45 protein-coding genes, 1 tRNA gene and 6 pseudogenes are annotated in these 47,962 nt (G+C 46.1%); 25 read left to right on the forward strand and 27 right to left on the reverse strand.

The window, feature by feature from the left end; all coding sequences use genetic code 11:
• Positions 1-110: 110 nt before the first annotated feature.
• Positions 111-740 carry a response regulator gene (locus tag KT99_RS14245; protein WP_005501315.1) on the reverse strand — a complete coding sequence of 210 codons (630 nt, stop codon included), beginning with the start codon at positions 738-740 and terminating at the stop codon, positions 111-113.
• 79 nt (positions 741-819) lie between these two features.
• Positions 820-2,523 carry a nitrate/nitrite two-component system sensor histidine kinase NarQ gene (narQ, locus tag KT99_RS14250; protein WP_040572031.1) on the reverse strand — a complete coding sequence of 568 codons (1,704 nt, stop codon included), beginning with the start codon at positions 2,521-2,523 and terminating at the stop codon, positions 820-822.
• A gap of 258 nt (positions 2,524-2,781) precedes the next feature.
• Between narQ and nrfA the strand changes: the two genes are divergently transcribed.
• Entirely contained in the window at positions 2,782-4,182 is a 1,401-nt protein-coding gene (nrfA, locus tag KT99_RS14255) for an ammonia-forming nitrite reductase cytochrome c552 subunit (protein ID WP_040572032.1), read from the forward strand.
• A 645-nt stretch (positions 4,183-4,827) separates the two neighbouring features.
• Here nrfA and KT99_RS14260 read toward each other — a convergent pair.
• From KT99_RS14260 to KT99_RS21755, 5 genes are all read right to left on the reverse strand, one after another.
• Positions 4,828-5,337 (reverse strand): RDD family protein, encoded by a 510-nt coding sequence (locus KT99_RS14260; RefSeq protein ID WP_086017599.1) that lies wholly within the window; start codon positions 5,335-5,337, stop codon positions 4,828-4,830.
• A 73-nt stretch (positions 5,338-5,410) separates the two neighbouring features.
• Positions 5,411-5,665 carry a DUF2960 domain-containing protein gene (locus KT99_RS14265; RefSeq protein ID WP_005501325.1) on the reverse strand — a complete coding sequence of 85 codons (255 nt, stop codon included), beginning with the start codon at positions 5,663-5,665 and terminating at the stop codon, positions 5,411-5,413.
• Between the two features lie 74 nt (positions 5,666-5,739).
• The gene (locus KT99_RS14270; protein ID WP_040572034.1) at positions 5,740-6,219 is read right to left on the reverse strand and encodes a GNAT family N-acetyltransferase; all 480 of its coding nucleotides are present in this window, start codon (positions 6,217-6,219) and stop codon (positions 5,740-5,742) included.
• 40 nt (positions 6,220-6,259) lie between these two features.
• Entirely contained in the window at positions 6,260-6,424 is a 165-nt protein-coding gene (locus KT99_RS22335) for a hypothetical protein (protein ID WP_198402027.1), read from the reverse strand.
• Positions 6,425-6,498: 74 nt separating this feature from the next.
• Positions 6,499-6,843: a hypothetical protein gene (locus tag KT99_RS21755; RefSeq protein ID WP_005501327.1), complete on the reverse strand. Its 345-nt coding sequence runs from the start codon at positions 6,841-6,843 to the stop codon at positions 6,499-6,501.
• A 317-nt stretch (positions 6,844-7,160) separates the two neighbouring features.
• Between KT99_RS21755 and KT99_RS14280 the strand changes: the two genes are divergently transcribed.
• On the forward strand, positions 7,161-7,838 hold the full coding sequence (locus KT99_RS14280; RefSeq protein ID WP_005501328.1) for an OB-fold-containig protein: 678 nt from the start codon (positions 7,161-7,163) through the stop codon (positions 7,836-7,838).
• 105 nt (positions 7,839-7,943) lie between these two features.
• Here KT99_RS14280 and KT99_RS14285 read toward each other — a convergent pair whose 3' ends face one another.
• Positions 7,944-8,579, reverse strand: a complete 636-nt coding sequence (locus tag KT99_RS14285; protein WP_005501329.1) for a DUF2913 family protein — start codon at positions 8,577-8,579, stop codon at positions 7,944-7,946.
• Between the two features lie 20 nt (positions 8,580-8,599).
• Positions 8,600-9,907 (reverse strand): DEAD/DEAH box helicase, encoded by a 1,308-nt coding sequence (locus KT99_RS14290; RefSeq protein WP_040572045.1) that lies wholly within the window; start codon positions 9,905-9,907, stop codon positions 8,600-8,602.
• Positions 9,908-10,482: 575 nt separating this feature from the next.
• Here KT99_RS14290 and KT99_RS14295 point away from each other — a divergent pair.
• Positions 10,483-11,778 (forward strand): EAL domain-containing response regulator, encoded by a 1,296-nt coding sequence (locus tag KT99_RS14295; RefSeq protein WP_083804855.1) that lies wholly within the window; start codon positions 10,483-10,485, stop codon positions 11,776-11,778.
• Positions 11,779-11,840: 62 nt separating this feature from the next.
• Here KT99_RS14295 and KT99_RS14300 read toward each other — a convergent pair whose 3' ends face one another.
• Entirely contained in the window at positions 11,841-13,628 is a 1,788-nt protein-coding gene (locus tag KT99_RS14300) for an aminopeptidase P family protein (RefSeq protein WP_005501333.1), read from the reverse strand.
• A gap of 266 nt (positions 13,629-13,894) precedes the next feature.
• Between KT99_RS14300 and KT99_RS14305 the strand changes: the two genes are divergently transcribed.
• Both KT99_RS14305 and KT99_RS14310 read left to right on the forward strand, forming a co-directional pair.
• Entirely contained in the window at positions 13,895-15,085 is a 1,191-nt protein-coding gene (locus KT99_RS14305; protein WP_050774368.1) for an MFS transporter, read from the forward strand.
• A gap of 552 nt (positions 15,086-15,637) precedes the next feature.
• Positions 15,638-16,855, forward strand: a complete 1,218-nt coding sequence (locus KT99_RS14310) for a M24 family metallopeptidase (RefSeq protein WP_005501338.1) — start codon at positions 15,638-15,640, stop codon at positions 16,853-16,855.
• Between the two features lie 123 nt (positions 16,856-16,978).
• Here KT99_RS14310 and KT99_RS14315 read toward each other — a convergent pair whose 3' ends face one another.
• Entirely contained in the window at positions 16,979-17,449 is a 471-nt protein-coding gene (locus KT99_RS14315; RefSeq protein WP_005501340.1) for an FKBP-type peptidyl-prolyl cis-trans isomerase, read from the reverse strand.
• Positions 17,450-17,774: 325 nt separating this feature from the next.
• Here KT99_RS14315 and KT99_RS14320 point away from each other — a divergent pair, with 325 nt between their 5' ends.
• Positions 17,775-18,203 (forward strand): hypothetical protein, encoded by a 429-nt coding sequence (locus tag KT99_RS14320; protein ID WP_040572036.1) that lies wholly within the window; start codon positions 17,775-17,777, stop codon positions 18,201-18,203.
• Positions 18,204-18,283: 80 nt separating this feature from the next.
• Here KT99_RS14320 and KT99_RS14325 read toward each other — a convergent pair whose 3' ends face one another.
• The 3 genes from KT99_RS14325 to KT99_RS14335 form a co-directional block, all read right to left on the reverse strand.
• Entirely contained in the window at positions 18,284-18,652 is a 369-nt protein-coding gene (locus KT99_RS14325; protein WP_005501349.1) for a DUF1294 domain-containing protein, read from the reverse strand.
• A 75-nt stretch (positions 18,653-18,727) separates the two neighbouring features.
• Complete coding sequence (locus tag KT99_RS14330) at positions 18,728-19,219, reverse strand: hypothetical protein (protein ID WP_005501351.1); 492 nt, start codon at positions 19,217-19,219, stop codon at positions 18,728-18,730.
• Positions 19,220-19,623: 404 nt separating this feature from the next.
• Positions 19,624-20,103, reverse strand: coding sequence for a hotdog fold domain-containing protein (locus KT99_RS14335; protein ID WP_005501353.1), 480 nt, complete (start codon positions 20,101-20,103; stop codon positions 19,624-19,626).
• A 267-nt stretch (positions 20,104-20,370) separates the two neighbouring features.
• On the opposite strand from KT99_RS14335, the gene KT99_RS14340 reads away from it, so the two are divergent.
• Both KT99_RS14340 and KT99_RS14345 read left to right on the forward strand, forming a co-directional pair.
• Positions 20,371-21,327, forward strand: coding sequence for a DUF368 domain-containing protein (locus KT99_RS14340; protein ID WP_040572037.1), 957 nt, complete (start codon positions 20,371-20,373; stop codon positions 21,325-21,327).
• A 4-nt stretch (positions 21,328-21,331) separates the two neighbouring features.
• On the forward strand, positions 21,332-21,520 hold the full coding sequence (locus KT99_RS14345) for a hypothetical protein (RefSeq protein ID WP_005501357.1): 189 nt from the start codon (positions 21,332-21,334) through the stop codon (positions 21,518-21,520).
• A gap of 51 nt (positions 21,521-21,571) precedes the next feature.
• Here the strand turns inward: KT99_RS14345 and KT99_RS14350 are convergent, their stop codons facing one another.
• The 6 genes and pseudogenes from KT99_RS14350 to KT99_RS14370 all read right to left on the reverse strand — a co-directional run bounded on the left by KT99_RS14350 (position 21,572) and on the right by KT99_RS14370 (position 25,263).
• Positions 21,572-21,919, reverse strand: a complete 348-nt coding sequence (locus tag KT99_RS14350; protein WP_005501359.1) for a DUF3634 family protein — start codon at positions 21,917-21,919, stop codon at positions 21,572-21,574.
• 280 nt (positions 21,920-22,199) lie between these two features.
• Positions 22,200-22,457, reverse strand: a pseudogene (locus KT99_RS14355) (TorF family putative porin); the annotation flags it as partial.
• Between the two features lie 208 nt (positions 22,458-22,665).
• Positions 22,666-23,331, reverse strand: coding sequence for an IS4 family transposase (locus tag KT99_RS14360; RefSeq protein ID WP_040572038.1), 666 nt, complete (start codon positions 23,329-23,331; stop codon positions 22,666-22,668).
• Between the two features lie 3 nt (positions 23,332-23,334).
• Positions 23,335-23,472, reverse strand: coding sequence for a hypothetical protein (locus KT99_RS22080; protein WP_005496481.1), 138 nt, complete (start codon positions 23,470-23,472; stop codon positions 23,335-23,337).
• 56 nt (positions 23,473-23,528) lie between these two features.
• Complete coding sequence (locus tag KT99_RS14365) at positions 23,529-23,783, reverse strand: hypothetical protein (RefSeq protein ID WP_005499203.1); 255 nt, start codon at positions 23,781-23,783, stop codon at positions 23,529-23,531.
• A 253-nt stretch (positions 23,784-24,036) separates the two neighbouring features.
• Positions 24,037-25,263, reverse strand: coding sequence for a dicarboxylate/amino acid:cation symporter (locus KT99_RS14370; protein ID WP_005501362.1), 1,227 nt, complete (start codon positions 25,261-25,263; stop codon positions 24,037-24,039).
• Positions 25,264-25,900: 637 nt separating this feature from the next.
• On the opposite strand from KT99_RS14370, the gene hspQ reads away from it, so the two are divergent.
• From hspQ to KT99_RS14420, 11 genes and pseudogenes are all read left to right on the forward strand, one after another.
• The gene (gene hspQ, locus KT99_RS14375; RefSeq protein ID WP_005501363.1) at positions 25,901-26,230 is read left to right on the forward strand and encodes a heat shock protein HspQ; all 330 of its coding nucleotides are present in this window, start codon (positions 25,901-25,903) and stop codon (positions 26,228-26,230) included.
• Between the two features lie 525 nt (positions 26,231-26,755).
• On the forward strand, positions 26,756-27,490 hold the full coding sequence (locus KT99_RS14380) for an IS1595 family transposase (RefSeq protein WP_005501365.1): 735 nt from the start codon (positions 26,756-26,758) through the stop codon (positions 27,488-27,490).
• A gap of 210 nt (positions 27,491-27,700) precedes the next feature.
• A complete protein-coding gene (locus tag KT99_RS14385) occupies positions 27,701-28,249 on the forward strand; it encodes a cupin domain-containing protein (protein ID WP_040572049.1) in 549 nt (182 codons plus the stop codon).
• A 602-nt stretch (positions 28,250-28,851) separates the two neighbouring features.
• Positions 28,852-29,613 carry a gamma-glutamyl-gamma-aminobutyrate hydrolase family protein gene (locus KT99_RS14390; protein WP_005501368.1) on the forward strand — a complete coding sequence of 254 codons (762 nt, stop codon included), beginning with the start codon at positions 28,852-28,854 and terminating at the stop codon, positions 29,611-29,613.
• A gap of 3 nt (positions 29,614-29,616) precedes the next feature.
• Positions 29,617-30,975, forward strand: a pseudogene (locus KT99_RS14395) (glutamine synthetase family protein).
• Between the two features lie 256 nt (positions 30,976-31,231).
• Positions 31,232-32,332, forward strand: a complete 1,101-nt coding sequence (locus tag KT99_RS14400; protein ID WP_005501376.1) for a polyamine ABC transporter substrate-binding protein — start codon at positions 31,232-31,234, stop codon at positions 32,330-32,332.
• 108 nt (positions 32,333-32,440) lie between these two features.
• Positions 32,441-33,359 (forward strand): annotated as a pseudogene (locus KT99_RS14405) (ATP-binding cassette domain-containing protein).
• A 9-nt stretch (positions 33,360-33,368) separates the two neighbouring features.
• Positions 33,369-34,278: pseudogene (locus KT99_RS14410) on the forward strand (ABC transporter permease subunit).
• Positions 34,275-34,754: pseudogene (locus KT99_RS22960) on the forward strand (putrescine ABC transporter permease PotI); the annotation flags it as partial. The pseudogenes KT99_RS14410 and KT99_RS22960, both read left to right, overlap by 4 nt.
• A 29-nt stretch (positions 34,755-34,783) precedes the next feature.
• Positions 34,784-35,416, forward strand: a pseudogene (locus KT99_RS14415) (NAD(P)/FAD-dependent oxidoreductase); the annotation flags it as partial.
• Positions 35,417-35,710: 294 nt separating this feature from the next.
• Positions 35,711-36,139: a hypothetical protein gene (locus KT99_RS14420; protein ID WP_232504307.1), complete on the forward strand. Its 429-nt coding sequence runs from the start codon at positions 35,711-35,713 to the stop codon at positions 36,137-36,139.
• A gap of 49 nt (positions 36,140-36,188) precedes the next feature.
• On the opposite strand, the gene KT99_RS14425 is transcribed toward KT99_RS14420, so the two are convergent.
• From KT99_RS14425 to rpsU, 5 genes are all read right to left on the reverse strand, one after another.
• A tRNA-Ile gene (locus tag KT99_RS14425) sits at positions 36,189-36,265 on the reverse strand.
• Positions 36,266-36,670: 405 nt separating this feature from the next.
• Positions 36,671-38,500, reverse strand: a complete 1,830-nt coding sequence (rpoD, locus tag KT99_RS14430) for an RNA polymerase sigma factor RpoD (protein WP_005501389.1) — start codon at positions 38,498-38,500, stop codon at positions 36,671-36,673.
• 128 nt (positions 38,501-38,628) lie between these two features.
• Positions 38,629-40,356, reverse strand: a complete 1,728-nt coding sequence (gene dnaG / locus KT99_RS14435) for a DNA primase (protein ID WP_005501390.1) — start codon at positions 40,354-40,356, stop codon at positions 38,629-38,631.
• 107 nt (positions 40,357-40,463) lie between these two features.
• Positions 40,464-40,907 carry a GatB/YqeY domain-containing protein gene (locus tag KT99_RS14440; RefSeq protein WP_040572040.1) on the reverse strand — a complete coding sequence of 148 codons (444 nt, stop codon included), beginning with the start codon at positions 40,905-40,907 and terminating at the stop codon, positions 40,464-40,466.
• Between the two features lie 6 nt (positions 40,908-40,913).
• Complete coding sequence (gene rpsU / locus KT99_RS14445) at positions 40,914-41,129, reverse strand: 30S ribosomal protein S21 (protein ID WP_005501392.1); 216 nt, start codon at positions 41,127-41,129, stop codon at positions 40,914-40,916.
• A 318-nt stretch (positions 41,130-41,447) separates the two neighbouring features.
• Between rpsU and tsaD the strand changes: the two genes are divergently transcribed.
• Complete coding sequence (tsaD, locus tag KT99_RS14450; protein ID WP_005501394.1) at positions 41,448-42,461, forward strand: tRNA (adenosine(37)-N6)-threonylcarbamoyltransferase complex transferase subunit TsaD; 1,014 nt, start codon at positions 41,448-41,450, stop codon at positions 42,459-42,461.
• Positions 42,462-42,568: 107 nt separating this feature from the next.
• On the opposite strand, the gene plsY is transcribed toward tsaD, so the two are convergent.
• Positions 42,569-43,177 carry a glycerol-3-phosphate 1-O-acyltransferase PlsY gene (gene plsY / locus KT99_RS14455; protein ID WP_040572041.1) on the reverse strand — a complete coding sequence of 203 codons (609 nt, stop codon included), beginning with the start codon at positions 43,175-43,177 and terminating at the stop codon, positions 42,569-42,571.
• 284 nt (positions 43,178-43,461) lie between these two features.
• On the opposite strand from plsY, the gene folB reads away from it, so the two are divergent.
• From folB to KT99_RS14480, 5 genes are all read left to right on the forward strand, one after another.
• Entirely contained in the window at positions 43,462-43,815 is a 354-nt protein-coding gene (gene folB / locus KT99_RS14460) for a dihydroneopterin aldolase (protein ID WP_040572042.1), read from the forward strand.
• The gene (gene folK, locus KT99_RS14465) at positions 43,816-44,346 is read left to right on the forward strand and encodes a 2-amino-4-hydroxy-6-hydroxymethyldihydropteridine diphosphokinase (protein WP_005501401.1); all 531 of its coding nucleotides are present in this window, start codon (positions 43,816-43,818) and stop codon (positions 44,344-44,346) included. It abuts the gene before it with no gap.
• Positions 44,347-44,417: 71 nt separating this feature from the next.
• Positions 44,418-45,218: an undecaprenyl-diphosphate phosphatase gene (locus KT99_RS14470; RefSeq protein WP_005501403.1), complete on the forward strand. Its 801-nt coding sequence runs from the start codon at positions 44,418-44,420 to the stop codon at positions 45,216-45,218.
• A 16-nt stretch (positions 45,219-45,234) separates the two neighbouring features.
• Positions 45,235-46,209, forward strand: coding sequence for a putative RNA methyltransferase (locus tag KT99_RS14475; protein WP_040572043.1), 975 nt, complete (start codon positions 45,235-45,237; stop codon positions 46,207-46,209).
• A 208-nt stretch (positions 46,210-46,417) separates the two neighbouring features.
• Positions 46,418-47,320: a L,D-transpeptidase family protein gene (locus KT99_RS14480; protein ID WP_040572044.1), complete on the forward strand. Its 903-nt coding sequence runs from the start codon at positions 46,418-46,420 to the stop codon at positions 47,318-47,320.
• Positions 47,321-47,659: 339 nt separating this feature from the next.
• Here KT99_RS14480 and KT99_RS14485 read toward each other — a convergent pair whose 3' ends face one another.
• The gene (locus tag KT99_RS14485; protein WP_005501409.1) at positions 47,660-47,926 is read right to left on the reverse strand and encodes an Lpp/OprI family alanine-zipper lipoprotein; all 267 of its coding nucleotides are present in this window, start codon (positions 47,924-47,926) and stop codon (positions 47,660-47,662) included.
• Positions 47,927-47,962 lie beyond the last annotated feature (36 nt).

Below are 47,962 nucleotides of genomic sequence, written 5' to 3' on the forward strand. Positions count from 1 at the left end.
CATTATTGAGCTGGCGAGAGTTTCTCGACGAGACTCGTTAGAGGCTTTCCCCTCAAATTGAACACCCATAGAAAAGGCAGCTATAGGCTGCCTTTTTCGATTTGAAATGGTTATTGACTGAGGTATCTAACTGCCATCTCGGTTCTCGATTTGGCATTGGCCTTTCTCAATAGATTCTTCACGTGAACTTTGACCGTGCCTTCGCTGATATGCAATTGCTCCGAGATCGTACGATTACTCATTCCCTGGGCCACGAGTTGCAAGATCTGTAACTCTCTGGGGGTCAGGTTATCGATCCAGTCCTTTTCATCGATTGCATCTTTGAGCTCATAGAGGTAGTCCTCGACCGACTCGCTGATCACTCTATGCCCCTGCATGGCTTGCTTGAGTTTCTCTAATAGGAGGTCGGGCTCAGTATCTTTCAATAGATAACCATCTGCACCGGCTCTAACCAGACGAATGACGTCCTGTTTGGCATCGGAAACCGTGAGAATTACGATGCGGGAGGTGACCCCTTCCTGACGCAGACTGTTTAAGGTATCTAATCCAGTCATGCCTTTCATGTTGAGATCGAGTAGCACGATATCCGGCTCATTTTCTTCGATAGCCGACAGGGCATCTAATCCACTTCCCGCCTCACCAAAGAGGGTGAAATCTGAGTCAGAAGTGATTAATTGGCAAATGCCGCGGCGTAATAGCGGGTGATCATCGACAACGAGCACTGAGTAAGGTTTACCCATTTTTTAAAGCGCCTCCTGCAAGGGTGTTTTCTTATGCCTTGTATTGAATACAAAGAAAAATATCAAGTTAATCATTTATCTAGCTTGGTTCCTGCTCAGGAGGGAAAGTCAGTGTTACTGTGGTTCCTCCTTCGGGATTGCCGCTGAGCTCCACTATACCCGATAAGCGACTCGCACGCTCATGCATAATGCCTATGCCGAAATGCTGATCACGTATTTTAACCCTATCTATGCCGACACCATTATCACTGATGGTGATGGTGACATGGGTATCTGAGTCTTTAAAACATCGAATGTTAATGTGATCTGCTTGGGCATGCTTGATGGCGTTAACCGTCGCTTCTCGGGTTAATTGCAACACATGGATATGTTGATGGGCGCCGAGCAGTTGCATGGGCAATTTATAATCTAAGCTTATGTTAGCGTTGGATTGGCTTTTAAGCTGCTCTAACATGGCTTCGATGGCGTGGTGCAGGTTTGGATCCTTGACGGTCAGCCTAAAGGTCGATAACAGTTCTCTTAATTGCACATAGGCGGTATTTACCCCTTCGTTGATTTCAGCTATCTGCTGTTCGACCTGGGGGCTGCGGCAAGCACTGTCCAGCCCTTTAGACAGCAGGCTGACTTGGATCTTTAAGAAAGAGAGGATTTGACCCAAGGAGTCATGCAACTCCCTGGCTATGACGCCTCGTTCCTCCATGAGTGCGAGTTGTTGTCTCTGCTCTCCGGCATTATAGATGACTATCGAGCGAGCCAACATGATGGCAAAATTTTCGAACAGTTGATAATTGGGCTCCTCGCTGGAGTTAGCCTCTAAGTAACCCAGCTTATTGGATTCAAACTTAAGCGGGAAATGGGTCTTGAGATTCGGTTTCAGAGGCCAACCGCCGTCGGCCTCTATGACTAATTCTTCTTCATTGTCTTGCACTATCACCAGACGAAGAAATGTCTCAGGTTCATGGGCTCTTAGTTGGTTAAGTGCAGTTTTCAAGCTGCTAATTTCGAGCTTACCCGAATGGAGCATAACCAAGTTATCGTATAAGAGGGTTAACTCGTTATTACTGCGCGTCAGGGCTAATGTTTTATCCTTTACCTGACTCTCTAAGTCTCGGTAGAGGGTCGACAGCTCTTTGGCCGTAGATTGGAATGCATTACTTAAGGCGCTGAGTTCAATATACTCAGATTTAGGCATCTCTACATCGAAGTTTCCTTTGGAGATGGTATTGGCTGATTCCATTAACTGATTGAGGGGCGCGACCACTTTTCGTTTGGTGAAACGTACCGCGATGAAAGCGATAAACAACATTAAGGCCAGCCCGATAATTTGGCTCACGGTTAACAATTTCAATTTGAATGCGGCGTAGTGCTCAGTTTCCAGCACCAGTAGATCGATAGTATCGACAAAGTCTTTCAGTGCGGCGGCGTAGAGGCGTGAATTTTTCTCCTCGATATATGATCTCATCACCTTCCATTTGTGAATAACCAGAAGATATTGCTCTCCGATTTCGTCGGGGGTTTTCCAGTCGAGCGAACGTTTAAGTGCATCTGAATAGAGAGTGTTTTCAAACTCCTCTATCTTTTGCAAGGAGTTTTTGCTGCCTGAGTTTACATAAAACATTAAGCGGTAGCTCTGCATTCGCAAAGAACCGGATGCGTTGATGGTTCTGGCGTCTCCAAGACTGTAGGATAAATTGATGATGGAGAAGGTTGACAGCCCACTCGATAATAATATTAAAGTTAACATTAGACCCAAAATGGTCGACGTTAAACTGCTTTTTTTCATTAGTTAAAAACTCACTAAATTACTTTGAATAGTCTATCCGTTAGACTCGGGATTTAAGTTGTTCTAATTTAGTTATCACTTAAAGCTGTTAACAAATAGCTAGAAGTGTGAACAACAACACGTTTACATTTTGATCTACCGCAAGCTTTACATCGGATACTCACTTAGGGGTATATTTAAAAAAATGTTAAGAGGCTAACTTTGACCTTGGAGATGATGTGGTTATTAAGACTATTATAAAAGTAACACGGAGATGAGATGGTGAGAACATTAACTAAAAAATCCTTTGTCCTAAGTGCAATGGTTGCAGGGAGCCTGATGGCTTCCGGCGTGATGGCAGATACTAAAACTGAGCCTAGAAACGAAGTGTATAAAGATAAGTTTTCTAAGCAGTATAACAGCTGGCATGAAACTTCTGAGAGCACAGAGATTATCGATGTACTGGAAGCCGATCCAAACCTAGTGGTTTTGTGGGCGGGTTATGGCTTCGCTAAAGATTATAACAAGGCCCGTGGCCATATGTATGCGATAACCGATGTTCGTAATACATTGCGTACCGGCGCACCTAAGTCTGATGCAGATGGTCCAATGCCTATGGCATGTTGGTCTTGTAAGAGCCCGGATGTACCTCGCATGATCGAAGAGCAAGGGGAAGACGGTTATTTTACGGGTAAGTGGTACAAAGGCGGCGCCGAAATCGTCAACACTATCGGTTGTAGTGATTGTCATGTGAGCGGTAAGTCTAAGTTACGTATCTCTCGTCCTTTCGCCGAGCGCGCCATGGAAACGATTGGTACGCCATTCGATGAAGCTTCTCGTAAAGATAAGCAGTCTATGGTCTGTGGCCAATGTCATGTCGAATACTACTTCGAGAAGACTAAAGATAAGAAAGGTTTTGTTAAGTTCCCTTGGGATCAAGGCATGACCGTAGATGCAGCCGAAGCCTATTATGATGGGATTCAGTTTTCTGATTGGACTCACAAGATCTCTAAGGCACCTATGTTGAAAGCACAGCATCCTGGTTATGAAACTTGGAAGCTTGGCGTACATGGGCAGAACAATGTAAGTTGTACCGATTGTCACATGCCTAAAGTCAAAAATGCCGAAGGCCGTAAGTATACCGATCACAAGGTGGGGAACCCATTCGATCGCTTCGAAGAAACTTGTGGTACTTGTCATGAACAGAGCAAAGAGTTCATGGTCGATCTGACTAATCAGCGCAAGGCGAAAGTTCAAGAACTTAAGATGGCAGCGGAAGGTCAATTGGTTAAGGCACACTTCGAGGCTGGTGCGGCTTGGGAAGCCGGTGCTACTGCAGCCGAGATGAAGCCAATTCTTACCGATATTCGTCATGCACAGTGGCGCTGGGATTATGCGACAGCCTCTCACGGTGTTGCGGCTCACGCTCCGACTGAAGCCCTGCGTATCTTAGGTACAGCGGTAGATAAGGCGGCTAATGCTCGTGTTAAGCTAGCGCAACTGCTTGCTAAGAAAGGTGTTAAACAGCCGATCTCATACCCTGACACTTCTACCAAGGCTAAGGCACAAGCTGCCATGGGCATGGATATGAAGAAGATGAATGCCGATAAAGCAGAGTTCAAGAAGACTGAACTGCCTAAGTGGGATGCAGAAGCTAAGAAGCGTGAAGCGACTTACTAAGCATGAGTTATTCTACTCAGTTTAAAAGATACTAGGCTGTAGTGATTAAGCCCGCTTATAAAGAGAGATAGCGTTCAGATTAGCAAGGCTTGACCCATCTTTTAAATATAAAAAATCCGCAGCTAATTTAGCTGCGGATTTTTTTATGCCTTTAGATAAGCAAACCAGGAACTTCCCTCTTGAGTTCTCCTGTATGACCATTGATATCTGTGGTTTTATCCCTCTAAATAATTGTCGGCTTACACATACTAACGGTAACTAATTATGGTCCTAGCGTTTGAATCTGGGGCGATAAGAGGGCCTATAAAGGCTTCTGGGCTATGGTTTCGAGCACTGGTTTCTGAACTATGCCTGAGAGCAGCTTGGCTGCTAGTACATGAAGGGATGCCGTTGCAAAACAGACGATCGAAATTGAAGCTTATCGGTGGATTATCTTGTAGGTAATATGAGGGAAAATGGCACCGGCATAAGGGAAGCAGGTTTCTAGCAGTTGCAGCCGGCTAGAGTAAAGGAATGCAAAAGAAAGCTGAGTGTAGACTGGTAAGTTTTTAGCTGTAAGTGGCATAAGATAAAATCTTCGAGCTAGGATTTCTTACCACTTACCACTTACCACTTACCACTTACAGCTAATATCTTTTTATAGCGTTAAACGCCGCGCCAGTTACGCATCTGGTTGGCTTCTTTCGACAGCACTACGACTTCGGAGCGAGTCATCATATCTTGCAAAGAAAGGTTATCGCCGTTGATCAAGATCCACAGGTTGCCAATTCCTAACAGAGACCATACCAGGCGAGCCGAGGCTGTGATCATACTCAGGCATTGGCCGTTCGGGTGTTGGATCTTCAGTCGCCAGGCGCGCATGCCTAAGGTTTGACCGCCATAGCTCCAGAAGGAGATGTAAAACAAACCCACACAAAGAGCTATCCAGAGCTGGTATATCCCCTGGTAAAGCGAGACGCTATTGAGCAAATCTGATACATGCTCATAGGTCCCCATGTCTATTAGGCCTGAAGAGGTGAGGGCGGTAAACACGCCAAAACCTATGGCGCCGGCTATCATATAGACGGCTACCGCGAGTAGAAGATCATAGGCGGCAGCGCCGCAGCGGCGAAAGAATCCCGCTCGAGGAAAGTTAGCGTGTTCTCGGTTTGGCATTGAGCTCTTGGTCATTTTCGTGTCCACTCTCACATTCAGTTTGTCGTTGTTAGCTCTAAGTTCTAAGCTAAAGCTATTTGGCTTTTGGGTCATCTTTAATGTAATAGATATCGCTAAAGCCCATACGAGCGAACTCTTTATCTCTGAAGTCTCGGGCTGCTGCAGAGCCTTTCGATGTCGTGGCGACTTGCTGCTCCATCATATGGTAGCGGGTAAGGTCGACGCCTTCTGCGGCTGCAATGGCCTCATGGATATCATGATGCTTGTCGTAAGTAAAGTTGATCTCTTTCGCTTGTTTGTTATATTTGTACGTTACTCTTACTGCCATAATTTTCTCTATTGATTCTCTTGTACTAAGTGTTTATTCAAGCTGATAAAACTTCTAATAACACTGTCATATGCCTATAGCTTCAAGACCATATAACAGGCATCCGCAGTATAAGTTTCCAAACTTTTATCGATGGACTGCAGCACGAAGCCTTGTTTTTCCCAGTAACTACTCGCGCCTTGGACGGCCACTAAGGAGATACTGTTAAATGAGAGCTGCTGAGCCAATGTTACCAGCTTTTCGAAAATGGCGCGTCCGGCGCCTTTTCCCTGAGCGTCTGCCGATAGGGCTATGTCATGCAGATACAAGGTATCGGCCTGCTTAACCTGGCTGACCACTTGTTCCAGTGAGGGGGGCGAGCCGAGCGTCCAGGGATGTGCCAGGCAGTATCCAACCACGTGTTTGTCCGCCTCTATGACGAAGCAGCTTCGTGGGGATAATTGCCATTTACTCTGTAACACACTCAGAGACTCTGGCGCTATTTCAGGGTAACACTCCTCCTGAATCAAGAGGATACTCGCCCAGTCTCCAGAGTCGATATTTCGCAGGCGCATCATTTTACCCTGGCCGGCTAATTTATCCCCGTATGATACGTTATTTTAGGTATCTTTGCTCTAGATGACGCCTAAAGAATTTAGGGTTTAGGGTTTCTCCTGTGGCGTGTTTAACTAGCTCTTCGGTGGTCAATAAGCAACCCTGAGACCAGATGTTCTTGTCGAGCCAATCGAAAACCTGAGCTATGTCACCTTGGGCCAGCAGTTCGTCGACTGGCCCCCAAACTTGTCTCCATTACGGTAATCATCTCGGGTATCTATGCCTAACAGTGATTTAATTCACCTATGGTGAGTTGGCTGTTTAGGTGCTTGCGTATCTTGGGCTGGATCTGAGAGAGGCTTGAACCCTTGCCAGTCATTATTGGCTCGCTGAACACGCCAAGCATGTTCGCAGCGGTAGGCTAGCTGTGTTTTAGCTTGAACAAGATCGGCGGGAACGACATTGGCCTGCATGAAATGATAACGGATCTCCCTGAGGTTAGACATTTGCTGACTATCGAGTAGCTCCTCTTCAGCCTGTTCGATACGGGTTTCGATAAAATAATCTGTTTTTAGCTCATGAATATGCCGAGCCAGTTCGGCCATAGCGGCACCTCGGCCTTCGCTGCCGCCAATAGGCATCATGGTGGCCTGGTCCCAATCACCTAAGACGCTAAGACACTAAGACACTAAGATGTTCGAAGTGGGCGATTTTCTGAAAGTGTTCCGTTAAACGCAGGTAATGGGGCGTACTCGGTGAGTGTGTCATGCTGGCTCTTCATCAAATTTTCACTTGCGTTATGTTATCACTCAATCTTCAGCAGTGCCGAAAACCTTTAATCCTAGTAACATTTCTATATTGTTTACATGTTGTTTCTATATTGTTTTTGTTTTGCTATTATTTTAAACAATACGGATTGTTGAACAAGCTTAGTTCATTAATCACGTTAAGTTTCAATAAAATGGATGCGGTAATACACATGGAGGCGACTATGGTGGACTTTATGCTCACCCAAGCTAATTTACCTTTTACACTCTCTCTTGCGCTTGTACTCATACTCGGTGTGCTCGAAGCACTGTCGCTGTGCATTGGCTACAGCCTAGTGGGGGCTCTGGATGATTGGGCGCCCAGCGATGTCGATGTTGGCTCCCATGGAGTGGGTCCCAACGAAGTGAGTGGCTTAACCGAGATTGCCGCTTGGCTTTGCCTGGATAGGTTGCCATTACTTATCTGGTTTGTGCTGGTGTTGATCAGTTTTTCAATCACGGGTTATATTAGCCATTATCTCTCAATGGCAATCAGCAATGAGCTGTTGCCTCAGAGTGTCACTCTGCCCATCGCACTCTTCTTTACTGCCTTATCTTGTCGCTATGTCGGTGCACTCGTCGCCAGAATATTACCCAAGAATGGCTCCGTTGCCGTGTCTATCGATGGTTTGCTCGGCAGTGTTGGCACCGTAACCATAGGCTGTGCGATTAAGGGGAATCCCAGTGAGGCCTTAGTCAAAGACCAGTATCAGCAGCAACATTGTGTGTTGGTGGAGCCAGAATTAGCTGGCATCGAATTTAGTCGTGGTACTCAGGTCGTGTTACTCAGAAGGGAGGGGACGGTATGGTCTGCCGCAAGGTTTGATTCTTAACCGTTCGAGATATTGGGGAGCGTTAGTGCGGCTATAAGAGAGACATTAAAAAAGCACCCTAAGGTGCTTGTTAATATCTTGAGTAAATCGATTAGCTAGCTAATTCTACCCATTTTTTTCTACAAGAAGTGCCATGGCTGGCCCCTTGTTATCGGGGAAGACTCGATAGGCCTTATGATGCTTAATGAGGCTAGCTTTCTTATTGCCTTGGCTTAGCAGTAAACCGTGTTTGGCTGCAATTCTTGCCAACTCTTGCTCATTAGCACGGACATAGAGGGTGATGGCCTTAGTCAACTTGTCGCCGTCTATGTGTCCATCATACTGCTCAACTGAGATCACTAAGCTGTTTTGGCCACTGCTATCTAGCTTTAGCTTAGTGGTGACTGCAGAATCTAAGATAATGACCCAGTCATTTTCTTTAAGCTCACTTAACATGGCGTTTAGGGATGTACCTACGGCCTGATTTTGTGCTGCTGCGAGATATTGCTCTTCTATGCGTTGCAATACTGAGGTAAGTTGCGCGGCGGCGCCCATGCTGCGGGCATCACGGATCCACTGGGTTAGTTCTTTGGCGATCAACTTAGAGAAGCGTCGCTCCTTGAGAGCTTGAACCATCCAATTACACAGGAAGTGACTCTCGGCCGCGGCCGTTTTAACCACATTCTTGCTCTTGCTGCGCTCTTCGAGCGCTGCAAGGCCTGCTTGAGTGATTTCGATGAGGGCCTGATTATAACTAGTCATCAACTTATATCCCTTAAGTCTTAGCGGATTTTCTTGATCTTGGTAGCCGGTCTGTTAGAAGAGTTTTTCACTTTTACTCGACGGCCTTGCATGTTTCTCTCACCGACGACCTGAGCACCGGCGTTATCTTCACGCTGCTGCTTCTTGCCGAAGCTACGACGCTTCTGAAGTTGCTTGATTAGCATGTCTCGGCTACCGACTTCATATCCCGGGATGGTGATACGGCGCAGTTTCTTGCCGATCAAGGTTTCGATATCGTATAGGGTGCGCTCTTCTTCACGGCTCACCAGAGAGATGGCCACGCCAGATTTACCCGCACGGCCGGTACGACCAATACGGTGAACGTAATCTTCGGCAAGGAAAGGCAAGTCATAGTTAACTACGTATTCGAGATCTTGAATATCAAGGCCGCGAGCCGCCACTTCGGTGGCGACTAAGGCGCGAACCTTACCCTCTTTAAATTCTCTTAAGGCGCGGCGACGGTTGCCCTGAGCCTTCTCACCATGGACCACAGATGAAGTAATACCATCCAAGTTGAGCTCTTTAACTAGCTTATCGGCGGCATCACGTGTGGCGGTAAAGATGAGTACCTGTTGCCAGTTTTTCTTACCGATAAGCTCGGAGAGTAGCTCGCGCTTGCGGCGCTGCTCGACAGGATAGACGACCTGACTCACTGTGTCAGCTGTGCTGTTCTGGCTGTTGAGACTGATAAGCTTAGGCTTGACTAACATGTCGTTAGCCAGTTTCTTCACGGCACTGGAGAATGTCGCCGAGAAGAGTAAATTCTGACGTTGCTTGTTGACGGCCTGCATTATTTTCTGGATATCGCTAATAAAGCCCATATCTAACATGCGGTCTGCTTCGTCCAACACCAAAAATTCGACATTAGACAGGTTTAAGTTACAGGCTTGAAGGTGCTCGAGCAGGCGGCCCGGCGTTGCCACTATGATGTCAGTGCCACGCTTAAGTTTCTGTGCCTGACTATCTACCTTAACCCCACCATAGATGGTCAATACTGAGACATCGATATACTTGCTGTAATCACTGATGTTGTCGGCGATCTGAGCGGCAAGTTCACGTGTCGGTGTGAGGATCAGTGCCCGAGTATTCGATCTCTGTGTCGGCATCGGGTTATCGAACATTTTCTGCAGGATAGGCAGTGCGAAGGCGGCCGTTTTTCCTGTGCCGGTTTGAGCACTGGCTAAGACATCCTGACCACGGCGGATCGCCGGTATGGCTTCTTGCTGAACAGGCGTCATTTCTTGATAACCGCATTCAGAGATAGCGCGCAAAATCTCGGGAGCAAAACTAAAAGATTCAAATCTCATCTTGGGGCCTCTATTCAACTTGTTCATTCACCTGACCATACGCAGGTAATCTTCTCTATCCATCAGGCAGTGAACGCCTAAACCACGAATAATTCGCGGCGGCGGAGTATAGCAATTTTTAGTCAGTTTTAACAGCATATCATTTTCTGCTCTATATCAGCCCCACACTGGCTTTCTTTGGTTTTTTTTTGAGCCGATATATAGACAGAAAAGACCAAGGATTTGACAGCTTGAGGCTTTGGACTAGGCTTTAATTGGATTCATATTTATCCTATTTATCCTATTTATCCTATTAGACTATTAGACTATTAGACTATTAGACTATTAGACTATTAGACTATTAGACTATTAGACTATTAGACTATTAGATTAGACTAGACTCGTACTCTGGTCAGTGGTCAGTAGGCTTGATATAACGCATGGAGGCTATATGGCACTTTCTCATTGTGCATTGAAAGGGATGATTTGTCATATTCCAACTGATTTATTTTCACGTTTTTCTGCTTGTCTCATTTGGATTTCAGTTTCTTCCCGCAGTATTTCTCTGCTCATCGCTATCTCACTAGAGAACTAATATGTCTATCAATGTACTCGTTATCGATGATTCCATAACGTGTTGCCGAGTTCTGCGCGAATACCTGATGCAACTCGATGTTAATCGGGTGGAATATTGCACAGATGCTGGCTCGGCGATTAAAATTTTGACCAAGTATGCCAAAGACTATCAGATTGTTGTCGTCGATCTACACATGCCAAATATGGATGGTATCGAACTCTTGATGAAGCTAAGTGACATAGGTTATAGGGGCGGTGTCATCATAGCGTCTGCGATGGAAAGCCGTATCATAGAAGCGGCTGCTAAAATCGTAATTAATTCAAGGCTTCGCCTCTTAGGAGCATTAACTAAGCCTGTTTCGACTAAGCAGCTTCAGCTGTGTATCGAGCGACTATTTATGATGGAATCAGATCTGGCACCTAAGCCTGTCTCCATCTCTCTCGATGAGTTACATCGGGTCTTGAATGACAATAAGGTGGTCCCATATTTTCAAGCTCAGATAGAAGCCAAAACGAGAAACATTGTCGGGTTTGAAGTCTTATGTCGTATTCAGTTGGGCAATAAGCTGCAACTGCTTTCGCCCGCAAGCTTTCTTGAACTAGCCGAATCTCATAATCTGCTCAACGATTTGACTGAAAAGTTACTGGAGAAGGCCTTGCCACAATGGAAGCTGATAAGCCAAGATGACTCCTGCGTTAATTGCAGCCTCTCCATAAATCTGAGCCCCAGCCAACTGAATCAGGCCAGCTGGCCCAATCGATTGCTAAAGTATTGCCATGATAATCAAATGGAAACATCGCAACTCACCATAGAGATCACCGAGAACCAAGCATTGAGTGAGCAGAGTCAATATACGAGCATCAGTCGATTACGCTTACATAATTTCGGGGTGGCCATCGACGACTTCGGCACCGGATATACTAATCTCACTCAGTTATGTCGTTTACCCATCAGCGAATTGAAATTAGACATGAGTCTTGTGAGGGGGATCCATCATGACCCTCTAGCACAAACGATTCTAAAATCCTTACAAGAGATCAGTAACAAACTTGGGATTAAACTGGTAGCCGAAGGAGTCGAAGACCTGAGGGATCTTAACTATCTCGAACAATTTGATAACTTACGCTTACAAGGGTTTTTAATTTGCCGACCTAAACCATTCACCGACCTGATGCGTTGGCTTAAAGCCCATAAAAAAGTCAGTAAATCCAATGCTGATGTTAGCGAGGTTGGCACCGGCACCGGCAGAGATAAAGCCAGTAATCAGGTCTCCGCCGAATTATCTAAGGATAGTGTGTCTGGCTATAGTATTTAGTTAGTTTTGAAGACCCATAAAAAAGCAGGCATAGCTAGCCTGCTTTTTTATGGTTTTATAAACTAAATGGCCTTAGTGGCATTTTCTAGCCAGTTCAGCTCACAGCCTTGCATCAAGGGAGCAAGTGTCTTGTATACCAGCTGATGGTAATCGTTGAACCAGTTGAGTTCGGCATCAGTTAACAGGCTCTTATCTATGAGGCGTGAGTCCATGGGTATCAGTGTCAAGACATCGAATTCAAACATCTCTCTTTCGGCGTTTGCTAAGGCTGCACATGGACGGACGGTAATAAGGTTCTCGAGGCGAATGCCAAACTCGCCGGCACGATAATAGCCCGGCTCATTAGAGACCACCATTCCTGGTAGCAGGGCGACATCATTGCTGTTTTTAGCTATGCGCTGCGGACCTTCGTGGACATTGAGGAAGTGGCCTACGCCATGGCCTGTGCCGTGATCATAATCGAATCCATGTTGCCATAGGTATTGGCGCGCGAAACCGTCTAATTGCTGGCCCGTGGTGCCGCGAGGAAACTTAGCCTGATCCAGTGCGATATGACCCTTAAGCACTAAGGTGACCATCTTCTTGTGTTCGCTAGTGACTTGGCCAATGGCTATGGTTCGGGTGACATCTGTGGTGCCATCTAGGTACTGAGCGCCTGAATCAACCAAATATATGCTGTTGTTGGTCATGGTTGCCGGAATGCCATTATTGTGATTGTAATGACACATGGCGGCGTTTGCACCCACGGCAGAGATGGTGTCGAAGCTAGGCTCTTTATAAAGCTCATCTTCTAAGCGAAAGCTCTCCAGCTTGTCGGCCAGTACGCCTTCGTCATGAAAGTTTTCGGACTCTACTTCCATGTCTAACCAGGCTAAGAAGCGACTGACTGCGACGCCGTCACGAATATGACAGGCACGCATGCCTGCCAGCTCGGTAGTATTTTTCTGTGCCTTGACCAGGGACACAGGATCGAAACCTGGGATGAGTATCGCACCAGCCTGTTCTGCGATTAGCTGAGACCAGGCGTTGCTCGAATTTTGATCGGCAAGTAGCTTAACGCCTGCAAGTTCCTTAAGCGCATCCTTAAGCTCACTTTCGGCTTTGAAACTAACGCCTGAGCCAACATGCTCAGATGTCCCTGCCGGGAGTTTTTCTACATCGGTGAACAGGGTCATGTCGCCATTAGCCGTTAATAGGGCTGTGCCCAAAATAACGGGCAGGCGAGGCACGTCATTACCACGGATATTCAGTAACCAGCAGAATGAATCCAGTGAAGTGATAAGGGCCATGTCTGCGCCGGATTCAGCCACAATCGCTGCAATCTGTTGACGTTTTTGTTGACTGCTTTTACCCGCACGTTTCTCATCGAAGAGGATCGCCGCAGCGTTAGAGGCTAAGGGGCGGTCTTGCCAATGAAGATCGATAGGATTGTCATCGACGGCAACTAAGGTCATTTGTGCCTTGTTTAGTTGGCTTTCAGCCGATTTTTGCCAGCTTAATGGATGCAGGCGAGGATCGTAACCTATGCGGGCATCGCTACCTAAGCTTGCTGCCAGCCACTGGATTTGAGGTGTATCGGTCAGACTCATGTATTGAAAAAGCTCACCATCGACCTGCAGCTTGACCTGAACTGTGTATCGACCATCGACAAAAATAGCCGCACTTTCTTTGAGGATGATGATCATGCCGGCGGAGCCGGTGAAGTGACTGATCCACTGCATGCGCTCGTTACGCTCGGGAACATATTCGCCTAAGTATTCATCGGCGCGGGGGACAATAAAGGCATCGAGGTTGGCTTTGGCCATCTCACTGCGAACCGCATCGAGTCGTGCGGCAATTGATTGAGACATAAATACTCCGGTGTTTACTCACTCATGCTTAGGTATCATTAGACACTATGAGTCAGCATTACTCTTATTAAAATGAAAATTTGCGATATTATGACCGATTATCTCAGTTGAAGTGGTCCGTGGGAAGTGTGAGTGTATGAATTACCTGCTTCAAAGAGGAAAGAGATGTAAACTTTGAAACATAATACTTGTTACATGTGTCGAAAAATCAATTAGATTAGAGCAGATGAATTTAGGTTTATCACAGATTTTTAATGGAAATGAAAATGCCCTTTAATGTGTGGGTGCTTACCTTGGCGCAGGCCTTTGCCATGAGCGCCGCACCTATGATGATGCTGCTGGGTGGGATCATAGGTGCCGAGATTGCTCCTAGTCCCATATTAGCGACTCTGCCTATCGCATCTATGGTGGTCGGTGTTGCCATCTTTATCTTGCCTGTGACTCAACTGATGCGCAGATTTGGACGAAAGAAAGTGTTTATCGGCGGTTCGGTAGTGGCGGGAGTGGCTGGATTGGTTGCAGCCTATGCGGTTCAAGAGCAGAGTTTTGAGCTCTTTTGTTTCAGCGGCATTCTACTCGGGTCTGCCGGCGCAGTTATCCAGCAATACCGCTTCGCGGCGATGGAGTCGGTGGCGCCTGAATTGGGCGCTAAGGCCACATCGAGAGTCTTATTGGGCGGTTTGGTCGCCGCATTTTTGGGCCCTGAGCTTGCTGTGTTGGGTGGGGATTTAATCGAGATCCCTTATGTCGGGGCTTTCCTTTTTTTGACCATGGTGAGCCTGCTCGCTGGATTGACACTGTGTTTCTATCGAGAGGATAGCTCTGCGTTATCTCGAGTGAACATTGAGGCTTTGGGAGATATTAGGCCATTAAAGAGCATATTGAATCAGGAGCAAATTTGGGTCGCGATTGCCGGGGCCATGATAGGCTTTGCCATGATGAGTTTCGTGATGACGGCGACGCCTCTGCATATGCATCATATAGAGCATCACTCCTTAGCCGACATTAAATGGGTGATTCAGAGCCATATCATCGCCATGTATCTGCCGTCTCTGTTTACCGGTTATTTGGTGGCAAAATTTGGGGTGTCTAAGATGATGCTCGCAGGTATGTTGGCTTATTTTGTCACCGTAGTGACGGCCTTGATGGGTCATGATGTGTTCAACTATTGGGCCGCCCTGGTATTGCTAGGCTTAGGCTGGAACCTGTTATTCGTGGGCGGAACTGTGTTACTGCCCCGTTGTTATCGTCCCAATGAGCGTTTTAAGGTTCAGGCGTTCAATGACACCTTAGTATTTGGCTCCCAGGCTATAGCCTCTCTCAGTGCCGGTTGGGTCATACATCAACTCGGTTGGCAAGTGTTACTCATTATCTGTATTCCGTTTATTGGGATTCAGCTGATCTTGATATCTTGGTGGAAATTAAACCAAAGCAAACTCTTATACCATTCCGAGTAAGTATCTGATCATTCAGCGGGAGTTCAAAGCGCTGTAGGCAAGGTCTATATATTGCTCCTCGGTAACTGCTCCTGCGTTACTCTCGATAATTGCTCCGGCATTATTCTACCTTCACCCGTCCATGGGCTCGTACCTCCTGCATCTGACCTCCAGGGTCTTAAGCGTTCCATACGCTTTAAAGACATTTCCCATATCCCTATGGGTCAGGGAAATGTCTTATTTTGTATGAAACAAAATAGACCATGCAGTCGTATATCGAGAACATTCAACCTAGCATAAAGGACTTTGCCCTTTGCTTTAAACATCAGCCGCACTGCGTGAGGCTCTCAGTGTTTCCACTTCTGCGTTTCATTGACTTAAAAGGGAATAACCTAGTCTCTTATTCTGAAAATATTTCTACTGACCCTTTGTATATTTTATGCTAAAAGTAGCTTTACTTTCAGTATCGGCTTACTGTCTCACTTCGAGGCAAGTATTGGAGCCGAACAAGACATAATATCTGGCAAGGCATTCGGCTTTGAATCTTAGATAAATATATAAAAGGGTAACCCTATGACCTTAGGCGTGGGCGGTTCGACCGCAATGCAAGAGTTGGCAAAACTGAGCGATATGACCAAGGGCACTAGGCCTATCTCCAAGAGTGAATTTAGTGCACGTATCGAGAAGGCCCAGGAGCTGATGAAAGCTCAGGGAATCGAAGCCATCTACATCAACGCGGGTACTAATCTTTATTACTATACGGGTACTCGTTGGTATGCCAGTGAGCGTATGGTTGGCGCCATCATTCCTGCCGTTGGCGAACTGGAATATATCGCTCCGGCATTCGAGGTCGATACGCTTTTAGGCTATATGATTATCGAAGGTAAGGTGAATACCTGGCATGAAGACGAGAGCCCATACGCCTTGTTCGGTGAAGTGCTCAAGCAGATGGACATCAATAGCGGCAACGTTGGTATCGATGAGTCTGCAGCCTTCTTCATCTTCGATGGTGTCCGCCTGGCTCATAGTCAGTTCGATTATGTCAATGCTAAGCCTGTGACTGCGGCTTGTCGCATGATCAAATCGGATACCGAGCTTAGCTTGTTGCAACGCGCTAAGGACATGACTCTTGAGGTACATAAAGCGGTGGCACGTATCTTGAGAGAAGGTATCACAGTCGGTGAAGTTGAAGCCTTTATCTATGATGCTCACAAGGCTGTGGGTGCTCCTGCCGGTTCTTACTTCTGTATCGTGTTATTCGGTGAAGACAGTGCTTACCCTCATGGGGTCAAGTCGCCTAAAGCGCTTGAGCAAAACGACACTGTGCTTATCGACACAGGTTGTCAGCTGCAAGGTTATAACTCAGATATCACCCGTACCTTCGTGTTCGGTAAACCGAGCGATCGCCAACGTGAGATTTGGCAACATGAGCAAGATGCTCAGCTTGCGGCATTTGAGGCGGCTAAGATTGGCGCCCCCTGTGCCAGTGTCGATAGGGCGGCCCGTGATGTGCTTGAGGCCGCAGGTTTTGGCCCAGGTTACAATGTACCTGGCTTGCCTCATAGAACCGGTCACGGTATCGGCTTAGACATTCATGAATGGCCTTATCTGGTGCTTAATGACCAGACGCCTTTGGCTGCGGGCATGTGTTTCAGTAACGAGCCCATGTTATGTGTCCCCGGCGAGTTTGGTGTGCGTCATGAAGATCACTTCTACATGACAAAGGAAGGCGCAGTGTGGTTCACCAGGCCAATGCATTCCATCGATGATCCTTTCGGATATGAAGCTTGATTTTAGGCTGTTAACTTTAGAGTTCTAACTTTGGGTTTCGAGCGGCTAAGATCTAGCCGCTACAGCCAACTAATCAGCAGTATTCGCCATCATGAGGGGGAGCAATCGCCCTACTTTTCCTATTCAATCTATGCTGATAAGCTCTACATCGAAAATGAGCACCGAGCCTGCAGAAATCTTACCCGTCGAACGATTGCCATAGGCCAAGGTACTTGGAACAAAGAAGCGGACCTTCTCTCCGGTAACCATCAGTTGCACACCTTCGGTCCAACCTTTGATCACACGATTAAGGGCAAAGGCAATAGGTTCACCGCGTTCCACTGAGCTATCGAATACTGTGCCATCGATCAAGGTGCCGTGATAATGGACGGTAACGGTATCGCTGGCTTTCGGATGGATCTCGCCGTCTCCCTTATTCAATACTTTATATTGAAGACCCGACAGAGTCTCGACCACACCTGCTGCATTTTTATTTTCCGCTAAGAAAGCCTTGCCTAGTTCAATATTTTCCTTAGATACTTTTTGGTTGTTCATCGAGGTAAAGAAATAAAAGATGACGCCGGCAATGACGACTATGGCTAAAAGCATTTTCATGAAATGGATCTCTTGATTGAATTTTCCCAATGGTACTGATTGCCGGGTATTGGGTAAAGAAACTTTGTATCCGGGCATCCTTAGATTTATAACTGACAGTGCACCTAAATTACGGGCATGGCACGCAAATACCTAAGCTGTTAATAATTAAGGTGATAAGTCGGCAGGTGTTACCTGGTATGGTTTTGATATGTTGCACTCTAACTTTTATATTAATTAGGCTGGTGGCTGTTTGATGTAAATCAGTTGCAACATCTCGGCCATTTTAATAGCTTTGTGATATCGCTAAGTGCGATGTTATTTTTTAAGAGTGAGAGTCCCTAACTTGGGACTCTCACTGACCATCGAGCCAGGGCAAGCTGAGACCTTAGTGGGCTTAACCCAAGCCTTTAAAGCCGTTGCCGTTATTGTCGAGTCAGGTGATATGGCGGGCCATGCTACTGCTCTTACACCGGGCGATGTGATAGTTACTGCAGCATTTGGAGGTATGTCTGGGGTCGCTAATGCAGGAGTGACAGGTACAGTCATTGAAAGTTTAGAAATGGCGCCGCTAGACTTTGTGACTCCCGCGGGAACGCAAGTAAAGTATACCGCTAGGGCAAGGTTTTCAGATTCTAGCGTTCACGATATAACTTTGCTTGGTTACTGGCAGAGTAGTAAAGAGTCGATAGTTATTATTGGTACTAGTATAAATATACAAAAGGGGAATAAACGTGCTGGTGAGTCGGGTTCAGCCAATGTCACGGTGAACTAATACTCAGTTTAGGGTGATGACTAAGGGCGCCTTGTGCGCCTTTTATTTTTCTAAAATGCACTGTTCTAAAACTTTTTTAGCTAAAATATTGGGGTAAATGCTTGTCCTTGTGGGGAAATAAGCCAAATGAAGCCTGCACTGTTTAGCGCTATCATGCACCACAGTCCTATTCTAAAGCTTAATTTCTGCGACTTATGCCTCAAGCTTTGCTGAGCTATGATGGCCCCAGGCCAACCGCCGCAGAGGGCCAGTAGTTGCAAGGTGCTCTCCTTGGTTCGCCAACGTCCATCTCGGGCGGCAGACTTATCCCGAGCATAAGCAATAAAAGTTATGATACTGACGCTAAGGTAAGTGACTATGGTAAATAGTGGCAGTCTTTCTGAGATCACACCCGCAGCGACTAGCACTAAAAAGACTAGCATACCGCCAATTTTAATTCTTGAATTCATGGGGCGTTACTTAAATCAAAACATCGAGTTTATCAGAAAAATTCTATTTCTAATTCATAGATCTCTGTATCTTCCTCATCCATATATAAAAGTATAACCATGTGATCCTGCCGTTGCGCCTGCAACGGCAATGAGACTTAAACTCAGCAAAAAAATGTGCATGATGTGAACTATTCTGAAGGTCTTTTCACTATCTTGGGCTGCTTTTTTATGGAACCACTGATGTAAGAAAAGGGGTTCTAATACAAAGAGGACTAAGGTAAAAATCCCCCAAACTAATGTCATTAGGTGCATCCACCAAAACTGTGGGTAGAGGTAGCGATCCCAACCATTGATAATATCTAACATCACATAGCCAGAGATCCCTGTCGCTAAGGTGATAAACTTGGCTTGAAAAGAGAACTTACTCTCTAACTGCTCAAAAAGTGCGAGTCGTTTCTCTGGTGAGGTGAGCTGCTTAATTGCAGGCAGTAAAATGGTGGTAACAAACGCCACTCCTCCAATCCAAAGCACAACCCCTAAAACATGAATGGCTCTAGCAATTACAAAATAGTGATGTTGTTCCATAATCTATGTTTATCCAAAGTTAGCTAACGCTAATAATATGTATTTACAATACAGGTTATCAGCGGTTGCTTCTATGGCATAAGTCAAACTTTAAGCAATTTTACTAATTTGAACAGGATTAGGTTTTATAGCCGATAGTTTTCGACCAGCAAGAGCGTTCTGTCCAAGTAAAACAGGTTGCAGCCGCCAGCAATTAATTCAAGAGCTTGTAGTAGATAGAAGTAAGTATCAAATTGTCCTGCTGGGGCCCAGCTGCTCAAAACTATGTTGCTGCCTGATTGGAGCGCAGCTGCGATGGAGGGAATATCTGAAGAGGAGTTAGCGATCACTTTGAAGGTGATCGCTAGGCTTGTTACTTACTTCGATAATCGATGAGTTGGATGCAGCTCATGGGTTTTAGCTCATTAGGACTTGGGTGGCTTAGCCGAGATCCAAAGTTTAATGTGTCCCTGGACGACTATGATGTCGTTTTCATCATAGGCGGTAACCGCAACCAGTAGATCTCCCTCGACCCATTGCTCGGGCTTTACTTCGGCGACACAACGTATGTCACTACCAGCCTTAGCCGTGTAGTCTAAGCTCATGCCTTTGGGTATCCATCTTAAGTGTTGGGGAATAGAGGCTTCAGCCATTACGCCCATCGCCATCTCTAGCCCATTACAGATGGCGATGACATGGACGGTCTTAATATGATTATGCACGGCATGACGTTTCTTGATGAAGCATTCACAGTAATGCGGTCTTAGGTTAGTGATCAGCGGCTTGATGGTGCCAAAGTAGGGAGCCATTCTAGACACCATTGCTGAGAATATCTTGTTGCCGAAGGGGAAGCGGGTGACCTTGTTGTAGAGCGCCATCACCTTGGTGGGTCTTTGCTGTGTCATCTTTATCTGGCCTTATTGTTATAGGATACTGGAGCTTAGGCCCCTGGTCGGATGAGTTTAGACTATATGGATAACAAAAAACTAACAAGTTGATTTTTAGTCAATAGCGGTTTGGCCCAAGGATAGTGGTCTTTTCGGAGACTAATTTAGCCTCAGCGAGCCAATTTAGCCTAAATGAAACAAAGTTCATTTCCCTTTAGCGGATCATCAATCGTATAATCCCTCTACAGAAAAACGTTATACCATTTAACTAAATAAGGCTGAAAATTGAAATACCTGCTTACCTACCTAAAAGGCATGGCGATGGGCGCCGCCGATGTGGTCCCTGGCGTTTCCGGTGGAACCATTGCTTTTATCACAGGTATTCTTGATACCTTGTTAGACAGCATTCGCCGTATCAATCCAAGTTTGATCAAGGTGGTGAGGGAGCAAGGCATTAAAGGTGCATTCAATCATATCAACGGGCCTTTCTTGGTGTGTGTCTTCGGTGGAATATTAACCAGTATTTTCAGTCTCTCTAAGTTGATCTCTTATCTTTTGCTCAATCATCCGATACCTGTGTGGTCCTTTTTCTTTGGCCTGATCTTGATCTCGGTAGTGCATATGCTCAAGCAGGTAAAAGGCTTCTCTGTGATCCGCATGGTGTTATTCACCTTGGGCGTGCTGTTTGCCTGGGGGATCACTATGCTCAACCCCATCTCATTGGAGATGACTTACCTTAATATATTCATAGGTGGCAGTATCGCCATCTGCGCCATGTTACTTCCGGGGATTTCGGGCAGCTTCATCTTGTTGTTGTTAGGCCTGTATCCACCCGTGCTCGCCGCGGTAAAGAATTTCGATATCGCCGTGCTTGCCGTCTTTGCCAGTGGATGTATTTTCGGGCTGTTGACATTCAGCCATCTTCTGTCGGCACTGCTGGTTAAGTTTCACGACGCCACCCTCATCTTCTTAACGGGCTTGATGCTGGGAACTCTGGGGAAGATCTGGCCCTGGAAAGAGGTGATCTCCTGGCGTGAAAACTCTGCCGGTGAACAGGTACCTCTGCTGGAGCAGAACCTCTCACCCATGCATTTTGAACAAGTAACCGGACAGGCTGCGCACATTTCCTGGGCCGTAGTGGCCTTGCTTGCTGGCATACTACTGGTATGGGGCATGGAGAAGGTTGCCGAACGAAATTCAGGGTCAGACACAGATAAGCACAAGCTTAATAAAGAGACTTAATCTAATGAAACGTGTACTTATTATCACTGCCTTGTTGGGGATTTCAGCCTGCGCGACCAATATTGATTTCGATCTCGACAGCGAAGACTGTGCCAATCAAGATGTTGTGGAAGTGATACAAGATCCTATGATCGAAAATAATGAGCGCATGATTGAGGATGCCAGAAGAGACGGCAGGCTGCAGCGAAATTAGCCGAGCAGCTTGAAGCTGGTAGACAGATCTTAGATCTGTCTTAAGATTTAGTTATCCAGCCTGGCGGCTATTGTCGACCATTTTTTTATCATAGTATTCGAAGGGAAATAGGTTTCTAATTCTCTGGGTGATGGTGTCATTCACATGGGCGGAAATATGCAGTCTTATCGCACCAGATAGCTTTTCACATCTGACTGTGCAGGTGAGCTTCTCAGATTTGGCTAAGGCTCGGCAGTCCTTCTGAAATTTCTCCGGGATCTTGCCCTTGTGAGATTTAAGTCTTCCATCTTTAAAGTGCATCTCGAAGATTTTCAGTCCCTTCTTGCCGCTAAAGATGAGCTTATAAGCGAGAAAAATCCCTATTGCAATAAATAGCACTTTCAATACTGTTGCTGTCATGTCGTCATCCTGTCTTTATTTATCTCGTTACTTTATATTAGATAACAATACTCTTGTGGCTGAGATTTTTAAAGTGTTGCAGTGCACACTTTGAATAGAGACTCTGTATCTGTGTAATACCATTTGGTGTTACTTGTTATATGGTTTTCATGGGCTATGATTAATCCTTAGGACTGCAGTCAATCAAGGATGGTGATATGTTTTATCTAATTCAGTTAAATAAAAAAACCGCCCTGATGGCGGTTTTTCCTTACTAATAAATCAATAAATCAATAAATAGTTAGAAGCCATAGCTGGCGGTGAATAGAACGGTGCCATCATTTTGCCATGCGCCATCCTTAATGATGTTGTCATCACTTAGGTTGGTTTCCAGCCAGGCGAGGGATAATCCGAAACCGGCCAACTCTGTCGAGAGACCGATAGAGTAATCAAGGTAGTCTTCACCCCAGTCGAGATCGGCGCCATCACCATAGCTGTAACCGACATGGGCATCTAGGCTCCAGTTTTCGGCAATTTCATAAGAATAGTTAAGCTCTGAGTCATATGTTAGTCCTTAAGGAGCTGTAGCCCTTTAAATATGAGGGGTTATACATTCTCAGCCATGAGTTTCTGTTAGTTGTACAAAAAGCGTCTGATTATCTCTTTTAGGATGAGCGCGGCAAGCATACTCACTGAAGTAACGGCACCATTTCCTTAGTGTCTTTTTGATCCTGTATTCACGTCCAGATAACAGTGCTTTTAAAATGTCAGGCAGCCAATCGTTTGCACACCGTGCGACTTTTTGTCGTAGATATAGTCACTTGGTGTATTAGGCCGCTCGCCCTCGCGATAAAGCGCTTTAATAGTAAGGTAAGCATGCTCGCCCACACGAGACTTTCGGCAATGCTTTTATCTCGAGTATTGAAGGTTTTTAAACCGCTGTAGGACTTTAACTCCTTGAAGAATAATTCTATTTGCCAGCGCAACCCATATAATTCACTTACTTTATCAGCGCTGAATTGTGCTCGCTTTAGGTTGGTGATGAGGTAACCAATCGCCGATTTATTTCTATCCCAGAAGGCGATTAATCGATGAGTTCCTGGCTTGCTTTTCCACTGAACATCGAGGTCGATTATTTGCTCTCGATGCCATTTAAGTTGCTTTATTTTTTTACCGATTAACCCTTCTATCGCAAGTCCTTGGCTATCAAAAGCCGCTTTTATATCGGGATTAATTTTACCATTGGTTCGCATAATTACATGACCACCGTGTTTGTCTGCTTGATAGCAGTAATCAATATTAAAGTAACCCGCGTCCATGAGCAGCAAGGTGTCCTGTATTTCATAAGCAAAGGGATTATAGTGCCGCTCACTTTCTGAATCGGGAGAAATACCCAGATAATTGTAATGACCAGACATCAAATCCGTGGTCACGTGTCACTCCATGGCTGCCGGGTGAGTCTTGGTGAATCGGCCGGGAAACTCTTTAGTTAAACCAATGTGCAATTTGAGGGAGCTAGCATCATGAGCCTCTATCGACTTAAAGGGGTATTCACTCGGTAATACTCTATGCACTAACTCGAGTAGCCACTCGTTAGCGGCTTGTTCGACAAGAGTCCTAAGCAGTTGAGTTAACTCTGGTTTTTTAGTTTATTATGCAAGGGCTTATAGTTGATCCCGATGTCATGTTGGCTGCATAAATTCTTATGAATATCAGCAAGGTTAATATTGGTTCTGGTTCCCAAAGTATTGAGGATTGCCAGCACCAACTGCATGGGTGAAATGTTGCGCATCCGCTGCATGAAATGACACTGTTTGGCTAATTGAGTGATGTTGCATGAGTTAAGAACACTTGTCAGTTGCTTAGGAATCGCGTTAAAATTCATCTTGTGCTCTCTCATTTTTGATTAGTGGTTCGCACTTACTATTTGATCATGAGATGAGTACAACTTCCAACATTTATTAAATAACATTGGTTAATCATGTAGATATTGAGTTTTTGCTTAAGATCCTACGTATGAGTCATAAGTCATAAGCTAGATATGACCCCGCGACTAGTTCCAAATAAAAAGCCCCTTTACGTTTCGGTAAAGGGGCTTTTTTGTCAGTTATATTTATGACTAATATTTGTGATTCAGACTACTTATTTTCTGGACAAAATCTATCCATTACTACAGCGCAGACTGCGTCGCCTGTAATGTTCAGAGAGGTACGGATCATGTCAAATATACGGTCCAATGCGAACAATAGTGGTAGGCCGTCAATCGGGATACCGGCTGCAAGTAGCACGGCGACAACGAGGAAGGAGGGCCCTGGCACACCGGCTTGACCTATGGCGCCCAGTGTCGAAGTGAAGATAATGGCAGCATAGGCTGTCATGGTCAGATCGACGTGATACATCTGAGCGAAGAACATGGCGACTAAGCCATAGTAGATAGCGTTCCCCGTCATATTGATGGTCGCGCCCAGTGGTAATACGAAGGCTGTAGTTGCCTTGGAGACATTGAGCTCCTCTTCACAGGTTTCCATGGTGACTGGCAATGTCGCCATAGATGACGCGGTAGATAAAGCCATCGCTTGAGGTTTCTTCATCGCCGAGACAAACTTCATCACAGGGACGTTTGAGAAAAACTTCACCACCAAGGGGAAAAAGATGAAGGCATAGATAAGAATTGCCACAACGAATACAAGGAATAGCTTCAATACGACTTCTAGAGCCTGAAATCCGAATGAGCCCACAGATTCAGCCATCAGACCAAATACACCCAGAGGCGCGATGATCATCACGCAATTGATCATCCATACGAAGGCTTCTACTAGGGTATTGAGGCCTTTGATAATCGGCTTGGCACCATCGCCTTTCACTTTACTTAATGCGACACCGAAGAAGATACAGAAGACCAATATCTGCAGAATATTCCCCGAGCTCATAGATTCAAACACATTAGTCGGGATCATCCCAATCAAGGTATCTATGGCGCCTGGAAGTGCGCCTTGCTCTGCGGTGACTTGGGTTAGTGATTGACCCTGTGCGCTAAAGTCTATGCCAGCTCCTGGCTTAAAAATATTTCCCATGACCAGTGCCAGCGTGACGGCAACGCCTGAGGTGATAATGAAGAAGGCAAAAGTGCCGATACCTATCTTACCCGCAGAAGGGCTATCACCTAAGCTGGCGGCGCCGGCGATAATGGATACTACGACCAAGGGAATGACCAGCATCTTAATCAGGTGGATAAAGAGGGTACCAAGAGGCCCAAATATGGCGGCATCCTCTCCCATGTAAAGGCCCACTAAGGCACCAATTATCATGGCGATGACCACCTGAAGACCTATGTTATTGATTAATTTTTTATCTCGAATTGCCACGCTAACCCCGTTGTTCAACTGATCTGTAAAGCTTTTTTGAAGGAGCGTAAAGTTATCACATCAGTGTATCTGACACTGTGAAACAGCACTTAACTAGGGGGTTAACTCATCCTTATATAAAAAAACTCGTCTTTCATTAAACTATCTTTAAAAAAGTATAGGTAAATTCCATTTATCGTTAACATGAGTTGAGTTTCAGCAAGGCTTTTTTTGATATCTGCATTTGCCGCTGCTTATTTGGCCAAGTATGTAGTTTTTTTTCCTCATACAGTGAGTTTGCTTCGAATGAAGCTTGAGGGCATTTTCTGGTTTAGCTTCTCGCTGAATGGGTGTTGGCTAGTGAGTTTTACTTTCAAGGTTATCTATCGCTTCCCAGCGGTGGATGTGCACTTTTACTTTGAGAGGGTTCTGCGAGCCGCGGGCTCTTGATTTCATAAGCGCCGTCCTTGGAGGATCTAGCAAAAAACCTGACCTTATTCTCTGCATATTTTTAATTTTCAATCCTTGAAAGTAACTGTTAATAGCTATAAATTCAGCTAGATACTATGCGCGCATGGGAAATGTTAGCTTTATTAATTGTGCACGCGCACTGTACAGCTATTATTAGTCTAATCAGCTTGATCATGGAGAAGATTGTATGGGAACGGTAACAAATATAACCAATGCAAAATTTTCCGTTGGCGACTTAATTCACCACCGGCTTTTTGGCTATCGTGGCGTTATTGTCGATGTTGATTTGAACTTTCAACTAACTGATAATTGGTATGAACAAGTCGCTAAGTCTCGACCTCCAAAAAATAAGCCTTGGTATAGTGTGTTAGTTCATGGGAGTTCACATTCAACTTATGTGGCCGAACAAAACTTAGCGCCTGATGATATTTTGGAACCTATTAGCCATCCAATGCTTAAACAGTATTTTTCAGAGCTAGAAAATGGTCGATATATTAGGAATAGGCCCATTAATTAACATGGCAGCAGCCAATAAAACTAAAATCGAAGAAGTAAATACTCAGGTGTGAACGCGGCTGTGACCTTCGACATCAGGGTGAGGTTTCACTGCGTGAAACTCTTCGAGCGAGTGATTAGGGTGAATATGGCATAGCCATGAGGCTATGAACGAGAAGCATGGAAGCTGAACTGGCTGTTGTATATGGACATATTTGTCGAACTGGCTCTTAAACATGGAGGTTGTTTGATGTCGCAGAGGCTATAGGGACCCGCCTTCTCAAAAGAGGGCGCCGTGTCGCAGAAGTGTCTGCACATCCCTCACCGGGCAGGTGTTAGAAGACAACTATCTTGAATAACACCGCCTATGCAACTCTGTACACTAACTAAACACCAAATCAGCCCAATGAACCCAACCTAAAAAGAGACTTGAACCTTGTTATCCGACAAGCCCCTATAGTTAAACCAAAATTTAACATGCCTCTGCATATGAGTCAGTTTCAGTCTATTCTTATTGTATAAATCACGACTGGAAGTGAGATTGACGATGAAAACGCCTGAAGCTAGTTTTTTTGAATGGCAACGCCAGTTGGGTTCTGAAATTGATTGTTTAAACCACCTTCCCTTAGCGAAGTGGTTTTGGGCCATCTACTTTCTCGGCTCAGATAAAGGCAGCATTTCAGCATTGAGGCTCAGTAAACTCATTGAGGTTAATTGGCGAACGGCACGCTTAATATTGAGCAAGTTGAGAACGGCAATGGGTCATAGAGACAGTCTATATAGGCTTTCAGGTCTCATTGAAATTGATGATGCCTTCGTTGGGGGAAAGAGAAAAGGTAAACGCGGACGTGGAGCCGCAGGGAAAACACCTGTGTTAATTGCTGTTGAAAGCAAAGGGAAACGCGCGGGATTTATCGCTATGCAGGCCGTCGACAGTGTTTGTCATGAAGCCGTTAACGATTTTGTTGCTAGGCACTTAAATGCACAGCAAGAAGTTCATACTGACGGACTAGCCGCTTTGAATATCATAGATAACACTCAACAGCATGAAGCTAGGGTTACACCGAGTGAGTTGGTCGATGAATGGTTGCCTTGGGTTCATATTGCAATAGGTAACTTAAAAGCCTTTTTACTCGGCACATTTCATGGAGTTTCGGGAAAATACCCTCAAGAATACCTTAGTGAGTTCTGTTATCGGTTTAACCGAAGAAAAATGGAAAAAGAAATCCCTAATAGGCGGTTAAATCTGGCAATAATTCATGCGCCTGTACATTCGTACTGAGTGAGGTACATAAGCATGTTGAGAATTAACCTGACTTAGCCCAGTATGTTTTTGCAATTAAGCGAGAGTCATATATAATTCACGGGCGTTGTTTATATTCAACATGCTTTTTTGTTTGATACAAATTAGTATAAAGAATAATCTGCACATTTTTTATCCTAGATTAATAGTAATAAAGAATAATTAAGCATTCTTACAGGAGATATGCATTTGGATATTGGAGCTAGCCTGAAAGTTATCCGTAAACAGAAAGGTCTGTCGCAACGAGAACTTGCTAAGAGAGCTGGAGTGACCAATAGCACCATCTCTATGATTGAGAAAAATAGCGTCAGTCCTTCGGTGAACTCATTGAAGAAGGTGCTATCGGGTTTATCTCTGTCTCTGGTCGATTTCTTCTCCATGGAGGGGAACACTCAAAGTGAGGCCAAGGTGGTGTACCGAAGTGATGACCTATTGGACATAGGTGACGGCAACTTAGACTATAAGTTAATCGGACGAGATTACCCTAATCGCGCCATGTCGGTAATGAGTGAGACTTATCCTCCCGGCTCAGACACAGGTGCAGAGATGCTCAAGCATGAGGGTGAAGAAGCGGCCATGGTGATCGAAGGCAGACTCGAGCTCACGGTAGGGGATGAGGTTTTTATTCTCGAAGCCGGTGATAGTTATTACTTTAACAGTGAGTCTCCCCATAGATTCAGAAACCCATTCGATGAAGAGTGTCGGCTGGTGAGTGCCACGACTCCTGCCAATTTCTAATACTCATTTGTTCGATTGAGTGATTTACTTTTAGATACAATTTACTCGATGGTATATGAGTGCGGTTTTACCGCACTTTTCGCCAATTTTACCTTATTTCTTGCTTCCTGCTTATCTCCTCTCTGTTTTATCCCTTTCGCCTTGGCGTGATCCATGCTGTCTTATGGCTATTTTCTAGCAGATTCAAAGTTTACCGCCATTAGTATCTAGACTTTTATGCTGTTATTTGTAAAACCTTCAGTATAAATAGTGATTTACAGCTTAGTAAATAATCAATTTATTGAATATTTGATGTAAATAATATTGGTCAATGTCAAGCCGTAGCCGTGATCTATATCGCTAAGGTTAAGTCATATATTTTCATTTTAAACTGATAAATGGCTTGTTTCTAGCACTGGTTGAATGCGATGTTTGTCTAAGTTGATGTTATTAAGTGATTTATTTTGTTTGGTGTTATCATTTTTAATTGTATTCAATTAGCCTCTTGCCTGTTTGCTATTTTCAGTGTGGCGTTTGAAAAACTGAACAGCTGCTCAATGTGTGTTCACATACTTGAGCAAGTGTGAAAGACAAAATTAAAAATATAACAATAAAGGTGATTTATGTCGGATGCAGGGCTTGCTGTCATTGGAGTGACGGCGTGCAATCAGGATTTAGGCTTACATCCATTCAATATAGTCGGTGAAAAGTACCTGCTTAGTATCGCGGATGCGACTAAGGCTTGGCCGTTAGTCATTCCTGCATTAGGCCATTGTCCGGCGGAGTTAATCTTACCTCGTCTGGACGGCATTCTCTTTACCGGTTCTCCTTCAAACATCGAGCCCCATCACTTTCAGGGCCAGCCAAGCGAGGCCGGCACTCACCACGATCCTAAACGCGACGCGACAACACTGCCTCTACTCAAGGCGGCAATAGATGCCGGTATTCCTGTGTTGGCGATTTGCCGTGGTTTTCAGGAGATGAATGTGGTCTTCGGTGGCAGTTTGCACCAGAAATTACATCAAGTGGGTGGATTCATCGAGCATAGAGAAGATAAGCAAGAGCCGGTCGAAGTGCAGTATGGCATCTCTCACGAGGTACACATTGAACCTGGAGGATTGCTCCATGAGGCGTGGGGCCGTAGCTCCGCAGAGGTGAACTCTGTGTATACCCAAGGCGTCGATCGTCTAGGTATTGGGTTTCGACCAGAAGCATATGCCCCAGATGGTTTAGTAGAGGCATTCTCTATTAAAGATGCAAAGAATTTTGCACTGGGCGTGCAGTGGCATCCTGAATGGAAGGTGTTAGACAATCCGTTTTACACCTCAATTTTTAACGCTTTCAGTGTTGCCTGTGAGCGCCGTGCAAACAGCCGAACGAGATAAAAAATGAAAAAATTAACCGCTTATTTAAAAGAACAAAAAATAACAGAAGTTGAATGTGTCATCTGTGATATGACCGGAATCGCCCGGGGCAAGATTGCGCCGGTGGATAAGTTTATCGACGAGAAGGGCATGCGTATGCCCGAGAGCGTATTGCTGCAGACGGTGACCGGGGATTATGTCGAAGATGAGCCCTATGATGCTCTGTTAGATAAGGCCGATATCGATTTTATCTGTGTGCCCGACGAGAATGCCGTGTTCAAGTTACCTTGGACCATAGAGGCAACGGCCCAGATTATTCATGATACCTATGACAAGATGGGCAATCCTATAGAGTTGTCTCCGCGAAATGTGTTGAAGAAGGTGCTCAAGCTCTATGAAGAAAAAGGCTGGAAGCCTGTGGTTGCGCCTGAGATGGAGTTTTATCTGACTCGTCGTAATGAAGATCCCGATCAGCCGTTGATCCCTCCCGTGGGACGCAGTGGTCGTCAGGAGTCAGGTAGACAATCCTTCTCTATCGATGCGGCTAATGAGTACGATCTTTTGTTTGAAGATATGTATGATTGGTGTGACATCCAAGGTTTAGATATCGATACCCTGATCCATGAAGAGGGCACGGCCCAGATGGAGATTAACTTCAGTCATGGTGATGCCCTGTCTCTTGCCGATCAGGTGTTTGTATTTAAACGTACGCTGCGTGAGGCGGCACTTAAACACAATGTCTGCGCCACTTTCATGGCCAAGCCAGTACCCGATGAGCCTGACAGTGCCATGCACCTCCATCAGAGCATAGTGGACACTAAAACCGGTAAGAACATCTTCTCATTGAATGACGGTACTAAGGGCCCGCTGTTTTACAGCTATATCGGTGGCCTGCAGAAATATATTCCCGAGTTATTCCCGAGTTATTGCCGTTACTCGCCCCGAATGTGAACTCATTCAGACGCTTCCTTCCCGGTACCTCTGCGCCTATCAACCTCGAATGGGGAGAGGAGAACAGAACCTGCGGTCTGCGTATTCCCGAGTCTTCTCCGCAAAACCTGAGAGTTGAGAATCGCATCGCTGGAGCCGATGCCAACAGTTATCTGTCTATCGCCGCCAGTTTGTTAGCCGGCTATATCGGCATGATTGAGGATGTTAAGCCATCTACGCCAGTTCAAGGGAGTGCCAATGAGAGCCCAAAGTATCAGCTTGCCGCTGACACTAGAGGAAGCCCTAGGGGTTATGGCTGAAAGTGCCGCGTGTCGTGAATACCTAGGAGAGGCGTTTACCACAGGTTATATCGCGGTGAAACAGGCGGATCTTGCCAGTTATAAACGAGTGATCAGCTCCTGGGAACGTGAGTTCCTACTGTTAACTGTTTAATCGAATCGGGAGCCGTTAGGGGCTCCCTTAGCTTTGGGTTTTAAAGTGGGTTAACCCATTAGAGAGAATGAAATAAGCGTCAAGCAGTCAACTGAGCTTGATGTGCAGTAATGCCCTGTTAGCAGGTTTACATGGCAGGCGGTCGGTGCGGTTTTTAGGTGTAGCATTGGAAAAAAATAAAATCGATTTATATCGGTAACACAATGACTAACAGCTAGTTTAAGGCTATCTGTAACACGCTAGAATGGAGAGATAAATGGATCTTTTTAAAACGCTGAAAACATCATTTTTGGTCCTCAGCTGTACTTTAGTCGGTGCTGGAGTTCATGCCGAAGAGGTGCTAAAGGTTTACAACTGGAACGATTATATTGCTAAGGATACCTTAGCAAACTTCCAGAAAGAGACTGGGATTCGGGTCATATATGATGTGTTCGATAGCATGGAGGTAGTGGAGGCTAAACTGCTTTCAGGCCATTCTGGCTATGACATAGTGGTGCCGTCCAATGACTTCTTAGCTAAGCAGATTAAGATGGGCGCTTTTCTGCCCTTAGATAAGAGTAAGTTGACTAACTTAGGCAATTTAAACTCAGATCTTATGCAGCAGCTTGAGAAGGCCGATCCGCAAAATAAGTTTGCTGTGCCTTATTTGTGGGGAACCACAGGGATAGGTTACAACCTGGAAAAGGTCAAAGCTGTGTTAGGGGAAGAGCCACCATTTGATTCTCTGGAGCTTCTCTTTAACCCCAAGTATGCCGAGAAGATATCCAGCTGTGGTTTCTCCATGATGGATTCTGCCGATGAGATGATGTCTCAAGCGCTCACTTACCTCAAACTCGACCCTAACAGCACGAATCCTGATGATTATAAGCTTGCCGGTGAAGCGATAGCTAAGGTTCGTCCCTATGTGACTTACTTCCATTCATCTCGTTATATTATCGATCTGGCTAATGGCGATATCTGTGTTGCATTCGGTTATTCGGGAGATATTTTCCAGGCGGCGGCTCGTGCCGAAGAGGCCGATAATGGTCAAGTGATTAGTTATGCCATTCCGAAAGAGGGGGCTAATCTTTGGTTCGATATGCTGGCGATCCCTGCCGATGCTAAAAATGTTAAGAATGCACATACCTTCATCAACTACCTGCTTCGTCCTGAAGTGATAGCCCCTATTACTAACTATGTAGCTTATGCCAATCCTAACTTAGCCGCTCAAGAGTTTGTAGATAAGGAGATCTTAAACGATACCTCCATCTATCCCAATGAAGAGATCCTCAAGCGCCTTTATGTGGGTGAGGTTCGTCCGTTGAAGGCCCAGCGTGTGATGACTCGCGTCTGGACCAAGGTTAAATCTGGTTATTAGAAGGTAAGGGTAGCCTGTGGGTTTGCCCTTTTTTGTCTAAATCTCTTTTGTTATTCAATTTTATATTACCGTAGGCACTGAAATCAGTGCCTGTTGTGGAGAAGTAATATGGTTAGCAACGCAGGCGTCGTCAATAAACCAACAACAAAGACGCAAGGTGAGCTATTGCTTAAGGTTGAGCGGGTTAGCAAATTATTCGATGAGGTCCGAGCCGTCGATGATGTGTCACTGAACATATATAAGGGAGAGATCTTCGCCCTGTTAGGTGGCTCTGGCTCAGGCAAGTCCACCTTACTACGCATCTTGGCAGGTTTCGAGAAGCCCTCCGAGGGACGCATTATCCTCGACGGAGTCGACATCACTGACATGCCGCCCATGAGCGCCCCATCAATATGATGTTCCAATCCTATGCCCTGTTTCCTCATATGACGGTGGGAAAAAATATCGCCTTCGGTCTGCAGCTGGAAGTGGTCGATATTCTCGAAGAGGTTGGGGTGACCTGTGTGATGGTGACCCACGATCAGGAAGAATCCATGACCATGGCGGAGCGTATCGCCATCATGCATGAGGGCAAGATAGTGCAGACTGGCTCGCCCATGGATATTTATGAGAGCCCCTCCTGCCGTATGGTGGCGGAATTTATCGGCTCGGTGAATCTATTCGAGGGTGAAATTGTCGTCGATGAGCCGGATCATGCCATCATACAATCTCCCAACTTCACCCAACAATTCTATATCGGCCACGGCGTCTCGACCAATGTCGATGATAAACGTGTCTGGTTAGCGGTCAGGCCGGAGAAGGCGCGTATCAGCCGCGAACAACCGGACAGTGAATATAACTGGTGCCGAGGGGAGGTTGAGGATATCGCCTACCTGGGGGGATATCTGTTTACTATATTCGACTGAATAATAATCAACTGATCCAGTCGATGATGACTAACAGAGAGCGTCGCTCGGATCCGCCGACATGGCAAGACAAGGTATTCATCAGCTGGGAGGCCACCAGTGGAGTGGTTCTCAGATCTTAAGGTGGCATCATGAAAAGATCATTAACGTTTAGATTACCCAAGGGAAAATACTGGACCATAGGCTTGCCTTACTTCTGGTTACTCTTGTTCTTTGCCCTCCCGTTCGCCATCGTACTGAAAATTAGCCTGTCGACGGCAGCCATCTCGATCCCTCCCTATGAGTCTCTGGCCAGTTATGCCGATGAGTCATTGCAGATCATGCTCAATCTGGGGAACTACCTGCTGATCTTCGAAGACTCCCTGTATTTTCATGCTTATATGGGCTCACTCAAGATGGCCTTTATTACCACTTTAGGCTGCTTGTTGATCGGTTATCCCATGGCTTACCCCATTGCCAGAGCCCTGAAGAAGAATCAAGGACTATTGATTTTATTGGTGATGTTGCCTTCGTGGACCTCATTCCTCATTCGGGTTTATGCCTGGATGGGACTGCTAAGCAATAACGGGGTGATCAATAATTTCTTAATCTGGCTTGGGGTGATCTCCGAGCCCATTCAGACAGATGCTCAACACTAACTTTGCCGTTTATATCGGCATCATCTACACCTATCTGCCGTTTATGATACTCCCCCTATATGCGACTCTGTCTCAGCTCGATGGCAGCTTGTTAGAGGCGGCGTCGGATCTGGGCTCCCGTAGTCTGAATACTTTCTGGAAGGTCACCTTACCTCTGTCTAAGGGCGGGGTTATTGCGGGCTCCATGCTGGTGTTTATTCCCGTCGTCGGTGAGTTCGTTATCCCTGAACTCTTGGGTGGCCCGGATTCCTTGATGATAGGTAAGGTGTTGTGGCAGGAGTTCTTCAATAACCGGGACTGGCCCGTGGCATCGGCGCTGGCGATCATCATGTTAGGTCTGTTAATCATACCTATCACCTTGTTCCACCGCTATCAGGCCAAGAGTATGGAGAGTGACCTATGAGCAGATTAAGCAAGCTGAGTTTCTCTACCATCATGCTGTGGGCGGGGATGTTTTTCCTCTACGCTCCCATGCTTGTCTTAGTCATCTACTCCTTCAACGAGTCTAAGCTGGTGACTGTGTGGGGCGGATTCTCACCTAAGTGGTACGGTGAATTGTTTCGCGATCAGCAGATCTTAGATGCGGTATGGACCAGCTTGAAAGTGGCCTTTTTCGCCTCCACCATGGCTGTGGTATTAGGCACAATGGCGGCGTTCGTGATGACACGTTTCAAACGTTCATGGGGCAAGATAACACTATCGAACATGATCACCGCTCCTTTAGTGATGCCGGAAGTGATCACGGGTCTGTCGCTGTTGTTGCTGTTTATTCATATGGCAGATCTATTCGGTTGGCCTAAGGAGCGCGGCTTGATGACGGTGTGGATTGCTCCCTCGACCTTCTGTGCATCCTATGTGGCCGTGGTGGTTTCGGCTCGGCCGTTATTAAGGTTGAGCAGGGGGGTAATCCGACTATTCATACGGCGCAAGGTTCGGTCAAAGCCAAGTTTGTCATCGTTGCGGGTAATGCCTATCTCAGCGGACTCATCCCAGAATTACAGGCCAAGTCTATGCCCTGTGGCTCTCAGGTCATCACCACTGAGCCATTGAGTGACGAGCTCGCCGCCAGCTTGTTACCACAAGACTACTGCGTCGAAGACTGTAACTATCTGCTGGATTACTTCAGGCTATCCGGCGATAAACGACTCATCTATGGCGGCGGCGTTGTCTACGGCGCAAGAGATCCCGCCGATATCGCGGCCATCATACGGCCCAAGATGCTGGAGACCTTCCCGCAACTCAAAGATGTAAAAATTGAATATACCTGGACGGGAAACTTTCTGCTGACTCTGTCCCGTCTTCCTCAAGTCGGTCGTATCGGCGACAACATCTATTACTCACAAGGCTGTAGCGGTCATGGGGTGACCTACACTCATCTGGCGGGCAAGATACTCGCCGATGTGATCCACGGACAGGCGACCCGCTTCGATGCGTTCGCCAGCTTGCCGCATTACCCTTTCCCTGGGGGCCATATACTGCAAGTGCCGTTTAGTGCTATTGGGGCCTGGTACTACACCATGAGAGACAAGTTAGGCATCTAGTCCTGCCATAGAAAAGTCTGCCATAGAGAAATAGAAAAGAGAGTTAACTTTGAGAAAGAGCCTGCAGTGATGCAGGCTCTTTTGTTTGAATATTATATGGTTCCCTTCTCATTCGCGTATTTGCTTTCCCACCAGATAACCTGATACAGATAAATTGGTTACCAGTTTAGAAAAGCGAGCAATCCGATTTTAGTGATAGATGCCACTATTCAAAAGATAAATCTAATGTAATATATGTATCCATAAGAAAAATCTTATTTAATGGAGAGTAAAATACAGAGGCTACATATGTTCATGATTGAGTTAAATGATACTGGTTGGAGATATTGGCTGGTAACCGCTGCACTGCTTACTTACGGAGTCATCGTTGACCCCTTGGGTTATATGCTTGCAATAGGTCTTACCGTCGTTCATCTACTCCACTTTATCATGATGAAACGAAGTGTTACTGCATTTCCCATACAGGTTCGATTTTGGTATTTATCACTGCTACTACTGGCACAGATAGAAGGGCTCCAGTGGATATATTGGATCCCGACAATAGGCACTTGGGCTCAGGTACTATTGGGCTACTGCGCCATGGCACGCTTCGTTTCACTGTTGCCCTGGAACAGCAGTGAGCGTTTTTCATTTGCTAGGGTCACCCGAACTTTTCTCGCCCGCCCCGTAAAAGGAAGCATCAAGCAAAACGTTTCTGCTGAAAATAAAGCGAGGAAGCTTTAATTCAGACACAAAAAAGCCCATCTTATCAATGGGCTTTTTTGTTTTGAATTGGTGGCCCCTCACAGACTTGAACTGTGGACCTGACGATTATGAGTCGTATGCTCTAACCAACTGAGCTAAGGGGCCTACTAAAGGAAGTCGTCACTACCTAAAGCGACGAGAAGTATACGAGGTTTAAATGCGCTTGTCACCCGTGTTTTGAAGAGAAATGCTAACTTTGAATTCAACTGCTTATCTGTTAATCAATCCGCGGGGAATTTATCTGTTTCTGCTATTTTTATGGGCAGTTAATTTGTGGGGAAGTCGTGGGGATTCTGAATTACTTACTTTTTTACCCGTTAATCCTGGCGAAACGGTCGATTTAATTCTTCGTTTAATCTTTAATTAAACCTCCAGTTTCAAATTTTTTAACTTAACTTCAGATTTAAGGGCTTATTTGGGTTTTATTCGGAAAGTGAGAGGAAAACAAAAAGCCCCACCAAAAATGGCAGGGCTTTCGAGTCTCAACGAGCTAATGCTTAGCGACTAGACTTACTCGTCAAGGAAAGACTTGAGTATCTCAGAGCGAGAAGGGTGACGTAGCTTACGCAGCGCCTTAGCTTCAATCTGACGAATACGCTCACGGGTCACATCGAACTGCTTACCAACCTCTTCGAGGGTATGGTCAGTGTTCATGTCGATACCGAAACGCATACGCAACACCTTAGCTTCACGGGCCGTTAGGCCTGCTAATACTTCGTGAGTCGCGTTTCTCAGGCTCTCGCCCGTGGCCGAGTCCAAAGGTAGCTCGAGAGTGGTATCCTCGATGAAATCACCTAAGTGCGAATCTTCGTCATCACCGATAGGTGTTTCCATTGAGATAGGCTCTTTGGCAATCTTAAGTACCTTACGGATCTTATCTTCAGGCATCATCATACGCTCAGCCAGCTCTTCAGGAGTCGGCTCGCGGCCCATTTCCTGTAGCATCTGACGAGAAATACGGTTCAGCTTGTTGATTGTCTCAATCATATGCACCGGGATACGGATCGTTCTTGCCTGATCGGCAATAGAGCGAGTGATCGCCTGACGGATCCACCAAGTTGCGTAGGTTGAGAACTTGTAACCACGACGATATTCGAACTTATCAACCGCCTTCATCAGGCCTATGTTACCTTCCTGAATAAGATCCAGGAACTGCAGACCACGGTTGGTGTATTTTTTCGCAATAGAGATAACCAGACGTAAGTTAGCTTCTACCATCTCTTTCTTAGCGCGGCGAGCCTTAGCTTCACCAATCGACATACGACGGTTGATATCCTTGATAGACGCAATCGCGAGTCCGGTTTCTTTCTCGATAATATCGAGCTTGAAGCGACAACGACGAACGTCAGTCTCGACCATCTGTAAACCTGCAACATAAGGTTTCTTAGAGGCGAGTTCGGCGTCAAACCAGGCTATGCTGCTTTCGTCGGCGGTATAACACTTAACGAAGTTTTTCTTAGGCATTTTAGCTTGCTCAACACAGAGCTTCATGATCAAACGTTCTTGAACACGGACCTTATCCATGGTGGCACGCATGCCCTTGACTAAGCGATCGAACTGCTTAGGCATAAGACGGAATTCTTTAAATAATTCACCGATTTCAAATAGGGCTACGGTTGCTTCAGGATGGCCACGACCCTTGTCTGCGATGATCCTCAGCGTATTCTCATGTACTTCTCTTAGCTGAGTGAAGCGCTCTTTAGATTCTTCAGGATCCGGTCCTTTTGGACCTTCCTCTTCTTCATCTTCATCATCCTTCGAGTTATCTTTGTCGAGCTCACTTTGGGATAAGTCTGAACCAACGTGAGTGGCCGTTGGGGCAATATCATCGGCATTCGGGTCGATAAAACCTGAGATGATATCGGATAGACGAACTTCTTCGGCTTCATAGCGATCGAACTGATCGAGGATCGCGGCAATCGCTTGAGGATACTCGGCGACCGATGCTTGAACCGTGTTGATTCCTTCTTCGATACGTTTAGCGATAACAATCTCGCCTTCACGGGTAAGAAGTTCAACAGTGCCCATTTCACGCATATACATGCGGACAGGATCTGTTGTACGACCAAGCTCGGCCTCTACCGTTGCAAGTGCAGCGGCAGCTTCTTCTGCAGCATCATCATCTGTGCTGTCTTCTGACATCATGATTTCATCAGCATCCGGCGCCTGTTCGTAGACGCGAATACCCATGTCATTAATCATCTGGACAATATCTTCGATCTGGTCTGCATCGACCATATCAGCAGGCAAGTGATCATTCACTTCTGCATAGGTTAAGTAGCCTTGCTCTTTACCTTTAGCTAGCAACAGTTTAAGTTGCGACTGAGGAGTGTGCTCCATAGATATCATCCAAGTTGGGTATCGGTTAAAACGACGGGCAATAATTTATCGCCACGCAAATCGTCCATTATAGCCTTGTGCGCTTCCGTGTGCTAGTCCAAGTGCTTAGTTTTAAGGCGAAAAGTGTCTTAGTTTTGCCCTTGTATGACTGCAATCAGCTTGCTTAGTTGAATCCTTTCTTCTTTAGTATGGTTCTGTTTTAGACTCAATTCCTGATATCGCTGTTCAATATATTGATTATTGAGCCAGATCAGGGTTTTTCTAAACTCTTGTTGCAAGTTTTCATCCGCCACTTGATGGTCCCATCGGGTCAGTTTTTTTAGGGTGCCTAATTGCGGAGCATCCCTGTACTGTTCAAGTAGTTGTGCGCTGTTTTTAACTTGTACACGAGTAATGTCTAGCAAGTGGATCAGCAAATCTATGCCGGCCATCTTGATGTGTTTCAGTGCAGGCTGCATGGGCAGTCCCTCACCTAACATAGGATGTTGTACTAGCAGTGCGATGGCTAGTCGCAATGGAGTTCCTCGTCCTTTTAACGCTTTATTCTGCAGAGTTTGGCCCTGATATTTAGAGCTGAACCCCAACTTTCTTCTTAGCTCATCGGCACCGTTCATTCCGAGCTTATAGGCTAGATTTTCCAGCAATAAACTTTGTAAAACTATGTCTTGTACTTTCTCAATCAAACTAATGGCTTGCTTGGCTAATGTCCCTTTATCGGCGCCATGGCGTTGGGCTAAAGTTTCAAAAAGAAACTCGGGAAGTGCCTTAGCATCATCAATCTGACTTTCGAATGCTTCTTTTCCTACCTGGCGAACCATGGTATCTGGATCTTCACCTTGAGGCAGAAACATAAATTTAACTTGATTACCGGGTTTGAGCAGCGGCAGTGCGGTTTCTAATGCACGCCATGCGGCTTCTACTCCGGCTCTGTCACCGTCATAACAACAGATGACCTCTTTGGCGGTACGTAACAGGAGTTGAAACTGCTCTGCCGTGGTTGCAGTACCGAGAGAGGCGACGGCATAGTCGACATCAAACTGTGCCAGTGCGACCACATCCATGTAGCCTTCGACTATGAGTACTCGCTGTGGATCTCTGTGACGCTGTTTAAGCTCATAGAGTCCGTACAGCTCATTACCCTTATGAAATATGGGCGTTTCCGGAGAATTCAAGTATTTGGGAGTACCATCACCTAAAACCCTTCCGCCGAAGCCAATAACCCTGCCTCGTCTGTCACGAATCGGGAACATTAACCGATCGCGAAATCGGTCGTAACGTCTGCCATTATCGTTCTCAATCACCATTCCCGCGGTGAGTAGTTTATCTTGGGAATCCTGACTCTGGCGGTAACGACTGAGTAAACCATCCCAGCCCTCTGGTGCAAATCCGATATGAAAGTCTTCTATCACTTTCTCGGATAGGCCACGATGGTCCAGATAATCGACAACCTTTTGTTTGTCTTTATGTTGTCTAAGCTGGCTCTGAAAGTGTCGGCTAGCTTCTTCCATTAATTGATACAGATCGCGGCTCAATCCTTCATCGCGTCTCTTACCCGTACCTTGCTCCCTGGGCACTTCTAGACCCAGTTGCCCAGCGAGCTCTTCTATAGTATCGATAAAGTCGAGACGGTCGTATTCCATGACGAAGTCGATGACATTGCCGTGGGCACCACAGCCGAAACAATGGTAGAACTGTTTATCTCTACTGACAGTAAAAGAAGGTGATTTTTCACTATGAAACGGACAACAGGCAGAGTGATTTTTACCCGCCTTTTTAAGGGGCACCTTAACGTCGATCAAGTCGACAATATCGATGCGAGCTACTAGCTCATTGATAAAATCACGAGGTATCGCCATTAGTTTGGTAAATGCCGCCTTTCGCCATTAGCACGAAATAAAAAACTGAAACTGTACAAACAAACAAGCCGTGCAAGAGCACGGCTTATTTACGCATTATTCTTAAGTTACTTAAGTTTAGCTCTGATCATAGCGCCAATTGACGCCATATCAGCTCTGCCTAAGACTTTAGGTTTTAATGCGCCCATTACTTTGCCCATATCCGCCATGGAGGATGCGCCCATCTCTTCGATGCTGGCATCAACTAGCACGACAATCTCCTCTTCAGTAAGAGGCTTAGGCAGGAAGACTTCAAGAACCTTGATCTCTTCCGCTTCAATTGCTGCTAGTTCGTCACGTCCGGCTGCACTATATTGTGTAATCGAATCGCGACGCTGTTTAACCATTTTGGTTAAGACAGCTATAGCTTGGTCGTCGTTGAGAGTTTCGCGGGTGTCCACTTCAATCTGTTTGACGGCGGCTAGTGCCATACGGATAGTCCCCAAGCGTACCTTAGCTTTGGCACGCATGGCGTCCTTCATTTGGCTTCTTAGCTGATCAACTAGGCTCATAATAGATTAGTATAAACGTACGCGACGAGCGGTTTCGCGAGAAAGCTTCTTAGCAAGACGCTTAACTGCAGCGGCTTTAGCGCGCTTACGTGCAGTAGTTGGCTTCTCGTAGAACTCACGAGCGCGAACATCAGCTAAGATACCGGCTTTTTCACAAGAGCGCTTAAAACGACGTAGAGCTACGTCAAATGGTTCATTTTCGCGTACTTTAATTATTGGCATACGCCATCACCCCTTAGGTGTAGTTTGTAGAGAGTCAATTTCTCGACTCAAGTTAATTTAAAAATGGTGCGGAATTCTACACCGAATTAAGCGTGTTTGTAAAGCATATTTCGCGATCATATTTTAGAACTTCTCACCATCGAGATCCTATTTTAGATCCCGGCTAAGTCATGTTGAGGATATTTTGTGTATACCCGCTAATAATCACTGTAATTGATACAATTATCAGCAGGATCCAAATCAGCAGCAAGTCTATTGGTATAATTAAAGCACAGCAGGTAGAATTAGCAGCCTTTTATGACACTTTGACGGGATACGATGCGGGTTTTAGGTATTGAAACATCTTGCGATGAAACAGGAATAGCCGTTTATGATGACGAGCTGGGCTTGTTATCTCACACACTTTACAGTCAGGTAAAGCTACATGCCGATTACGGCGGGGTTGTCCCCGAACTGGCATCTCGCGATCATGTGAGAAAGATAGTGCCCTTGATTAAGAAGGCACTTGCCGATGCTAACAGTACAATGGATGACATAGATGGCGTGGCTTATACCACGGGCCCAGGTCTGGTCGGCGCCTTATTAGTGGGAGCCTGTGTGGGACGGTCATTAGCCTATTCATGGGGTAAGCCTGCCGTTGGCGTGCACCATATGGAAGGTCATCTCTTAGCTCCTATGCTAGAGGATAATGTGCCCGAGTTTCCTTTTCTTGCGCTGCTAGTATCCGGGGGACACTCTATGATGGTGGCCGTTGAAGGCATTGGACAATATGAAGTGCTCGGCGAGTCTGTTGACGATGCCGCAGGCGAGGCATTCGATAAAACCGCGAAACTCATGGGGCTAGATTACCCGGGTGGGCCAAGGTTAGCTAAGCTGGCTGAGAAAGGTGAGACTGGCCATTACCGTTTTCCTCGTCCTATGACGGATAAGCCAGGATTAAATTTCAGTTTTTCTGGCTTGAAGACCTTTGCCGCCAATACGATTGCCAGAGAGCCCGATGATGAGCAAACCCGTGCCAATATCGCCCTAGCGTTCGAAGAAGCTGTGGTCGATACACTCTCTATTAAGTGTCGTCGTGCACTGAAACAAACCGGTTATACTCGCTTAGTCATTGCCGGAGGAGTGAGTGCAAATTCACGCCTGCGCAGCTCGCTAGCCGAGATGATGCAAAATTTAGGCGGAGAAGTCTTCTATCCCAGAGGCGAGTTCTGTACCGATAATGGTGCCATGATCGCCTATGCCGGTTTGCAGAGACTGAAGGCGGGTCAGACCGAGGGTTTAGGCGTTAAAGGTATGCCACGCTGGCCGCTAGACTCGCTGCCACCGCTATAGGCTCTTAAGCTACGAGCCATAAGCTGTAAGTTGCAAGCAATAAAAACACCTGGTTTGCAGATGCAAACAGGTGTTTTTTTTATGCTTGAAGGTTTAGCTTAGGCTTGCTAAAACTTATCTTTCTTCTTGCGGGACATCTTAGATTCTTCACCCTTTAACAGCCTGCTAATATTGTCTTTGTGTCTGATGACTATCAGTGCCGAGAGCATGGAAACCGGGATGATAAATCTGTCATCCAGATACCAGGTATAGGCGGGGGCAAGCATGGCGGTGATAATCGCGGCGAGTGAGGAGTAACGGCTGATTAATACCATGACGATCCAGGTGCCTATCAAAGCAAGGGCTAAATCATGACCAATTGGGGCCATGGCGCCGAATGCGGTCGCGACTCCTTTGCCGCCTTTAAATTTAAAGAAGATAGGGAAAATATGGCCAACGCAGGCGGCGATAGCAATCAGGCCTAGGGAGACGGGGTCGACCCCTATGCGGAAGGCGAGGTAGGCGGGAAGGGCGCCTTTTAACATGTCAAACAATAGTACCATGACAGCTGAGCTGGCTCCGCCTATGCGCAGGACATTGGTCGCCCCGGGATTGCCTGATCCCTCTGTTCTTGGATCGGGAAGCCCACGCATTCGACAAACGAGCACGGCGCTGGAAATTGAGCCAGCCAGATAGGCGGTCAATATCATCACCAGAGTGAGTACTGTTAGGGTCAAATTGGTTTCCTTATCCGTCTTAAGGTATCATCGCGCCACAATATTTTTCAGTGCTAAGCCATAATCACAACTTTCTATTTTATCTGCTTTGCCTGAGAGGTAAAATCCTTCTACAGGGCCTTATCCTACTTGGGATTTGTACCGTTAGAAAGAGGCATTTAGCAAATTAATAGATAAGATTGACATTATATCTTTTTTATCCGTTAACGCTTATCAGACCTCTTGAGCCGAAGGGCGCAAATGAGCCCTCATCGATGAGGAACGAGTCTGGTTTTGGAGAGATCATGGACAGAGTATTAATAAGACAGTTAAAAATAGACACTGTTATCGGCATCTATGAGTGGGAGAAGAAGATCCATCAGACCTTGTTGATCGATCTGGATATGGCTTGGGATAACAAGCCTGCCGCGGATAGCGATGATTATCAGTATGCCTTGTGTTATGAGACGGTATCGAATCGATTAACGGCCTTGATAACCGAAAAGCCAATTGAACTGATCGAAACCATAGCCGAGATGATCGCGACCTGTTTAATGGATGAATTTGATGTGCCTTGGCTCAAGGTGACTGTGATGAAACCGGGAGCCGTGCCGAATGTTGCAGCCGTCGGTGTCGAGATTGAGCGGGGTTATTGTTAGATGTTATCTCGTGTTTATATCAGCCTAGGCAGTAATATTGAGCCTGATCGCTACCTTAAGTCTGGATTAAGTGAGCTAAGCTATCACTTTGGCAAACTCTTGCTCTCCTCTGTGTATGAAAGTGAAGCGGTCGGCTTTAAAGGCAGTAACTTTTTAAACATGGTCGTTGGCGTCGATACCGAACTGAGCATAGGTGAACTAGTGTCACTGTTTAAGCAGATCGAGCAAGACAATGGCCGTCTGGTGGGGGCTAAAAAGTTTGCTCCCAGAACATTGGATCTGGATCTGCTGCTCTATGGCGATAAGGTCACGTTCGATCCTGTTGAGTTGCCAAGGGCTGAAATCTTAACCAATGCCTTCGTTCTCTGGCCTATGGCTGAGCTTGCCGCCGATTTGATCCATCCTGCGGTGAATATTAGTTATCAAACTTTGTGGAATGAATACGATAAAACTCAGCAAAGACTTTGGCCCGTTCCATTTGCCTGGACTCCGGCTCTGGCGGATGAAGCCGCAACTCTTTACTCACTCTAAGTACAAATCTTGGCTCTCACCTAAGTACACATTTAACGACTAGGTGTAGATTCATTAATCAGGAAATATGCATGGACACATTTCAGGTCATAGTATTAGCCTTAATTCAGGGCTTGACCGAATTTTTACCCATCTCAAGCTCGGCGCATCTTATCTTACCGGCGCAACTCCTTGGCTGGGAAGATCAGGGCTTGTCCTTCGATGTCGCCGTCAATACTGGGTCATTGTGCGCCGTTATCATCTATTTCAGGCGTGAGCTGTGGTCGATGTTTATTGCCTGGGGTGGCAGCATGTTCAAGGGCGAGCACAATGATGAGAGTAAGCTGGCCTGGTGGATCATACTGGCGACTATACCGGCAGTCATAGTCGGCTTCGCCGCTAAAGATTTTATTGCTACTCATCTGCGAAATATCGAGGTGGTGGCGACGACCACTATCGTGTTTGGCCTCTTACTGTGGTGGGCCGATAGACTGACCAACAAGGGGCTGACTGAGTTTCAAGTGGGTTGGAAGAAGGCGTTGGTCATAGGCGTGGCTCAAGCCATGGCGCTGATCCCAGGCACATCCCGCTCCGGCGCGACCATCACGGCAGCCTTGATGTTGGGCCTTGGCCGTGAGGCCGCGGCGCGCTTCTCATTTTTGATGTCGGTACCCATCAGTTTAGGGGCTGCTATCTTGGTGACTAAAGATCTTATATCCAGTGGTGAGGCGATAGATTTTCAGGCGTTAACTCTGGGTATCATCGTCTCTTTCCTCGCCGCTTACGCCTGTATTCACGTATTTTTAAAATTGGTCAGCCGAATTGGCATGACCCCCTTTGTCGTCTATCGACTGGCACTGGGCGCACTCTTGTGTGTGTTTATATTCGCTTAATTGTTAAAGAGACATTATGAAAAGTATTTATCTATGCCCTGTGTGTAACCAGCCGCTGCTGATCCATCAGGAATCTCAAGGGTTACACTGTAGTAATAAGCATCATTTCGATAAGAGTGATAAGGGTTACTGGGTATTTAGCCTGCCTAAAAAGCCTAAATTAGACTCTAGGCAGGTGATGCGCGGTAAGCGTTTCTTACTCGAGTCCGGTGTATTCTCTCCGCTGGTCGACACCTTAGCCGAGATGCTCAAACCTGAGCTAGCGAATATTGCGTCAGAGGGGGGAATTGCGCATCTGGAATATGATTGTGGCGAAGGCTACTATCTTAGGGCGATAAAGTCGGCACTCAGTGAACCTCTGCAGCAAGCCGGATTAACTCTAGTGCAGCATGGCATCAATGAAGCCGAGAATGCACTCTTCTCGGCGGCGAAGATCGACGCGGAAGCGGAAGCGGACTCTGACTCAGATAATGCTACCGGCGCAGATTCTGCCAGTGACTCTGGTAATGATTCAAGTAATGATTCAAGTAATGATTCAAGTAATGACTCAGGTAATGAAAGTGAGCCAGCAGAAAAAAGTACCTTGATTGTCAGTAGCCTAAGAGCACTTCCTTTCGCAGACGCTAGCTTCGATTTAGTGACGCTAATCGATAAGCAACTCAAAGGAAAAGAGCCGTTACGGGTCCTCAAGCAAGCTGGTTATCTATTGCAGGTCTCTCCCGCCCCTCGGCACCTATGGCAGTTGAAAGGGTATATCTACCCCAATATGAAAGAGAAATCGCTGCAATCGGGTCAAGTCAGTGGACTCGAATTATTAGCGACTCAGAGAGTGACATTTAAGCTAGATGCTGATGGTGAGCAAGCCTTGACGCTGCTGGAAATGACGCCGTATGCGTGGCGGGCCAATGATAAAATGCGTAACAAGATCGCCTCAGCTAACTTCGAAGGGTTAGAGATCGACTTTATTGTTACCCTGTCGAAGAAAATATAACCTTATCGCGGCAAATTAACCTCGGCTGAACGCTTTAGTTTTACACCCTGATTTTGTACTCGATAGGGCTAGGATTTAGTGGCAGCAGGGGTTAACATTTAAGCTGAATATGAGTGTTTGAGTTATCTGCTGGTCCTTATATTGATGGGTGTTAGCGGTCGTCACATTCGCTTTGATAGTAGAGAATAAAAAGGAAATAGAGATAGCTATGATGAGAATATTGCTGTTGTTCATCTTAAGTGTAATTCCAGGCATGAGTATGGCCAACGTGTATGATCTGCCGGAAAATGGCAGTCGTCTTATCGGTGAGCTTCAGGAGCATCTGGTACAGAAGGGGGATTATTTCCAGACAATTTCCAAGCAGTACAATGTCGGTATTCTGGAGCTGATGGAGTCAAATCCAGGCGTGGACCCATTTTTACCCACCCCAGGTTCTACACTCATCATACCGACGCAGATGTTGCTACCCGATGTGCCAAGAAAAGGGATAGTGCTCAACCTACCGGAATTGCGACTCTACTACTTTCCTAAAAATGGTAAGCAAGTCCATGTCTTTCCCGTCGGGATAGGTCGCATAGGCCGTGAAACCCCTGAGATGGTTACCAAAATTAAGGCCAGAATTCCTAATCCTAGTTGGACGCCTCCGGCCAGTATCCGTAAGGAACATCTGGAGCGTGGCGAGGTTCTACCAGCCATAGTACCAGCCGGACCGGATAACCCCTTGGGTAATTATGCCATGCAGCTGTCTTATGGTGATGGCAGTTACCTGATCCACGGGACTAACAAAGATTTTGGTGTCGGCATGCGCGTCAGCTCAGGTTGCGTGCGTCTCAACCCTGATGATATCGAGTGGCTATTTAATCAGACCCAGTACGGCGATCCTGTGCGGGTGATCAACCAGACAGTCAAGATCTCTACCGAGCCCGATGGTCGTCATATCATAGAAGTGCATTCTGCCCTGTCTAAATCTGAGCTAGAGATGCAGCAAGAGAAAGTCGTGACCATGAGCGCTAACATCGTCAAGTTCATCAGCCAGGACGATATAGACAGTTTCAAGGCTAACGATGCGCTACTGACTCAGAATGGTTTACCTGTGAATATAGCGCTTTAGAGAAGGTGTTTAGAGCAGGTACTAGGCGCTGCTAGTGACTAGGAAGGCCAATTAGTTAGAACATAATAAGCAGAACAGTGTGCAGAGAGCGTCCCCAGTGGGCGCTTTTTTGTGGGCGGAAATTGTAGAAGCTTGAAGAATGAAATGTCTAAGTGGTAAGTGGTAAGTGGTAAGTTAAGAGTGACTGGAATGTACTTCGTCTTACTGATTTTCAGTTTTACTGGTGCTTACAGCTTACAGCTTACAGCTTAGATCTACTTGAACTTGTTTTGGGGGGAGATTTAGCTTAGAAGGGGGAGAACATATCGGCAACACATATGTGTTGCCGATACAGACAAATTACTTCTTGTAAGAAGAAGCAACGTTGTCTACGCGATCGTTAGCACGCTTAGCTTCAGCTTGTGCATCCATAGCAGCCGCTTTTGCATCTTTAACGTCTGCAGAAAGAGCACCTTGCTCAGACTTCAGAGAGCTAACTTCAGAAGACAGTTGATCAACCTTGTTACCTAGGTTAGAAATGCTTTCTTCTAGAGCAGTAGTGTTTGCACAGCCACCTAGTAGGGCAGTCATTGCTACACCAGCAATCATCAGTACTTTTTTGTTCATTGGGAAATCCCTTTAAATAGGTGGATAGATATGCAC

Origin of the sequence: Shewanella benthica KT99 (assembly GCF_000172075.1) — a bacterium.
In the GTDB taxonomy this organism is placed as follows: Bacteria; Pseudomonadota; Gammaproteobacteria; order Enterobacterales; family Shewanellaceae; genus Shewanella; species Shewanella benthica_A.

What these genes read in the sequence shown, in the direction of transcription:
- KT99_RS14330 (WP_005501351.1), bottom strand. Translation starts at nt 19,219, where the DNA reads ATGGAACAACATCACTATTTTGTAATTGCTAGAGCCATTCATGTTTTA.
- KT99_RS14420 (WP_232504307.1), top strand. Translation starts at nt 35,711, where the DNA reads ATGATTGAGTTAAATGATACTGGTTGGAGATATTGGCTGGTAACCGCT.
- KT99_RS14390 (WP_005501368.1), top strand. Translation starts at nt 28,852, where the DNA reads ATGTCGGATGCAGGGCTTGCTGTCATTGGAGTGACGGCGTGCAATCAG.
- tsaD (WP_005501394.1), top strand. Translation starts at nt 41,448, where the DNA reads ATGCGGGTTTTAGGTATTGAAACATCTTGCGATGAAACAGGAATAGCC.
- KT99_RS14335 (WP_005501353.1), bottom strand. Translation starts at nt 20,103, where the DNA reads ATGACACAGCAAAGACCCACCAAGGTGATGGCGCTCTACAACAAGGTC.
- KT99_RS14300 (WP_005501333.1), bottom strand. Translation starts at nt 13,628, where the DNA reads ATGTCTCAATCAATTGCCGCACGACTCGATGCGGTTCGCAGTGAGATG.
- KT99_RS14380 (WP_005501365.1), top strand. Translation starts at nt 26,756, where the DNA reads ATGAAAACGCCTGAAGCTAGTTTTTTTGAATGGCAACGCCAGTTGGGT.
- KT99_RS14470 (WP_005501403.1), top strand. Translation starts at nt 44,418, where the DNA reads ATGGACACATTTCAGGTCATAGTATTAGCCTTAATTCAGGGCTTGACC.
- KT99_RS14345 (WP_005501357.1), top strand. Translation starts at nt 21,332, where the DNA reads ATGAAACGTGTACTTATTATCACTGCCTTGTTGGGGATTTCAGCCTGC.
- folB (WP_040572042.1), top strand. Translation starts at nt 43,462, where the DNA reads ATGGACAGAGTATTAATAAGACAGTTAAAAATAGACACTGTTATCGGC.
- KT99_RS21755 (WP_005501327.1), bottom strand. Translation starts at nt 6,843, where the DNA reads ATGATGCCTATTGGCGGCAGCGAAGGCCGAGGTGCCGCTATGGCCGAA.
- KT99_RS14295 (WP_083804855.1), top strand. Translation starts at nt 10,483, where the DNA reads ATGTCTATCAATGTACTCGTTATCGATGATTCCATAACGTGTTGCCGA.
- KT99_RS14285 (WP_005501329.1), bottom strand. Translation starts at nt 8,579, where the DNA reads ATGACTAGTTATAATCAGGCCCTCATCGAAATCACTCAAGCAGGCCTT.
- KT99_RS14310 (WP_005501338.1), top strand. Translation starts at nt 15,638, where the DNA reads ATGACCTTAGGCGTGGGCGGTTCGACCGCAATGCAAGAGTTGGCAAAA.
- rpsU (WP_005501392.1), bottom strand. Translation starts at nt 41,129, where the DNA reads ATGCCAATAATTAAAGTACGCGAAAATGAACCATTTGACGTAGCTCTA.
- dnaG (WP_005501390.1), bottom strand. Translation starts at nt 40,356, where the DNA reads ATGGCGATACCTCGTGATTTTATCAATGAGCTAGTAGCTCGCATCGAT.
- KT99_RS14365 (WP_005499203.1), bottom strand. Translation starts at nt 23,783, where the DNA reads ATGAATTTTAACGCGATTCCTAAGCAACTGACAAGTGTTCTTAACTCA.
- nrfA (WP_040572032.1), top strand. Translation starts at nt 2,782, where the DNA reads ATGGTGAGAACATTAACTAAAAAATCCTTTGTCCTAAGTGCAATGGTT.
- rpoD (WP_005501389.1), bottom strand. Translation starts at nt 38,500, where the DNA reads ATGGAGCACACTCCTCAGTCGCAACTTAAACTGTTGCTAGCTAAAGGT.
- KT99_RS14315 (WP_005501340.1), bottom strand. Translation starts at nt 17,449, where the DNA reads ATGAAAATGCTTTTAGCCATAGTCGTCATTGCCGGCGTCATCTTTTAT.
- hspQ (WP_005501363.1), top strand. Translation starts at nt 25,901, where the DNA reads ATGGGAACGGTAACAAATATAACCAATGCAAAATTTTCCGTTGGCGAC.
- KT99_RS14485 (WP_005501409.1), bottom strand. Translation starts at nt 47,926, where the DNA reads ATGAACAAAAAAGTACTGATGATTGCTGGTGTAGCAATGACTGCCCTA.
- KT99_RS14440 (WP_040572040.1), bottom strand. Translation starts at nt 40,907, where the DNA reads ATGAGCCTAGTTGATCAGCTAAGAAGCCAAATGAAGGACGCCATGCGT.
- KT99_RS14265 (WP_005501325.1), bottom strand. Translation starts at nt 5,665, where the DNA reads ATGGCAGTAAGAGTAACGTACAAATATAACAAACAAGCGAAAGAGATC.
- KT99_RS14270 (WP_040572034.1), bottom strand. Translation starts at nt 6,219, where the DNA reads ATGCGCCTGCGAAATATCGACTCTGGAGACTGGGCGAGTATCCTCTTG.
- KT99_RS14480 (WP_040572044.1), top strand. Translation starts at nt 46,418, where the DNA reads ATGATGAGAATATTGCTGTTGTTCATCTTAAGTGTAATTCCAGGCATG.
- narQ (WP_040572031.1), bottom strand. Translation starts at nt 2,523, where the DNA reads ATGAAAAAAAGCAGTTTAACGTCGACCATTTTGGGTCTAATGTTAACT.
- KT99_RS14475 (WP_040572043.1), top strand. Translation starts at nt 45,235, where the DNA reads ATGAAAAGTATTTATCTATGCCCTGTGTGTAACCAGCCGCTGCTGATC.
- folK (WP_005501401.1), top strand. Translation starts at nt 43,816, where the DNA reads ATGTTATCTCGTGTTTATATCAGCCTAGGCAGTAATATTGAGCCTGAT.
- KT99_RS14325 (WP_005501349.1), bottom strand. Translation starts at nt 18,652, where the DNA reads ATGAATTCAAGAATTAAAATTGGCGGTATGCTAGTCTTTTTAGTGCTA.
- KT99_RS14305 (WP_050774368.1), top strand. Translation starts at nt 13,895, where the DNA reads ATGCCCTTTAATGTGTGGGTGCTTACCTTGGCGCAGGCCTTTGCCATG.
- KT99_RS14245 (WP_005501315.1), bottom strand. Translation starts at nt 740, where the DNA reads ATGGGTAAACCTTACTCAGTGCTCGTTGTCGATGATCACCCGCTATTA.
- KT99_RS14290 (WP_040572045.1), bottom strand. Translation starts at nt 9,907, where the DNA reads ATGAGATTTGAATCTTTTAGTTTTGCTCCCGAGATTTTGCGCGCTATC.
- KT99_RS14260 (WP_086017599.1), bottom strand. Translation starts at nt 5,337, where the DNA reads ATGCCAAACCGAGAACACGCTAACTTTCCTCGAGCGGGATTCTTTCGC.
- KT99_RS14400 (WP_005501376.1), top strand. Translation starts at nt 31,232, where the DNA reads ATGGATCTTTTTAAAACGCTGAAAACATCATTTTTGGTCCTCAGCTGT.
- KT99_RS14350 (WP_005501359.1), bottom strand. Translation starts at nt 21,919, where the DNA reads ATGACAGCAACAGTATTGAAAGTGCTATTTATTGCAATAGGGATTTTT.
- KT99_RS14280 (WP_005501328.1), top strand. Translation starts at nt 7,161, where the DNA reads ATGGATGCGGTAATACACATGGAGGCGACTATGGTGGACTTTATGCTC.